Source organism: Ciceribacter sp. L1K23 (assembly GCF_018122705.1).
Taxonomy (GTDB): domain Bacteria; phylum Pseudomonadota; class Alphaproteobacteria; order Rhizobiales; family Rhizobiaceae; genus Allorhizobium.
The window spans coordinates 2002149-2056463 of sequence record NZ_JAGRRC010000001.1 but is presented as its reverse complement, the minus strand read 5'-3'; the positions used below and the strand labels follow the sequence as shown (position 1 = coordinate 2056463).

63 protein-coding genes and 4 tRNA genes (2 of these 67 running past the window's edge) are annotated in these 54315 nt (G+C 60.6%); 52 read left to right on the top strand and 15 right to left on the bottom strand.

Annotated elements, in window-relative coordinates; translation table 11 throughout:
• Together J5J10_RS09725 and prfB are read left to right on the top strand one after the other, a co-directional pair.
• Window positions 1-1209, top strand: partial view of a penicillin-binding protein 1A gene (locus J5J10_RS09725; RefSeq protein ID WP_208549313.1) — the 3' portion only. The gene continues 1248 nt to the left of window position 1, outside the view; only the last 1209 of its 2457 coding nucleotides appear in the window; the start codon falls outside the window, past its left edge; it ends in the stop codon at window positions 1207-1209.
• A gap of 99 nt (window positions 1210-1308) precedes the next feature.
• Window positions 1309-2437, top strand: a protein-coding gene (gene prfB / locus J5J10_RS09720) for a peptide chain release factor 2 (RefSeq protein WP_208549314.1) whose coding sequence is annotated in 2 segments (ribosomal slippage) — window positions 1309-1377 and window positions 1379-2437 — 1128 coding nt in all. Because the reading frame shifts where the segments join, the coding sequence is not laid out codon by codon here.
• 78 nt (window positions 2438-2515) lie between these two features.
• Here prfB and J5J10_RS09715 read toward each other — a convergent pair.
• Entirely contained in the window at window positions 2516-3715 is a 1200-nt protein-coding gene (locus J5J10_RS09715) for a multidrug effflux MFS transporter (protein WP_208549315.1), read from the bottom strand.
• 197 nt (window positions 3716-3912) lie between these two features.
• On the opposite strand from J5J10_RS09715, the gene J5J10_RS09710 reads away from it, so the two are divergent.
• Window positions 3913-4527 carry a TetR/AcrR family transcriptional regulator gene (locus tag J5J10_RS09710; RefSeq protein WP_246745813.1) on the top strand — a complete coding sequence of 205 codons (615 nt, stop codon included), beginning with the start codon at window positions 3913-3915 and terminating at the stop codon, window positions 4525-4527.
• Window positions 4528-4530: 3 nt separating this feature from the next.
• On the opposite strand, the gene J5J10_RS09705 is transcribed toward J5J10_RS09710, so the two are convergent.
• Entirely contained in the window at window positions 4531-5043 is a 513-nt protein-coding gene (locus J5J10_RS09705; protein ID WP_246745814.1) for a hypothetical protein, read from the bottom strand.
• Window positions 5044-5055: 12 nt separating this feature from the next.
• Entirely contained in the window at window positions 5056-5829 is a 774-nt protein-coding gene (locus J5J10_RS09700) for an NAD kinase (protein ID WP_208549317.1), read from the bottom strand.
• Window positions 5830-6001: 172 nt separating this feature from the next.
• On the opposite strand from J5J10_RS09700, the gene J5J10_RS09695 reads away from it, so the two are divergent.
• Window positions 6002-6077: transfer RNA gene (locus J5J10_RS09695), tRNA-Thr, on the top strand.
• Window positions 6078-6182: 105 nt separating this feature from the next.
• On the opposite strand, the gene J5J10_RS09690 is transcribed toward J5J10_RS09695, so the two are convergent.
• The 4 genes from J5J10_RS09690 to J5J10_RS09675 form a co-directional block, all read right to left on the bottom strand.
• Window positions 6183-7589 (bottom strand): PepSY domain-containing protein, encoded by a 1407-nt coding sequence (locus J5J10_RS09690; protein WP_211929721.1) that lies wholly within the window; start codon window positions 7587-7589, stop codon window positions 6183-6185.
• Between the two features lie 16 nt (window positions 7590-7605).
• Window positions 7606-8295: a helix-turn-helix domain-containing protein gene (locus tag J5J10_RS09685; protein ID WP_249116708.1), complete on the bottom strand. Its 690-nt coding sequence runs from the start codon at window positions 8293-8295 to the stop codon at window positions 7606-7608.
• A gap of 100 nt (window positions 8296-8395) precedes the next feature.
• On the bottom strand, window positions 8396-8779 hold the full coding sequence (locus J5J10_RS09680; RefSeq protein ID WP_211929720.1) for a hypothetical protein: 384 nt from the start codon (window positions 8777-8779) through the stop codon (window positions 8396-8398).
• Between the two features lie 81 nt (window positions 8780-8860).
• Window positions 8861-9055, bottom strand: coding sequence for a hypothetical protein (locus tag J5J10_RS09675; protein WP_211929719.1), 195 nt, complete (start codon window positions 9053-9055; stop codon window positions 8861-8863).
• A gap of 221 nt (window positions 9056-9276) precedes the next feature.
• Between J5J10_RS09675 and J5J10_RS09670 the strand changes: the two genes are divergently transcribed.
• A complete protein-coding gene (locus tag J5J10_RS09670) occupies window positions 9277-10245 on the top strand; it encodes an MliC family protein (protein WP_211929718.1) in 969 nt (322 codons plus the stop codon).
• A gap of 13 nt (window positions 10246-10258) precedes the next feature.
• On the opposite strand, the gene J5J10_RS09665 is transcribed toward J5J10_RS09670, so the two are convergent.
• From J5J10_RS09665 to rlmB, 3 genes are read right to left on the bottom strand one after another with little or no spacing between them, the layout of a single operon-like run.
• Window positions 10259-11476 carry a glycosyl transferase gene (locus J5J10_RS09665; RefSeq protein ID WP_211929717.1) on the bottom strand — a complete coding sequence of 406 codons (1218 nt, stop codon included), beginning with the start codon at window positions 11474-11476 and terminating at the stop codon, window positions 10259-10261.
• Between the two features lie 46 nt (window positions 11477-11522).
• Entirely contained in the window at window positions 11523-12293 is a 771-nt protein-coding gene (locus J5J10_RS09660; protein WP_211929716.1) for an HAD-IIB family hydrolase, read from the bottom strand.
• A complete protein-coding gene (rlmB, locus tag J5J10_RS09655) occupies window positions 12290-13174 on the bottom strand; it encodes a 23S rRNA (guanosine(2251)-2'-O)-methyltransferase RlmB (RefSeq protein ID WP_208549324.1) in 885 nt (294 codons plus the stop codon). Before rlmB ends, J5J10_RS09660 begins: the two co-directional genes overlap by 4 nt.
• Window positions 13175-13379: 205 nt before the next feature.
• Between rlmB and J5J10_RS09650 the strand changes: the two genes are divergently transcribed.
• The 14 genes from J5J10_RS09650 (at window position 13380) to rpoC (ending at window position 29449) form a co-directional block, all read left to right on the top strand.
• Window positions 13380-13464, top strand: a tRNA-Tyr gene (locus J5J10_RS09650).
• Between the two features lie 21 nt (window positions 13465-13485).
• Window positions 13486-13559: transfer RNA gene (locus J5J10_RS09645), tRNA-Gly, on the top strand.
• A 211-nt stretch (window positions 13560-13770) separates the two neighbouring features.
• Window positions 13771-14946, top strand: a complete 1176-nt coding sequence (gene tuf, locus J5J10_RS09640; protein ID WP_208549325.1) for an elongation factor Tu — start codon at window positions 13771-13773, stop codon at window positions 14944-14946.
• Window positions 14947-15288: 342 nt separating this feature from the next.
• The gene (locus tag J5J10_RS09635) at window positions 15289-15939 is read left to right on the top strand and encodes a hypothetical protein (protein ID WP_211929715.1); all 651 of its coding nucleotides are present in this window, start codon (window positions 15289-15291) and stop codon (window positions 15937-15939) included.
• A 130-nt stretch (window positions 15940-16069) separates the two neighbouring features.
• The gene (locus tag J5J10_RS09630; protein ID WP_211929714.1) at window positions 16070-16963 is read left to right on the top strand and encodes an NAD(P)-dependent oxidoreductase; all 894 of its coding nucleotides are present in this window, start codon (window positions 16070-16072) and stop codon (window positions 16961-16963) included.
• 133 nt (window positions 16964-17096) lie between these two features.
• A tRNA-Trp gene (locus J5J10_RS09625) sits at window positions 17097-17172 on the top strand.
• Between the two features lie 169 nt (window positions 17173-17341).
• Entirely contained in the window at window positions 17342-17542 is a 201-nt protein-coding gene (gene secE / locus J5J10_RS09620) for a preprotein translocase subunit SecE (RefSeq protein WP_208549328.1), read from the top strand.
• 15 nt (window positions 17543-17557) lie between these two features.
• Window positions 17558-18088 (top strand): transcription termination/antitermination protein NusG, encoded by a 531-nt coding sequence (gene nusG / locus J5J10_RS09615; RefSeq protein WP_208549329.1) that lies wholly within the window; start codon window positions 17558-17560, stop codon window positions 18086-18088.
• Between the two features lie 144 nt (window positions 18089-18232).
• On the top strand, window positions 18233-18664 hold the full coding sequence (gene rplK / locus J5J10_RS09610) for a 50S ribosomal protein L11 (protein WP_208549330.1): 432 nt from the start codon (window positions 18233-18235) through the stop codon (window positions 18662-18664).
• A gap of 2 nt (window positions 18665-18666) precedes the next feature.
• Complete coding sequence (gene rplA / locus J5J10_RS09605; protein WP_208549333.1) at window positions 18667-19362, top strand: 50S ribosomal protein L1; 696 nt, start codon at window positions 18667-18669, stop codon at window positions 19360-19362.
• A 332-nt stretch (window positions 19363-19694) separates the two neighbouring features.
• On the top strand, window positions 19695-20213 hold the full coding sequence (gene rplJ / locus J5J10_RS09600; RefSeq protein WP_208549337.1) for a 50S ribosomal protein L10: 519 nt from the start codon (window positions 19695-19697) through the stop codon (window positions 20211-20213).
• A gap of 60 nt (window positions 20214-20273) precedes the next feature.
• The gene (gene rplL / locus J5J10_RS09595; protein WP_208549340.1) at window positions 20274-20657 is read left to right on the top strand and encodes a 50S ribosomal protein L7/L12; all 384 of its coding nucleotides are present in this window, start codon (window positions 20274-20276) and stop codon (window positions 20655-20657) included.
• 254 nt (window positions 20658-20911) lie between these two features.
• Window positions 20912-25051 carry a DNA-directed RNA polymerase subunit beta gene (rpoB, locus tag J5J10_RS09590; protein ID WP_208549344.1) on the top strand — a complete coding sequence of 1380 codons (4140 nt, stop codon included), beginning with the start codon at window positions 20912-20914 and terminating at the stop codon, window positions 25049-25051.
• Window positions 25052-25240: 189 nt separating this feature from the next.
• Window positions 25241-29449, top strand: coding sequence for a DNA-directed RNA polymerase subunit beta' (gene rpoC / locus J5J10_RS09585; RefSeq protein ID WP_208549355.1), 4209 nt, complete (start codon window positions 25241-25243; stop codon window positions 29447-29449).
• Between the two features lie 382 nt (window positions 29450-29831).
• On the opposite strand, the gene J5J10_RS09580 is transcribed toward rpoC, so the two are convergent.
• The gene (locus tag J5J10_RS09580; protein WP_208549357.1) at window positions 29832-30125 is read right to left on the bottom strand and encodes a transcriptional regulator; all 294 of its coding nucleotides are present in this window, start codon (window positions 30123-30125) and stop codon (window positions 29832-29834) included.
• A 481-nt stretch (window positions 30126-30606) separates the two neighbouring features.
• Between J5J10_RS09580 and rpsL the strand changes: the two genes are divergently transcribed.
• From rpsL to rplQ, 31 genes are all read left to right on the top strand, one after another.
• The gene (gene rpsL / locus J5J10_RS09575) at window positions 30607-30978 is read left to right on the top strand and encodes a 30S ribosomal protein S12 (protein WP_003507760.1); all 372 of its coding nucleotides are present in this window, start codon (window positions 30607-30609) and stop codon (window positions 30976-30978) included.
• An 86-nt stretch (window positions 30979-31064) separates the two neighbouring features.
• Complete coding sequence (gene rpsG / locus J5J10_RS09570; RefSeq protein WP_208549362.1) at window positions 31065-31535, top strand: 30S ribosomal protein S7; 471 nt, start codon at window positions 31065-31067, stop codon at window positions 31533-31535.
• A 32-nt stretch (window positions 31536-31567) separates the two neighbouring features.
• The gene (gene fusA / locus J5J10_RS09565; protein WP_208549363.1) at window positions 31568-33667 is read left to right on the top strand and encodes an elongation factor G; all 2100 of its coding nucleotides are present in this window, start codon (window positions 31568-31570) and stop codon (window positions 33665-33667) included.
• A gap of 72 nt (window positions 33668-33739) precedes the next feature.
• The gene (gene tuf / locus J5J10_RS09560) at window positions 33740-34915 is read left to right on the top strand and encodes an elongation factor Tu (protein ID WP_208549325.1); all 1176 of its coding nucleotides are present in this window, start codon (window positions 33740-33742) and stop codon (window positions 34913-34915) included.
• A gap of 370 nt (window positions 34916-35285) precedes the next feature.
• Window positions 35286-35594 carry a 30S ribosomal protein S10 gene (gene rpsJ, locus J5J10_RS09555; protein ID WP_006728688.1) on the top strand — a complete coding sequence of 103 codons (309 nt, stop codon included), beginning with the start codon at window positions 35286-35288 and terminating at the stop codon, window positions 35592-35594.
• Between the two features lie 169 nt (window positions 35595-35763).
• Complete coding sequence (gene rplC, locus J5J10_RS09550; protein WP_208549365.1) at window positions 35764-36405, top strand: 50S ribosomal protein L3; 642 nt, start codon at window positions 35764-35766, stop codon at window positions 36403-36405.
• A 13-nt stretch (window positions 36406-36418) separates the two neighbouring features.
• Window positions 36419-37039 (top strand): 50S ribosomal protein L4, encoded by a 621-nt coding sequence (gene rplD, locus J5J10_RS09545; protein ID WP_208549367.1) that lies wholly within the window; start codon window positions 36419-36421, stop codon window positions 37037-37039.
• A complete protein-coding gene (locus J5J10_RS09540; protein ID WP_208549370.1) occupies window positions 37036-37329 on the top strand; it encodes a 50S ribosomal protein L23 in 294 nt (97 codons plus the stop codon). Before rplD ends, J5J10_RS09540 begins: the two co-directional genes overlap by 4 nt.
• Before the next feature lie 17 nt (window positions 37330-37346).
• The gene (gene rplB / locus J5J10_RS09535) at window positions 37347-38183 is read left to right on the top strand and encodes a 50S ribosomal protein L2 (protein WP_208549373.1); all 837 of its coding nucleotides are present in this window, start codon (window positions 37347-37349) and stop codon (window positions 38181-38183) included.
• 16 nt (window positions 38184-38199) lie between these two features.
• Window positions 38200-38478, top strand: coding sequence for a 30S ribosomal protein S19 (gene rpsS, locus J5J10_RS09530; RefSeq protein ID WP_208549374.1), 279 nt, complete (start codon window positions 38200-38202; stop codon window positions 38476-38478).
• Between the two features lie 2 nt (window positions 38479-38480).
• The gene (gene rplV / locus J5J10_RS09525) at window positions 38481-38870 is read left to right on the top strand and encodes a 50S ribosomal protein L22 (protein ID WP_208549376.1); all 390 of its coding nucleotides are present in this window, start codon (window positions 38481-38483) and stop codon (window positions 38868-38870) included.
• Entirely contained in the window at window positions 38870-39610 is a 741-nt protein-coding gene (rpsC, locus tag J5J10_RS09520) for a 30S ribosomal protein S3 (protein ID WP_208549377.1), read from the top strand. Before rplV ends, rpsC begins: the two co-directional genes overlap by 1 nt.
• Before the next feature lie 38 nt (window positions 39611-39648).
• Complete coding sequence (gene rplP, locus J5J10_RS09515) at window positions 39649-40062, top strand: 50S ribosomal protein L16 (RefSeq protein WP_054158105.1); 414 nt, start codon at window positions 39649-39651, stop codon at window positions 40060-40062.
• Between the two features lie 11 nt (window positions 40063-40073).
• Window positions 40074-40274: a 50S ribosomal protein L29 gene (rpmC, locus tag J5J10_RS09510; protein WP_208549378.1), complete on the top strand. Its 201-nt coding sequence runs from the start codon at window positions 40074-40076 to the stop codon at window positions 40272-40274.
• 12 nt (window positions 40275-40286) lie between these two features.
• Window positions 40287-40523 (top strand): 30S ribosomal protein S17, encoded by a 237-nt coding sequence (rpsQ, locus tag J5J10_RS09505; protein ID WP_071008864.1) that lies wholly within the window; start codon window positions 40287-40289, stop codon window positions 40521-40523.
• 234 nt (window positions 40524-40757) lie between these two features.
• Window positions 40758-41126 carry a 50S ribosomal protein L14 gene (gene rplN, locus J5J10_RS09500; protein ID WP_182304374.1) on the top strand — a complete coding sequence of 123 codons (369 nt, stop codon included), beginning with the start codon at window positions 40758-40760 and terminating at the stop codon, window positions 41124-41126.
• A 13-nt stretch (window positions 41127-41139) separates the two neighbouring features.
• Window positions 41140-41448, top strand: coding sequence for a 50S ribosomal protein L24 (gene rplX, locus J5J10_RS09495; RefSeq protein WP_208549381.1), 309 nt, complete (start codon window positions 41140-41142; stop codon window positions 41446-41448).
• A complete protein-coding gene (gene rplE / locus J5J10_RS09490; RefSeq protein ID WP_208549386.1) occupies window positions 41441-41998 on the top strand; it encodes a 50S ribosomal protein L5 in 558 nt (185 codons plus the stop codon). The genes rplX and rplE overlap by 8 nt, the downstream gene beginning before the upstream one ends.
• A 31-nt stretch (window positions 41999-42029) precedes the next feature.
• Window positions 42030-42335, top strand: coding sequence for a 30S ribosomal protein S14 (rpsN, locus tag J5J10_RS09485; RefSeq protein WP_208549392.1), 306 nt, complete (start codon window positions 42030-42032; stop codon window positions 42333-42335).
• Between the two features lie 12 nt (window positions 42336-42347).
• Window positions 42348-42746, top strand: a complete 399-nt coding sequence (gene rpsH, locus J5J10_RS09480) for a 30S ribosomal protein S8 (RefSeq protein ID WP_208549398.1) — start codon at window positions 42348-42350, stop codon at window positions 42744-42746.
• 44 nt (window positions 42747-42790) lie between these two features.
• Window positions 42791-43324, top strand: a complete 534-nt coding sequence (rplF, locus tag J5J10_RS09475) for a 50S ribosomal protein L6 (RefSeq protein ID WP_208549401.1) — start codon at window positions 42791-42793, stop codon at window positions 43322-43324.
• Window positions 43325-43336: 12 nt separating this feature from the next.
• Window positions 43337-43699 (top strand): 50S ribosomal protein L18, encoded by a 363-nt coding sequence (gene rplR / locus J5J10_RS09470; RefSeq protein ID WP_208549402.1) that lies wholly within the window; start codon window positions 43337-43339, stop codon window positions 43697-43699.
• Window positions 43700-43831: 132 nt separating this feature from the next.
• On the top strand, window positions 43832-44401 hold the full coding sequence (rpsE, locus tag J5J10_RS09465; protein ID WP_211929713.1) for a 30S ribosomal protein S5: 570 nt from the start codon (window positions 43832-43834) through the stop codon (window positions 44399-44401).
• A gap of 13 nt (window positions 44402-44414) precedes the next feature.
• The gene (gene rpmD / locus J5J10_RS09460) at window positions 44415-44624 is read left to right on the top strand and encodes a 50S ribosomal protein L30 (protein WP_208549409.1); all 210 of its coding nucleotides are present in this window, start codon (window positions 44415-44417) and stop codon (window positions 44622-44624) included.
• A gap of 16 nt (window positions 44625-44640) precedes the next feature.
• Window positions 44641-45120: a 50S ribosomal protein L15 gene (gene rplO, locus J5J10_RS09455; protein ID WP_208549420.1), complete on the top strand. Its 480-nt coding sequence runs from the start codon at window positions 44641-44643 to the stop codon at window positions 45118-45120.
• A gap of 228 nt (window positions 45121-45348) precedes the next feature.
• Window positions 45349-46689 carry a preprotein translocase subunit SecY gene (secY, locus tag J5J10_RS09450; RefSeq protein ID WP_211929712.1) on the top strand — a complete coding sequence of 447 codons (1341 nt, stop codon included), beginning with the start codon at window positions 45349-45351 and terminating at the stop codon, window positions 46687-46689.
• On the top strand, window positions 46686-47336 hold the full coding sequence (locus J5J10_RS09445) for an adenylate kinase (protein ID WP_211929711.1): 651 nt from the start codon (window positions 46686-46688) through the stop codon (window positions 47334-47336). Before secY ends, J5J10_RS09445 begins: the two co-directional genes overlap by 4 nt.
• Before the next feature lie 227 nt (window positions 47337-47563).
• Window positions 47564-47932 (top strand): 30S ribosomal protein S13, encoded by a 369-nt coding sequence (gene rpsM, locus J5J10_RS09440; protein WP_208549437.1) that lies wholly within the window; start codon window positions 47564-47566, stop codon window positions 47930-47932.
• A gap of 132 nt (window positions 47933-48064) precedes the next feature.
• A complete protein-coding gene (rpsK, locus tag J5J10_RS09435) occupies window positions 48065-48454 on the top strand; it encodes a 30S ribosomal protein S11 (RefSeq protein ID WP_015915761.1) in 390 nt (129 codons plus the stop codon).
• A gap of 100 nt (window positions 48455-48554) precedes the next feature.
• Complete coding sequence (locus tag J5J10_RS09430; protein WP_208549438.1) at window positions 48555-49565, top strand: DNA-directed RNA polymerase subunit alpha; 1011 nt, start codon at window positions 48555-48557, stop codon at window positions 49563-49565.
• 115 nt (window positions 49566-49680) lie between these two features.
• Window positions 49681-50103, top strand: a complete 423-nt coding sequence (gene rplQ, locus J5J10_RS09425; RefSeq protein WP_208549439.1) for a 50S ribosomal protein L17 — start codon at window positions 49681-49683, stop codon at window positions 50101-50103.
• Between the two features lie 58 nt (window positions 50104-50161).
• Here the strand turns inward: rplQ and J5J10_RS09420 are convergent, their stop codons facing one another.
• Complete coding sequence (locus J5J10_RS09420) at window positions 50162-50575, bottom strand: DUF2809 domain-containing protein (RefSeq protein WP_211929710.1); 414 nt, start codon at window positions 50573-50575, stop codon at window positions 50162-50164.
• Window positions 50576-50635: 60 nt separating this feature from the next.
• Here J5J10_RS09420 and J5J10_RS09415 point away from each other — a divergent pair, with 60 nt between their 5' ends.
• The gene (locus tag J5J10_RS09415) at window positions 50636-51508 is read left to right on the top strand and encodes a DUF817 domain-containing protein (protein ID WP_211929709.1); all 873 of its coding nucleotides are present in this window, start codon (window positions 50636-50638) and stop codon (window positions 51506-51508) included.
• Window positions 51509-51692: 184 nt separating this feature from the next.
• Window positions 51693-52271: a DoxX family protein gene (locus tag J5J10_RS09410; RefSeq protein WP_211929708.1), complete on the top strand. Its 579-nt coding sequence runs from the start codon at window positions 51693-51695 to the stop codon at window positions 52269-52271.
• A gap of 65 nt (window positions 52272-52336) precedes the next feature.
• Here J5J10_RS09410 and J5J10_RS09405 read toward each other — a convergent pair whose 3' ends face one another.
• The 3 genes in view from J5J10_RS09405 to J5J10_RS09395 are tightly spaced (at most 43 nt apart) and all read right to left on the bottom strand, a layout consistent with a single transcriptional unit that may run on beyond the window.
• Window positions 52337-53596: an RNA polymerase sigma factor gene (locus J5J10_RS09405; protein ID WP_211929707.1), complete on the bottom strand. Its 1260-nt coding sequence runs from the start codon at window positions 53594-53596 to the stop codon at window positions 52337-52339.
• Window positions 53597-53639: 43 nt separating this feature from the next.
• Window positions 53640-54044 (bottom strand): VOC family protein, encoded by a 405-nt coding sequence (locus J5J10_RS09400; RefSeq protein WP_211929706.1) that lies wholly within the window; start codon window positions 54042-54044, stop codon window positions 53640-53642.
• A 43-nt stretch (window positions 54045-54087) separates the two neighbouring features.
• A protein-coding gene (locus tag J5J10_RS09395) for a YciI family protein (RefSeq protein ID WP_211929705.1) crosses the window boundary here: on the bottom strand, window positions 54088-54315 show its 3' portion. It continues 204 nt past the right edge of the window; 228 of the gene's 432 nt are visible here — the last part of the coding sequence; its start codon lies off the right edge, out of view — the gene reads right to left on this strand; the stop codon is at window positions 54088-54090.

Sequence of the window (54315 nt, the reverse complement as noted above, 5' to 3'; positions counted from 1 at the left end):
GACGTCGTTTACGTCGAAGCGCTCGGCGAGGATAAGCCAGGCAAGTATCGTCTGCGTCAGCCGCCCAAGGTTCAGGGTGGGCTGGTCGCCATGGATCCGCACACCGGCCGCGTGCTTGCGATGGTCGGAGGCTTCTCCTACGGCCAGTCGGAGTTCAACCGCGCCACTCAGGCCATGCGTCAGCCGGGTTCGTCGTTCAAACCTTTCGTCTACGCTGCCGCGCTGGACACCGGATACACGCCGGCCTCCGTGATCCTTGATGCGCCTGTGGAATTCGTCTCCGGCGGCCAGGTCTGGCGGCCGCAGAATTATGGTGGCGGTTCTGCCGGTCCGCAGACCCTGCGTCTCGGCATCGAAAAGTCGCGAAACCTCATGACCGTCCGGCTTGCCAACGACATGGGCATGAACCTCGTTGCCGAGTATGCCGAGCGTTTCGGCGTCTACGACAAGATGAAGCCGGTGCTGTCGATGTCCCTTGGATCGGGCGAAACCACGGTCCTGCGCATGGTGTCGGCCTACGCCGTGTTCGCCAATGGCGGCAAACAGATTCAGCCGACACTTATCGACCGTATCCAGGATCGTTACGGAAAGACAATTTTCCGTCACGAGGAGCGCCTCTGCGAGGGCTGCAATGCGAATGACTGGACGGGCCAGGAAGAGCCTGTTGTTGTCGACAATCGCGCCCAGGTTCTCGATCCGATGACCGCCTACCAGATCACCTCGATGATGGAAGGCGTGATCAAGCGCGGGACAGCCGCCGGCAAGGTCAAGCTCGATCGCCCTGTCGCCGGCAAGACCGGTACCACGAACGACGAGAAGGATGCCTGGTTCGTCGGCTATACGCCCGATCTGGTGGCAGGTCTTTATATCGGCTTCGACAGCCCGGCGCCGCTCGGCCGCGGTGCGACCGGTGGCTCGCTGTCCGCGCCAATCTTCAACGAGTTCATGCAGGCGGCAGTTGAAGGAACCCCTCCGGGTAAGTTCCGCATTCCCGATGGCATGCAGCTTATCGCCGTGAATCGCACCACCGGGATGCAGGCCTTCGAAGGCGAGCCGGACACGATCATCGAGGCATTCAAGCCAGGCACCGGGCCAGCCGATGTGTTCTCCGTCATCGGCATGGACGAGTATATGGCGCCGGAGGAAATCCTGCGCACCTCGCCTCAGGCAAACCAGGCCGTAACCTCGGGATCCGGCGGTCTTTTCTGACCCAAATCCGCGCCTGAAACGCCGCCCGCCACCCTTTACATCGGGGGCGGGCGCAACTATTCACGGGCCAGTCTAAAAAACGAACGATGAAACGGACCAATGCGTAACGAAATCGAGAACGTAGTCGACGAAATCAAGCAGGCCATAAGCCTGCTGAGGAGGCATCTTTGACTGGGACCAGGCGATAAGACGACTGGACTGGTTGAACAACAAGGCCGAGGATCCGACCCTCTGGAACGATGCCCAGGAAGCCCAGAAGCTGATGCGGGAGCGCCAGCAGCTGGACGAGAACATCAACGGCGTCAAGCGCCTCGAACAGCAGATGAACGACAACATCGAGCTGATCGAGATGGGCGAGGAAGAGGGCGACGAAAGCGTCGTGAAGGACGCCGAGGATCAGCTGAAGGCGCTGAAGACGGAAGCGGCCCGCCGCCAGGTGGAAGCCATGCTGTCGGGCGAGGCTGACGGCAACGACACCTATGTCGAAGTCCATTCAGGCGCCGGCGGTACCGAGAGCCAGGACTGGGCCAACATGCTTTTGCGCATGTATACCCGCTGGGCCGAACGTTCGGGCTTCAAGGTCGAAGTCCTGGAAGTGCATGACGGTGAAGAAGCGGGGATCAAGTCCGCGACCATCCTGGTCAAGGGCCACAACGCCTATGGCTGGATGAAGACCGAATCGGGCGTGCATCGTCTGGTGCGCATTTCGCCCTACGACTCGAACGCGCGCCGCCATACGTCCTTTTCGTCGATCTGGGTCTATCCGGTCGTCGACGACTCGATCAACATCGAGGTCAACGAAAGCGATTGCCGCATCGACACCTATCGTTCGTCCGGTGCCGGCGGCCAGCACGTCAATACGACCGACTCGGCCGTGCGCATCACCCACATCCCGACCGGTATCGTGGTCGCCTGCCAGCAGGAGCGCTCGCAGCACAAGAACCGCGCCAAGGCCTGGGACATGCTGCGTGCGCGTCTTTATGAAGCCGAGCTGAAGAAGCGCGAAGAAGCCGCCAATGCCGAAGCCGCCTCCAAGACGGATATCGGCTGGGGTCACCAGATCCGCTCCTATGTTCTGCAGCCCTATCAGCTGGTGAAGGATCTGCGAACGGGCGTCGAAAGCACCGATCCGGACAGCGTGCTGAATGGCGAACTGAACGAGTTCATGGAAGCGGCACTCGCCCACCGCATCAGCGGCAAGGCCGACGCGGTGACGGATATCGACTGACGTCAAGCGGCCAGCGATCCATAAATATGAGGCGGCGAAGTCTACTTCGCCGCCTCTTTGCGTTGACCGGTCTTTGGTCTATTCGGCCGCGGCCATTTCCGTCGGCGGGCGCAGCACCACGAGCGACACCAGCAGCACGACGAGACTGCAAGCGGCAATAACTTCGATCATCGGCTGCGCCGTTCCGTCGACGAAAATCCCGCCGACGCCGATGACGATCGCTGCGGTGACGAATTGCATCGTGCCCATCAGCGCCGAGGCCGTGCCGGCAATGCGGCCATGCGCCTCCATCGCTAGCACGGCGGCATTGGGTATCACGAGACCCAGGAAGCCGTAGCCGACAAACAGCAGCGCACCCATCACCTCCAGCCGGTCTATGCCGGAAAGCGATATGGCGAGCAGCAGCGACATACTGGTTGCAAAGCCGCCGATCGCGCTGCGGATGACCCGTCGCAATCCGAATCGCCGAGCCAGCCGTCCGTTCATCTGGGACATACCGATGAAGGAGACGGCGTTGATGGAAAAAACGACGCTGTAGAAGGACGGCGAAAGACCGTAGTGATCGATCAGCACGAACGATGAGTTGGCGACGTAGATCATGTAGCTCGACATCCCGAACGACGCGATCAGCACCAGGCCGAGATAATACGGATCCGAGAGAAGCGAGGCATAGGCGCGGAGGGCCGCTCCGAGGCTGCTTTCGCTTCGTTTTTCCTCCGGCCTCGTTTCCGAAAGACAAAAGACGGCAAGCATCAGGCCAATGACGGCGGCGCCCACCATGACCCAGAAGATAAGACGCCAGTCACCGAAGACGGTGACGAGGCTGCCGGCGAGCGGCGCAAGAATCGGCGACACAGAAAAGACCAGCATAAGCCTCGACATCAGGTGCGCGGCCTCCACGCCGGTGTGCAGGTCGCGGATGATGGCGCGGGAAATGACTACGCCAGCGCACGCGCCCATTCCCTGCAGAAACCGGAAGACCACCAGCGTCTCGATATCGGGGGCGAACGCGCAGCCGATCGCACCGGCGGCATAGAGAGTCAGCCCGATATAAAGGGGGCGTTTACGGCCGAACATGTCCGAAAGGGGTCCATAAAAGACCTGGCAGAGCGCCATGGCAGCGAAGAAGGAGATAAGACTTGCCTGGACGCCGTGATCGTCAGCGTTGAGTTGGGCTCCGATCGTCGGCAGTGCTGGCAGATACATGTCGATCGCGAAGAGACCGACGGCGGAAAGCAGGCCGAGGATTGCGGCCAGCGGGAGAAAACGTGACGGCATGAAAGCACCTTTCTTGTCGCCGGGTGGGAGGAGCCCGTGACGCGGAGGTTGACTGAAAGGAAATGCGATAAGAGACGATGATACGCCTGATTGCGTGTGCGTCCATATAATTGGACAGTATTGTCAAATTCGTCAAGTACCCCTATGTAGACTGAATGAAACATTCTCCTGTCGAAAAAAGTCAGCAGATGGCGCGAATGCCCGGCGCAGCCGGCAAGCGCGAGCGCATAATGGATGCCGCCGCCGAGGTTTTCGCCGATGAGGGCTATGCGGCGGCCAGCATCGATGCGATCGCGACACGCGCAGGCGTGTCGCGGCAGACGGTCTACAATCAGATCGGCGACAAGGAGAAAGTATTCAAAGCGGTGGTCGCCGAGATCACGCAGAAGTCCAGTGCCGGCTTCTTTGCCGTACTGGATACCTTTCCGGATCGTCCGACGGATCTTGAGCGAGAGCTGACCGACTTTACCGTGCGAATGCTGAACAGGGCCGTTTGCGATCCGAACGGGCGCTGGCTGATACGGCTCGTGGAACGGGAGGGGGCGCGTTACCCGGAGCTGTTTTCGACCTGGCGCGAATACGGCCCCGGCCGCAAGTATCCGGCGGTGGCCGCGAGGCTCGCCCAACTGGCGCTCGCCGGTTATCTCGATCTTCCCGATCCCGGTCTGGCGGCCCGCCAGTACATGGCGCTCGTCGTCGCCGATATCCGCAGCGATCTTCAGTTTGGGATCGTCACGCCCCAACGCGACATAGAGGCGATGGCCGCGAATGCGGTGAAAACCTTTCTCAAGGCCTTCGGCAAGCGCGACTGACCATCAGTTCGTGGCTCGCTCAACCCGTATCTCGCCGAATTCGTCGATCAGCACCGTCCAGCTCTCCGGCTCGGTGGCAGCCGGATCGGTCTTGAGATAGACCGTGGCGAAAAAGCCCGGTTGAAGCGTCATCCCTGTCGAGTCCTCCGGCCTGATGTCCGTGACGTAGGGCTTGATGGCGCTGAATTCCTCCAGTTCCACGCTCTGCAGAAGATGAGGGCCGGCATCGGTGGAGGCGATCTGCTGGAGATAGATCTTTGCCGTCCGGTCTGACTGACGCACGGACACCAGTTTGTAATAACCCCGTAGCCGATCTGTTTCCTGCCCTTCTGTCGTTGACGGCAAAGAGAGGGCGGGATTATCCGCGAGCGTTTCCGCATCCTCTTCCCAGAAACCGCCACTGATCAGGAAAGTGACGGTCACCGGCAGGCGATCTATGTCATTTGCTAAGGCAGGGGTGGCGAACGCCAGCAGGAGGCCGAGCAACGTAACGGCGATCGTCGTCAACTGCGGCATCGGTTTCCTTCCTCAGTTGGCGAACTGTTCCGCCAGGATACGGTCCGACCACGAGCGATCCGGGTCGGACAGAACCCGCGCGGTGGTGTCGGTGGACTGCTCGATTCGCACATGCATAACCGACTTGACTTCCGTATGGTCGGCAACCGCATTGACCGGCCGCTTCTCCGCCTCCAGCACCTCGATATCGACGGTCACCTTATCCGGAAGCAGAGCGCCGCGCCAGCGGCGGGGACGGAAGGCGCTTACGGGCGTAAGCGCCAGAAGCGGCGCCTCCAGCGGCAGGATCGGGCCGTGAGCCGACAGATTATAAGCCGTTGAACCGACGGGCGTCGCAACCATCAGCCCGTCGCAGATCAGTTCGTCGAGCCGCACCTGTCCGTCGACCAGCACGCGCAGCTTCGCCGCCTGATAGGATTGGCGGAGCAGCGAGACCTCGTTGATGGCGAGCGCAACCGATACCGCGCCATCATCGCTGGTCGCCGTCATCTTCAGCGGATGAAAATCGTATTCGACAGCCGCCGATATCCGTTCTGTCAGGTTCTCAAGGCTGAAGTCGTTCATGAGAAAGCCGACCGAGCCGCGATTCATGCCGTAGATCAGCTTGCCGCTGTTCATCGTGTCGTGCAGCGTCTGCAGCATGAACCCGTCGCCGCCGAGCGCCACGATCACGTCGGCATCCTTCGGTTCGGCGTCGCCATAGCGGCGAATCAGTTCGTCGCGGGAGGCCTGTGCCTCGGCTGTGGGCGAGGCGATGAAGGAGAGCGACTGGAAAGAGCGAGACATGAACGGCCCTCGAGAATGCGCTCCAGTTGGTACATGATAAGCGCGTTGACCGGCAAGGCGTTCCGGCCGCAAATCGGTTTGCATGGTTACGACGGCTCGTGTCACAACCATCGCCGTCCGCCCAGTTTTCTCTTTACAGCCCCTCAGAATATGCTATCCGACCGCTCGGAGTGCCCTTGTAGCTCAGTTGGTAGAGCACCTGATTTGTAATCAGGGGGTCGCGGGTTCGAACCCTGCCGGGGGCACCATTTTTCCTTCTATCGTTGAACGTTGATCGTCGTCGCCATCTGGCGCCGCGGTGCGCTCGTCGTACATCAGCGGAGCCCGGCGCGCTTCCGGGCTCCGCTGTCATCCTAGCTCAGCGCCTTCCGCAGCGCCGGCACGTTGGCGATCACGATGAGGTCGAGCAGCAGGACCGCGACCAGCACCGCGCCGGAGAGCGGGAAGAGCAGTGAAACTGCAAGCATCACCAATGCTCCGGTTTTCCAGAACGGCCCGGGTTCGGTCACCGTCGGTGCGAACAGCCGCGCCGCATTCTTCGGACGACGCTTCCACCACATGACGATGCCACTCACCGACATGAAGATCACCGACAGGCAGAAGACCGTCACCAGGGCAACATTCCACGTGCCCATGTCGCCTTCGTGGAAGGCGATGCCTGCCGCCATGGCCTTGCCCGCGGCGCCGTAATCGGCAAAGCCGACATCGGCCAGCACGTTTCCGGTGTATTGATCGACGTGAACGGTACGATCGTCGAGCGGATTGCTGCTGTCATTGCTCATCGTGTCGCGGGCAATCGTCCAGACGCCGCCCTCATCACTGGGGAAGGAGAGCTGGAAACGCTGTTCGAAGCCAAGCGATCGCGCAAGTGCGACAATGCTGTCGACATCCACTGCCATGCCTGCGGGCACGCCGTCCTGACCGGCCGTCGAGCCCGAAGCCGGCATCGGCGTCTGCTCCAGCGTCCACGGCACTTCCTTGACGCCGCCGTGATTCATGTGAGCGTGCGTCTTGTCGGAGAGGGGAACATTGTCCCACTTTTCGGCCGGGAATGTGCTCCAGGCCTGCGTCATCTTCTCGCCCCAGACGCTAGCCCAAGTGAGGCCGGAGAGCAGGAATACGAGGAGAATCGCAGAGATGTAGAACCCGATGCTGAGGTGAAGCGATTTCCACAGCCGGCGGCCGCCGAGCGACAGCTGCGGGATGAGGACGCTGCGGAACCCGGCGCCATCGCGCGGCCACCAGAGATATAGACCGGTGACAATCAGCACGATGCCGAAGCCGGCGGCGATCTCGATCAGCCAGTCGCCTACGGTCCCGATCAGCAAGGTTCCGTGGATCAGGTTGGCAAGATCGTAGAGCGCGTCGCGTCGGTCCCATTTGCCAAGCACGTCGCCCGTATAAGGATCGACAGCCACCATGGTGGATACGCCGTCCGCATCAACGCGGAAGAGAGCAGACTGCTCCGCTGTGCGGGGCGCGATGTACTGGCTCACGCTGCCGCCTTGAACGGCACCGAGCGCCGACTGCATCTGCACAGACACGGCGACGGTCTGCGCTGCGGGAGTGACAGGATAGAGGTTCTCGCCGTCGCGACCGAACAGGACCGACGACCACAACATCAGAAGACCGGTGACGGCCAGCATCACCAGGAATGGCGCCACGTACAGCCCCGCATAAAAATGCCAGCGCCACGCGGTCGTGTAGAAACGTCTGGAAAAGGACGCCGTCGTCGCCGGCGTTTCGATTGAAACACTCATGATAATCCCCCGGTGTTCAATGGTTGTCGTGAATAGACTGGCCGTTCGCGATAGCCGCGAGACGGTCCGGGTCCTTGATGGTGATGAGTTCCGGCGTCCTGAAATCGATGACGCGGGAACGCTTCAGGCCGTTCAGCTGCCGGCTGACCGTTTCGAGCGTCAGGCCCAGCCAGTCGGCAAGGTCGGCGCGGGTCAGGTGGAGCGTGAAGGTGAGGGTACGCTTGCCGGTTCCTTTCGGGCGGCGGGCGAATTGTTGTGAAAGGTCCACCAGCGCGGACGCGACCTTTTCCGGTGCAGTCTTGCGCCCCAGCAGGGTGGCGTGGCTCAGCGAGCGAACAAGCAACAGCTGCAGCTGACGATGGGCGTCATCGGCCGCACCGCTCTTATCCGCGCCCAGTTCCTCGATATGCGTGAAGGCGAGGGTCTCCGCGCCGCACTGGAAATGGTCCGTAACGCCTGCTCCCAGCAGGCGGCCGGGGCCGAGTATGTCGAGGATCTGCTTTCGACCGTCGGCCAGCAGTTGATAGAGCGCGACGCATCCGTCGAGAATGCGATAGGTCGCCTTTCGGTTAAGACCCTGCAGAAGGATCGTCGTCCGTGGCAATACCAGCCGCGAGCGGATGGAGCCTTGGCGCTCCGCAAACGGCATGACGTAGTCGATGGGAAGAATGGGTGAGGGATCGCCCAGGTGGGTCCTGTTGTACATGGCACGGCATCCGGCATGGTGCCGGGGCAAGCCTGATCAGGCTGTCGACCATCCGGCACGGACTGACGAGACTGCTACGGAAGCAGCAGCGGCTCAGACGTCAGGCGCGGATGGGAGGCGCGCGGGGAGCGGCGTTGGGGGGGAAAAGCTGGCGATAGAAAGCTTCCGCGCGGAATGGCGCGAAGACTTCGGCCAGATGAGCAACTGGTCTTCCGACTTCATCCTGCGGAGCCGGAAGGAGGATCGAGGCGCTCAGCAGGCAGGCGTCACAGCCTGTGCCGACGTCATGGCCGTGCGGTGTGCCCTCGTCATCCAGGCAAAGAACAGGGATAGTTCCGTCAGGAAGCACGTATTGCGCAAGTTCTGCCGTCGATATCGACTGAGAAGCGATAACCGGCGTCTTGTGTGCAAGTCCGACAAAAAGCAAGGCGATGGCGCATAGAATGCGCACCGAAATCCCCGCTCTCTTCCTGTCCAGTGTCATTTTTGTCCCTCGCCCGACTCTCCTAGCGGAATTCTCGGGCGTGGACAATCCGGCTGACATGCCGCGTCAAGGTGTCGCCAGTCAGGCAAATCCGACGGCGTCGGGCGTGATGCGGCGTTGCTGGCCATAGTCACGCTGGAACTCGCGGCGTCCGCGATCCGCGCCGTTTTCAGGGCGAAGCTCGATCATCGGCATGGGAATGGCACCGTCGGCATAAGTCCCGGTATCGTCACCATCCAAGCGGGATGCCGTAAAGGTAGCGATGAGAGCGAGCATGGCAATTTCCTCCGGTTATGAGACCCGGAAACGGGTTGAGCGTGACTTCGGTTCCAAGCTTATTCCAATCTGCGTTGAGAGAGTGTTAACCATGATTGCGGAGCGCGTATGGCACCGCTGATTTTTTTGCTCACGCATCCCTTCACGCCGGCCCGCTGGCCGGATGACTGCGAAGAAAAATCTGGCTATCGTCTCACCCGTTTCCGACCACAGAGAGAACCATGACGCAGCGTCTGAAGATTTTCGCCATCCTGGTGGCTTTCCTGTTCTGCGGCGCGGCCCGCGCCGAAACGGTGACATTCGCCTGCGAAGACGGATCGGAACTCATCGTGGCCTTCTCCGAGGAGAAGGCGAGCCTGACACTCGCGAGCGGCGAACAGGTTGAGCTGCCGCAGCAGGTCTCGGGCTCCGGCTTCTGGTACTCGAACGGCCGATATGAGCTGCGCGGCAAGGGCGACGAGGCGCAGTTCGCGATCGGTCGCATGGCTCCGATCACCTGTTCCGTTAAGGCATCATCCGGAGGACCGCTGGACCAGCCAAAAATGCAGGTGATACAGCTGCCGGCCGGTGAGACGGGTTACGACATGGCGGGTGAACTGCGCTGCTACGGCTATCAGGGGTTCTCGCTGAAGGAGCTGGATTTGGGAGAGAAGGGCGCGGCCGGCCTCTATATAGCGCCCGCCAATGCCGCCTGCGCACTCGACGGCAAGGACATGCGGATCCAGGACGACATGGCCGGCTATGTCCTTGGCGCCAGGGGACCGTTCGCTTTTTTCTCTGCCGCTGACGGCTGGAATGGTGGCCTTCTATTCGTGGTCTATGACACCCTATCCGCTTCGCGTCTGATGGACGACAGCTTTTCGGCTGTCGGATTGCAATCGGCTTCGGTCGCTGACGGAGTGCTGACCCTCCGTTACGATAGGACCTATTCGGCCGACTGCTCGCTGCTTGCAGAACCGGACGCATGCGGTGCAGCGATCCGGTCGGCGCTGAAGCTCCCGGCCGATGCCGTGCTTCCCGATTGCCGCCCCGGTTATCAGCCGGCGATCGACATGGATCCAGCCCAGAAGACCGCGATCGAGGCGTGGCCCAGCGTCATCGATTATCCCGTTGAAACGGTCGTGTCGGCGGGTGCCGAACCGAATGTTACGCCTCTCGCTGGCCCGATGGCTTGCCGCCCGTCAGCCTGAACTTAGGCCGGCCTCAATCCTCTTCGGCGTCGGCGCGCGCGGCCGTCTGGATGTCGTTCAGCAGGTCGGGGAGGGCGCTCTGCACACGGTTCCAGCTTGGCATGAACGGCGTGGCGTTCGGGTTCTCGAGGTAGACGTTACCGGCATCGATCAGGTTGGCGGCGAAGAGCTCGACGGCCTGCTCCTCGCGGTGCCGGTCCGTCGTCAACCCGTTCATGCGGGCGTCGTGGTAATAGGTCTCGACCAGATCCAGCGCCGTCCGGAAATAGGTGGCCTTCAGCGTCCGGAACGTGTCCTGACTGAAGACGACGCCATCAGTTGCGAGCTTCCTGAACAACGCCTTGGTAATGTCGATCGACATTCGCGACAGTCCCTTGGCCTGGTCTTCCGGCGAAACCGGTTGATGCTTGTGGTCATAGGCGTCGGCGATGTCGACTTGGCAGATCGCGTTGCTGGAATAGTTGCGCCAGAGTTCCGACAGCACGCCGATCTCCAGCCCCCAGTCGGACGGGATCCGGATGTCGGACAGGACGCGTGTCTGCATCGCGAACTCGCCGGCCAGCGGATAGCGGAAGGCCTTCAGGTAGTCGATGTAAGGATGATGCCCGATGACTCGTTCGAGGCTCAGAAGCAGCGGAGTCACCAGCAGGCGCGTCACGCGGCCGTTCAGCGTACGGTCCGCGATGCGCGGATAATATCCCTTGGAAAAGACGTAGGGGAACCTGGGGTTGGCCACCGGATAGACCAGTCTCGCCAGCATGTCTCGTGAATAGGTGACGATGTCGCAGTCGTGCAGCGCAACGACACCTTGAGCCCTCTGCGCCAGCACATAGCCCATGCAGAACCATACATTTCGTCCCTTGCCCGGCTGGTCCGGCGCGAGGTCCTCACCTGCCAGCTTGGCATCCACGTCCCGCATCCGGGGGCCGTCGTGCCAGAGGATGGTGTGTTTTTGCGGCAGCCGCGCAAAATAGCTTTTGGCATGGCGGAACTGGTCCCGGTCCGCCTGGTCGAGGCCGATGACGATTTCGGAGATGTAGGGAACTTGGGAAAGCTCGTCGAGAATGTTGCCGAGAGCCGGCGCTTCAAGCTCGGAGTAGAGCGATGGGAGGATGAGCGTTATCGGGTGAACCTGGGAGAACACCGCGAGTTCTTTTTCCATGCGCTCCACCGAGCGCTCACGAAGATTGTGCAGCGTCGCAACGACGCCGTTCTGGTGAAAGTCAGCCACCTATCATGCCCCTTCTAGCTGGTGCGCGATCGTCGCCGCGCGGACGTCACCCCGTAACGAGCTTCAAAATCATTTCGTTCCAACCGCTCGGCCCCGGAAGTGTCGAGCGGACAATAAAGCCTTTCCTTTCCCTCTCTGTGACGGGAAGGGGCGCGTGTGCCGGATTGGCGATGATCACCCCGGTGTCGGCAGCCTGCAGCATGGCGAGGTCGTTGGCTGCGTCACCCAGAGCAATCGTCGTGATCGCCGTCCCAGCCTCGTTGCCGTAGCGAGTGGCGATGTCCACCATTCGCTCGGCCTTCGAGGTTTTGGGCATGATGGTCAGAAACCGCCCGCCCTGCGTGGCCGTAAAGCCGGCATTATCCAGCCGCTCGAGAAAACCCGCTTTCTCGTCGGGTGTTCCGGAAAACAGTCCAGGTTCCGAGAACCGCCTTTGCCGTGCCCGCTCGGCGGCCTCGGTCGGCAGTCCCGTTCGCCGCGATACCTCGGCGGTGCTCCAGTCGCCGAACCCGGCAAACCGCCTGGAAAGGGCGGATGGCAGGGTCTCCAGAAAATTCCGGATGCGTGTATAGGTCTCGCGATCATCGCCGGACCCGTCACCGGTATGTGCCACACCGGCGCCGTTCTCCACAATCATCGGGAAACTGAGCCCCATCGCCGCAGCGATCGGACGCATCTCGGCCTCGGTCTTGCTGCTCGCGAGAACCAACGGAATATCAAGACGCGACAGGAGGTCGAGCGCTGGCATTGCCGGAGAGAAATCATAAGTCTCGTGGTCCAGCAGCGTCCCGTCGAGGTCCGAGAAGACGACGATCATGTCGCCGTCTTCTGGAGATACTGTCGGGTAGCGTAAAGCGCGATCGCAGCAGCGTTCGACACGTTGAGCGACTTGATCGCACCCGGCATGTCGAGTCGGGCAAGCGCATTCACCGTTTCTCTGGTTTTCTGTCGCAACCCCTTGCCTTCGGATCCGAGCACCAATGCGACCCGGTCGCCGGTCAGCGTCTCCTCCATGGGCGCCGGCCCTTCCGAGTCGAGGCCGACCGAGAAGAAGCCCAGTCCATGCAGCTCGCCAAGTGCATCCGAGAGGTTGGTCACCTGGATATAGGGAATGAGTTCGAGCGCGCCGGACGCGGATTTCGCCAGCACGCCTGATTCGGTTGGGCTGTGTCTTTGCGTGGTTATGACGGCACCGGCTCCAAAGGCCACCGCTGAACGCATGATCGCCCCGACATTGTGGGGGTCGGTGACCTGGTCGAGCACAAGAATGAGCGGGCTTTCCTTCAGGGCCTCAAGGCGCCGAACCGGAAGCGGCCGCGTCTCGAGCATGACGCCCTGGTGGATCGCTTCGGGTCCGAGCACCTTGTCGATGTCCTGCGGCGATACAATCTCGACGGGGTAGGGAAGGTCACCGCTCTCGCCGATCTCCAGCCTGGCCATCGCGTTCTGCGTCACCGATAGTTTGATAACTTTGCGGGCGGGGTTGTCGAGCGCGGCGCGCACGGTGTGCAGCCCGTAGAGATAGACCTGTTCCGGCGCTAGCTTCGGCGGCGTCCAGTTGGAGCCGGCCGCGGATTTGCGCTTTTGCGGCGGCGTCGGAATTTCGCCACGCTCTCGCTTGGAGTCCCGTACCTGCCGGCGCAGTGTTGCGTAATGTGTGTCTCGGGCGGATTTGTCGTTTTTCGGGTCTTTGGCCATGCCGCCTTATACCGCCCGCCAATCCGTGGGGATAGAGCCGATGCGATGGTCCGCTAAAATCCTCCCGACGAAAAAATTGAAGCTTTCCGACTTGATCGTGTTGACATGGGCGGAGAGGGCCGTCATATACCCGCCGCAGATCGAAGGGGCCCGGCCCTGACGGTCACGACTGACAAGCTTGGTCGCTTGATCCGGACGAAAGAATGGAGAGATGCCCGAGTGGTTAAAGGGGACGGACTGTAAATCCGTTGGCTTCGCCTACGTTGGTTCAAATCCAACTCTCTCCACCATTCGTTCTCGGATCGAACACCGCGGGTATAGCTCAATGGTAGAGCAGCAGCCTTCCAAGCTGAATACGCGGGTTCGATTCCCGCTACCCGCTCCACTATCTCCTTTGATTTCACTTTAAAAACCCGTCGTGGATACCTATGTGACGGTATCCGGGACGATCTGGCTGGTGGCTGCATTTCGTGCATGGACCGCCCACCGGACCGGCTCCGCAAATAGGTCTTGCGCAATCGGTACGAAAGCCTTAAACGGCGGGACCAAACCGGTTCGCCGGGTCAACCTCTTTTCGATCAGTAGGAAGCATTCAAATGGCAAAGAGTAAGTTTGAGCGCAACAAGCCTCACGTTAACATTGGCACGATCGGCCACGTTGACCATGGCAAGACGTCGCTGACGGCGGCGATCACGAAGTACTTCGGCGAGTTCAAGGCGTACGACCAGATCGACGCTGCACCGGAAGAAAAGGCGCGCGGCATCACGATTTCGACGGCACACGTCGAGTACGAGACGCCGAACCGTCACTATGCGCACGTCGACTGCCCCGGCCACGCCGACTACGTCAAGAACATGATCACCGGTGCTGCCCAGATGGACGGCGCGATCCTGGTTTGCTCGGCCGCCGACGGCCCGATGCCGCAGACCCGCGAGCACATCCTGCTCGCCCGTCAGGTTGGCGTTCCCGCGATTGTGGTGTTCCTCAACAAGGTCGACCAGGTTGACGACGCCGAGCTTCTCGAGCTCGTCGAACTGGAAGTTCGCGAACTTCTGTCGTCCTACGACTTCCCGGGCGACGACATCCCGGTCATCAAGGGTTCGGCGCTTGCTGCTCTTGAAGACAGCGACAAGAAGATCGGTGAAGACGCGATCCGCGAGCTGATGGCCGCCGTCGACGCCTACATCCCGACGCCTGAGCGTCCGATCGACCAGCCGTTCCTGATGCCGATCGAAGACGTGTTCTCGATCTCGGGCCGTGGTACGGTTGTGACCGGTCGCGTCGAGCGCGGTATCGTCAAGGTCGGTGAGGAAATCGAAATCGTCGGCATCCGTCCGACGACGAAGACGACCTGCACGGGCGTTGAAATGTTCCGCAAGCTGCTCGACCAGGGCCAGGCTGGCGACAACATCGGCGCGCTGCTTCGCGGTGTCGACCGTAACGGCGTCGAGCGTGGTCAGATCCTGTGCAAGCCGGGTTCGGTCAAGCCGCACAAGAAGTTCATGGCAGAAGCCTACATCCTGACGAAGGAAGAGGGCGGCCGTCATACGCCGTTCTTCACGAACTACCGTCCGCAGTTCTACTTCCGCACGACGGACGTGACGGGCATCGTGACGCTTCCGGAAGGCACGGAAATGGTTATGCCTGGCGACAACGTGACCGTTGCCGTTGAGCTGATCGTTCCGATCGCGATGGAAGAAAAGCTGCGCTTCGCGATCCGCGAAGGCGGCCGCACCGTCGGCGCCGGCATCGTCGCTTCGATTATTGAATAAATAATCGAGCGAAGAGGCCGAAAGCTGCCGACGCCTTCAAGCAGTGCAAATGGCGCGCAAGCGCGATTTGCACCCGGCGCCGGCATCGTCGCTTCGATCATCGAGTAAGTATTTCCCTTAAGGGATCGCGAAAGCCCCGCCGGCGACGGCGGGGCTTTTTTGTTTGCGGTCTCAGATGTTTTCGACGCTTTTGCCACACCTCGCATGACAACATGCTGCGGTGCGAAATTTAGCAATGGTCAAATGACGCGGAAGGGTTATACTCGAACGCATTGATCCGCCGCATCGGGTTCTCCCGAATGCATGTTCGGCAGTTTGAAAACGGTTTCCGATATGGCTGTTATGATGAGAGCGACAAGGGTCGCGCTCTGCGGCATATCTTTGTTTGTCGCCCAAACTTTTTCCGCAATGGCCGACGAGGGGCTGCTCATCTGGGGCGCCTCGAAAGGCGGCGAAAATGCCGCGAACTTCAGGGCCGGTTTCGTCGTTCCTGTTCGCTACGATCCGACGGTTGTGGCGATGACGACCCTGTCGGGTAACGAGGACGGCGCCTTCGATCCCGCATCCGTACCCTTGATCCTCACCGCGTCTCTTCGACTTACCAGCGCTCGTGCGCTGGAATACGGACGGCTTTCCCGTCTGGAGATGCGCGTCGATGCGCGCGCGGAGGCTGGAGAACTGAAACTCGAACAGAAGCGAACGTGGCTAACGGGAACGACGTACGAAGTTCGAGGCACCCGCGTTGTGCGCTTTACGGCGTCCGCCGTTGAAGCTGCTGGCGTGCAGGCAAGTCAGATGGTCGAACTCGACCTCGAGCGATTTCGCACGACATTGTCGACGACGGCCCGCTATGACATCGCCTCGAGCGGCCCCGAAACGTCTCTTCGTCTCAGTCGTGGTTTCGGCGACGCACTGACTGTGGGTCTTTCTGTCTCCGAACCGCTGCGGCACGTCCGTCCCTCGCTCGATGCCCGCTATACCCGCTCCTGGTGATGGGAACCACGCGGCGCCGTTTGCCGCATGTGGTAAAGACACCATTCAATCTGCTATCCACGGAAACTCGATGATTACGATGCGCCCGGCCTTCTCCGCGAACGGCCGTGCCGAAGGGAGGATATAGGTGATGACCAAACGCGTTCTTTTTACCGGGGGCTCCGGCAAGGCCGGGCGTCATGCGGTCGCATGGCTTCTTAACGCCGGCTACCAGGTGCACAATATCGACCTCGTGCCGCTCGATCTGCCGGGCGTCACCAATCTCACGGTCGACATCACCGATTCGGGTCAGGTCTTTAACGCGCTCTCTATGCACACGGACTTTGCCGACCTGGAACACGGCAAGGGTGTTCAGCCGTTCGACGCGGTCGTGCATTTCGCGGCCGTTCCGCGCATTCTCATCCGGCCCGACAACGTCACCTTCCAGGCCAATGTGATGGGCACCTACAACGTCATCGAGGCGGCCGTGAAACTCGGAATCCGCAAGATCGTCATTGCCTCCAGCGAGACGACCTACGGCATCTGCTTCGCGGAAGGCCATCGCGATCCGCACTCTCTTCCCTTCGATGAAGACTACGATGTCAACCCGATGGACAGCTACGGCCTCTCCAAGGTCGTCAACGAAAAGACGGCGCGCGCCTTTGCCGAGCGAACCGGCGCCGACATCTATGCGCTGCGAATCGGCAATGTCATCGAGCCGCACGAATATGACCGGTTCCCTGATTTCGTCGCTCGCCCCGAGACCCGTCTGCGCAATGCCTGGTGCTACATCGACGCCCGCGATCTCGGCCAGATCGTCCATCTGTGCCTTGAGAAGAGCGGCCTCGGCTACCAGGTCTTCAACGCCACGAACGACACCGTCACCGCCGATGTCACGACCCGCGCACTGGCCGAGCGCTTCTTCCCCGGTGTTCCCTTTCACCGGGATGTGGAGGGCGACGAGGCGCTGATTTCCAATCGCAAGATCCGTGAGGTCCTTGGTTTCAGGGAAGAGCATAACTGGCGGAAATATGTGAATGTTTGAGGCGAGGGCGGTTTGGCCGCCTTTGACCCCGGAGGGCTGCAAGAAAATTCCCTGCAGGAAGTCGAATAGGCTTGTCATCCTCTTTTAAACTGAATAATAACGCGCACGTTCTCGTCCCTTGGGCGAGACGGTTAGGGGTATAGCTCAGTTGGTAGAGCGGCGGTCTCCAAAACCGCAGGTCGGGGGTTCGAGCCCCTCTGCCCCTGCCATTTCTCCTTCTGGCGCGCAGGTCGCGACGGCAGGAGGAAAAGTTGGCTTTCGTACAATTCCCTCTTGTGGAAGCGGACGAGGGTCGTTATGTAGACCCAAAACAGACACGCGGTGCGTGGGGCTGAGTACGTCGGCTTTACGCGCCGTATATGCGTGAGCAAATACAAGATGGCATCCAAGGCAAATCCATTCGCGTTTCTGCAGCAGGTTCGCTCCGAGACGTCGAAAGTAACGTGGCCCTCGCGCCGCGAGACGATGATCTCGACGGCTATGGTTCTCGCCATGGTGATTTTTGCCGCGCTGTTCTTCTTTGCTGCCGACCAGCTGATTGGCTGGCTCATCAGCTTCGTGCTGAGTGTTGGCAACTAATCTGCGGAGATAGACATGGCGGCACGTTGGTACATCGTCCACGCGTATTCGAATTTCGAGAAGAAGGTCGCGGAGGATATCGAGAACAAGGCTCGGCAGAAGGGTCTGACCCATCTGTTCGAAAAGATTCTCGTTCCGACCGAAAAGGTGGTTGAAGTGCGGCGCGGCCGCAAGGTCGACAGCGAACGCAAGTTCTTCCCCGGCTATGTGCTGGTGCGGGCGAACCTGACGGATGAGGCCTATCACCTGATCAAGAATACCCCGAAGGTCACCGGCTTCCTCGGTTCCGACAATAAGCCGGTTCCGATTCCGGATTTCGAGGCTGAGCGCATTCTGGGCCAGGTCCAGGAAGGTGTGGAGCGTCCGAAGTCGTCGGTATCTTTCGAAATCGGCGAGCAGGTTCGCGTCTCCGACGGTCCTTTCGCCTCGTTCAACGGTGTTGTCCAGGATGTGGACGAAGAGCGCTCGCGTCTCAAGGTCGAGGTTTCGATCTTCGGTCGCGCGACCCCGGTCGAGTTGGAATACGGTCAGGTCGAAAAGGTCTGATCGGTGAGGGGAGGGAAACCTCCCGAACCGCGTGGGAGGAAGGTGGCCTGAAGCCGGGTCGCTGGACCGTACCACGCAACCGCAGCCGCCAGCTGACGCTGGCATAATGGGCCGGGCAACCGGTCTGAAGTGAAAGGCAGAGAAATGGCTAAGAAAATTGCAGGCCAGCTCAAGCTGCAGGTCAAGGCAGGATCGGCAAACCCGTCCCCGCCGATCGGTCCTGCGCTCGGTCAGCGTGGCATCAACATCATGGAATTCTGCAAGGCGTTCAACGCCGCAACGCAGGAAATGGAAAAGGGTATGCCGATCCCGGTCGTCATTACCTACTACCAGGACAAGTCCTTCACCTTCATCATGAAGCAGCCTCCGGTCAGCTACTGGCTGAAGAAGGAAGCGAAGATCACCTCGGGTTCGAAGACCCCCGGCAAGGGCGCCAAGGCCGGCACCCTGACCAAGGCTCAGGTCAAGTCGATCGCCGAAGCCAAGATGAAGGATTTGAACGCCGCCGACATCGAAGGCGCAATGGCCATGATCGAGGGCTCCGCCCGCGCCATGGGCCTGGAAGTGGTAGGTTGATCATGGCTAAGCTCGCAAAGCGTCTTCAGAAGATCCGCGAAGGTGTCGACCCGACCAAGCTGGTTGGTCTTTCCGACGCGATCAAGGCCGTCAAGGAACGCGCCACCGCCAAGTTCGATGAAACCATCGAAATCGCGATGAATCTCGGCGTCGACCCGCGCCACGCTGACCAGATGGTCCGCGGCGTCGTCAACCTGCCGAACGGCACCGGTCGTGACGTTCGCGTCGCGGTCTTCGCTCGTGGCGCCAAGGCTGACGAAGCCAAGGCCGCTGGTGCCGACATCGTCGGTGCCGAAGAGCTGGTCGAGATCGTCCAGGGCGGCAAGATCGATTTCGATCGTTGCATTGCCACCCCGGACATGATGCCGCTCGTCGGTCGCCTAGGTAAGGTTCTTGGCCCCCGTGGCATGATGCCGAACCCGAAGGTCGGTACGGTTACGATGGACGTCACGGGTGCCGTCAAGGCTTCCAAGGGCGGCGCCGTCGAGTTCCGCGTCGAGAAGGCCGGTATCGTACACGCCGGTATCGGCAAGGCTTCCTTCGACGCCAAGGCGCTCGAAGAAAACATCAAAGCCTTTGCTGACGCTGTCATCAAGGCAAAGCCGACCGGTGCGAAGGGCAACTACGTCAAGCGCGTCGCCATTTCGTCGACCATGGGCGTCGGCGTGAAGGTCGACCCGTCGTCGGTCACGGCCTGATTTATTGCCGGGCGTCGGCCCGGTTGAAAGAATTCCCGGTCCTTCGGGGCCGGGAATGTCCGGTTTAAAACCCGGGCACTCCTGTCCGAGATTGCAGGTGGCCTACGGCCTTAATTCTTCCTGCATGAGACGGGTAAGAACGAATTTTGAAACGTCTGACGACGTGTTGATGTTCGGTTCGAGCCTTGTGTGCCTTGTGCCTGGTGCTTCGGTTCCAGAGCGAGGGGACAGGATCCTCAAGCGCCGCTTGGGATCTGACGTTGAGTTGATCCCTTGGGGCAAAAGGCAACCCGACAGGGCCAGGAGTTGGTCCTGTCAACTGGAGACAGACAGTGGAAAGAGCGGAAAAACGCGAATTCGTCACGGAGCTGAACGAAGTCTTTAAGGCTTCCGGTTCGGTTGTCGTGGCCCACTATGCTGGTGTCACAGTTGCGCAAATGAACGACTTCCGTTCGAAGATGCGCGCTGCTGGCGGCACCGTCAAAGTCGCGAAGAACCGTCTGGCCAAGATCGCTCTTCAGGGCACGGAGTCGGAAGGGATGTCGAATCTCTTCAAGGGCCAGACGCTGATTGCATACAGCGACGACCCGATCACGGCTCCCAAGGTCGTCATGGATTTCGCCAAGACCAACGACAAGATCGTTGTTCTCGGTGGTGCCATGGGCGCGACCACGCTGAACGCGGAAGCAGTCAAGTCGCTTGCGACCCTGCCTTCGCTGGACGAACTGCGTGCAAAGCTGCTGGGTATGATTCAGACCCCGGCAACCCGCATTGCAGGTGTCGTACAGGCGCCGGCTGGACAGCTGGCACGCGTTTTTGCGGCCTACGCAAAGAAGGACGAAGCCGCTTGAGGCGGTTTTTCGCTGTAACAACAAACCAGTTCGAACCGAACACGATAAGGAACTATCAAAATGGCTGATCTCGCTAAGATCGTAGAAGACCTCTCCTCGCTGACCGTCCTGGAAGCTGCTGAGCTGTCCAAGATGCTCGAAGAAAAGTGGGGCGTTTCCGCTGCTGCTCCGGTAGCTGTTGCTGCCGTTGCCGGTGGCGCTGGTGGCGCTGCTGCTGCTGCTGAAGAAGAAAAGACCGAATTCGACGTCATCCTCGTCGACGCCGGTGCAAACAAGATCAACGTCATCAAGGAAGTCCGCGGCATCACCGGCCTCGGCCTCAAGGAAGCCAAGGACCTCGTCGAAGGCGCTCCGAAGGCTGTCAAGGAAGGCGTATCCAAGGGCGAAGCTGCTGACCTCAAGAAGAAGCTTGAGGAAGCCGGCGCCAAGGTCGACGTCAAGTAATATCGGAATACGGCCGGGAGCGGATTTTGGTCCGCTCCCGACCTTCATTCCTCTGAAAGTCATTACCCAAAAGCCGGTGAAACGGCTTTTGGGTAATGGGTTCTTCAAGAGGATGGTCCTTCTTGCAGGCTCCCGACAATCCGGTCGGCCGCCCGCAACGACAGGACGAGATTGAACGATCCATGATCGACGGAGCCGCCTGGCCAGCGCGTTCCGTCCGTTGCAGGCCCGGTTGCAAATTACAAGGAGCGACGATGGCTCAGACCCTTTCGTTTAATGGTCGCAGGCGCGTACGCAAGTTTTTCGGAAAAATCCCAGAAGTAGCAGAGATGCCGAACCTCATCGAGGTTCAGAAGGCATCCTATGATCAGTTCCTCATGGTTGACGAGCCGAAGGGTGGCCGTCCCGACGAGGGGTTGAACGCGGTATTCAAGTCCGTCTTCCCGATCACCGACTTCTCCGGTGCGTCGATGCTGGAATTCGTCTCCTACGAATTCGAGCCGCCGAAGTTTGACGTCGACGAATGCCGCCAGCGCGACCTGACCTACGCGGCGCCGCTGAAGGTGACGCTGCGCCTCATCGTGTTCGATATTGACGAGGATACAGGCGCCCGCTCGATCAAGGACATCAAGGAACAGTCGGTCTACATGGGCGACATGCCGCTGATGACCAACAACGGTACCTTCATCGTCAACGGCACCGAACGCGTGATCGTTTCGCAGATGCACCGTTCGCCGGGCGTTTTCTTCGACCACGACAAGGGCAAGTCCCATTCTTCGGGCAAGCTGCTGTTTGCCGCCCGCGTGATCCCGTATCGCGGTTCCTGGCTCGACATCGAGTTCGACGCCAAGGATATCGTCCACGCCCGCATCGACCGCCGCCGCAAGATCCCGGTGACGTCGCTGCTGATGGCCCTCGGCATGGACGGCGAGGAAATCCTGTCGACCTTCTATTCGAAGTCGATCTATCAGCGTGACGGCGACGGCTGGCGCATTCCCTTCAATCCGGAAACGTTGAAGGGCAGCAAGGCCATTTCGGACATGATCGACGCCGATTCCGGCGAAGTGGTAGTCGAATCCGGCAAGAAGCTCACTCCGCGCCTTCTGCGTCAGCTTTCCGAGAAGGGCCTCAAGGCTCTGAAGGCATCTGACGAAGATCTCTACGGCAACTACCTCGCCGAAGACGTCGTCAACATGTCGACGGGTGAGATCTACATGGAAGCCGGCGACGAGATCGACGAGAAGTCGCTTCCCGCGCTCTTGGAAGCCGGTATCGACGAGCTTCCGGTTCTCGGCATCGACCACATCAACGTCGGCGCCTACATCCGCAATACGCTCGCCGCCGACAAGAACGAGAACCGTCAGGACGCTCTGTTTGATATCTACCGCGTCATGCGTCCGGGTGAGCCGCCGACCATGGAATCGGCCGAGGCCATGTTCCAGTCGCTGTTCTTCGACGCCGAGCGCTACGACCTGTCGGCCGTCGGTCGCGTCAAGATGAACATGCGCCTTGACCTCGACGCAGAGGACACGGTCCGCACGCTGCGCAAGGACGATATCCTGGCAGTGGTCAAGATGCTTGTCGAGCTTCGTGACGGCAAGGGCGAGATCGACGACATCGACAACCTCGGCAACCGTCGCGTTCGCTCCGTCGGCGAACTGATGGAAAACCAGTACCGTCTCGGCCTGCTCCGCATGGAGCGCGCGATCAAGGAGCGCATGTCGTCGATCGAAATCGACACCGTCATGCCGCAGGACCTGATCAACGCCAAGCCGGCTGCTGCCGCCGTTCGCGAATTCTTCGGCTCCTCGCAGCTGTCGCAGTTCATGGACCAGGTGAACCCGCTCTCGGAAATCACCCACAAGCGCCGTCTTTCGGCTCTTGGCCCGGGCGGTCTGACCCGCGAGCGCGCAGGCTTCGAAGTCCGCGACGTTCACCCGACCCACTACGGCCGTATCTGCCCGATCGAGACGCCGGAAGGCCCGAACATCGGTCTGATCAACTCGCTCGCCACCTTCGCCCGCGTCAACAAGTACGGCTTCATCGAAAGCCCGTACCGCAAGATCGTGGACGGCAAGGTCACGACCGACGTGATCTATCTCTCGGCGATGGAAGAGGCGAAGTACTACGTCGCCCAGGCCAATGCCGAGCTGAGCAGCAGCGGCGAATTCGTGGAAGAGTTCGTGGTCTGCCGTCACGCCGGTGACGTTATGCTTGCCCCGCGCGAAACCATCAACCTGATGGACGTTTCGCCGAAGCAGGTCGTCTCGGTCGCCGCGGCTTTGATCCCGTTCCTCGAAAACGACGACGCCAACCGCGCTCTGATGGGCTCGAACATGCAGCGTCAGGCCGTTCCTCTGGTTCGCGCCGAAGCTCCGTTCGTCGGCACCGGCATGGAGCCGGTCGTTGCCCGTGACTCCGGCGCTGCCATCGCGGCCCGTCGTGGCGGCGTGGTCGACCAGGTCGATGCGACCCGTATCGTTATCCGCGCCACGGAAGATCTCGATCCCTCCAAGTCGGGTGTCGACATCTACCGGCTGATGAAGTTCCAGCGTTCGAACCAGAACACCTGCATCAACCAGCGCCCGCTGGTGACGGTCGGTGACGTTCTGAACAAGGGCGACATCATCGCTGACGGTCCGTCGACGGACCTCGGTGATCTGGCTCTCGGCCGCAACGCGCTCGTCGCGTTCATGCCGTGGAACGGTTACAACTACGAAGACTCGATCCTGCTTTCCGAGCGCATCGTGTCCGACGACGTCTTCACCTCGATCCACATCGAGGAATTCGAAGTCATGGCTCGCGACACCAAGCTCGGCCCGGAAGAAATCACGCGCGACATTCCGAACGTTTCGGAAGAAGCGCTGAAGAATCTGGACGAAGCCGGTATCGTCTACATCGGTGCGGAAGTTCAGCCGGGCGACATCCTGGTCGGCAAGATCACCCCGAAGGGCGAAAGCCCGATGACGCCGGAAGAAAAGCTTCTGCGCGCCATCTTCGGTGAAAAGGCCTCCGACGTCCGCGACACCTCGATGCGCATGCCTCCGGGCACCTTCGGCACCGTCGTCGAAGTTCGCGTCTTCAATCGCCACGGCGTTGAGAAGGACGAACGTGCGATGGCGATCGAGCGCGAGGAAATCGAACGTCTCGCCAAGGACCGCGACGACGAGCAGGCCATCCTCGACCGTAACGTCTACGGCCGTCTGATGGACATGCTGCGCGGCCAGGTATCGATCGCAGGCCCGAAGGGTTTCAAGAAGGGCGTCACGCTCTCCAACGAGGTCGTTTCGGAGTACCCGCGTTCGCAGTGGTGGATGTTCGCTGTCGAGGACGAGAAGGTTCAGTCGGAGCTGGAAGCCCTGCGCGGCCAGTACGACGAGTCGAAGTCGCGTCTCGAACAGCGCTTCATGGACAAGGTCGAAAAGGTCCAGCGCGGCGACGAAATGCCTCCGGGCGTCATGAAGATGGTCAAGGTCTTCGTCGCTGTGAAGCGCAAGATCCAGCCGGGCGACAAGATGGCCGGCCGTCACGGCAACAAGGGTGTGGTTTCTCGCATCCTGCCGATCGAGGACATGCCGTTCCTCGAAGACGGTACCCATGTTGACGTGGTGCTGAACCCGCTCGGCGTGCCGTCGCGCATGAACGTCGGCCAGATCCTCGAGACCCATCTCGCCTGGGCTTGCGCCGGAATGGGCAAGCGCATCGGCCAGATGCTCGAGGAGTACAAGGCTTCGAACGATATCAAGCCGCTCCGTGCGGAGATCGAGGACATCTACTCCTCGGGCACCAATCCGGAGCAGGTCGAGAAGTTCGATGACGAGTCGATCGTGCGTCTTGCCGACGAAGCCAAGCGTGGCGTGTCGATCGCCACCCCGGTCTTCGATGGTGCGCACGAGCCGGATGTCGCCTCGATGCTGACGCGTGCGGGTCTCGATCCGTCGGGCCAGTCCGTCCTCTATGACGGCCGTACCGGCGAACCGTTCGACCGCAAGGTGACCGTGGGCTACATGTACATGATCAAGCTCAACCACCTCGTCGACGACAAGATCCACGCGCGTTCGATCGGTCCGTACTCTCTCGTCACCCAGCAGCCGCTCGGTGGTAAGGCGCAGTTCGGCGGTCAGCGCTTCGGGGAAATGGAAGTCTGGGCTCTCGAGGCTTACGGCGCAGCCTACACGCTGCAGGAAATGCTCACGGTCAAGTCGGACGACGTGGCCGGCCGCACCAAGGTCTACGAAGCGATCGTCCGTGGCGACGACACCTTCGAGGCGGGCATTCCGGAAAGCTTCAACGTTCTCGTCAAGGAAATGCGCTCGCTCGGTCTCAGCGTCGAACTGGAGAATTCCAAGCTCGACGCCGCAGGCGAGACGAGCCTGCCGGACGCGGCGGAGTGACGTTTTGACAACGCGTGCGCGGGGACCCTGCGCACGCTCCCTTTTCCGGTCTTTCGGTTAAATGCATCGGGGAAGGGGAGTTTTGCCGCATTTCGCGGTTAACTGTCATTCTAAGGCCTGCTGCGGCATCCCGGGATTTTGCCGCAACCAGAGCCAAGCGAGGGCGTTTCGCCCCATAAGGAGATAGGCATGAACCAAGAGGTCATGAACCTTTTCAACCCGCAGGTGCCGGCTCAGCACTTCGATTCCATCCGGATCTCGATCGCGAGCCCGGAAAAGATCCTGTCGTGGTCGTACGGCGAGATCAAGAAGCCGGAAACGATCAACTACCGCACCTTCAAGCCCGAGCGCGACGGCCTGTTCTGCGCCCGCATCTTTGGTCCCATCAAGGACTACGAATGCCTGTGCGGCAAGTACAAGCGCATGAAGTACAAGGGCATCATCTGCGAAAAGTGCGGCGTCGAAGTCACGCTGTCGCGCGTTCGCCGTGAGCGCATGGGCCATATCGAGCTCGCAGCGCCCGTTGCCCACATCTGGTTCCTGAAGTCGCTTCCCTCGCGCATCTCGACTCTGCTCGACATGACGCTGAAGGATGTCGAGCGCGTTCTCTACTTCGAGAACTACATCGTGACCGAGCCGGGCCTGACCTCGCTGAAGGAGCATCAGCTCCTGTCCGAGGAAGAGTACATGATGGCCGTCGACGAGTTCGGCGAGGACCAGTTTACCGCGATGATCGGTGCTGAAGCCATCTACGAGATGCTGGCCTCGATGAACCTCGACAAGATCGCTGGCGATCTGCGTTCCGAGCTTGCCGACACCACGTCGGATCTCAAGCAGAAGAAGCTGATGAAGCGCCTGAAGATCGTCGAGAACTTCATGGAGTCCGGCAACCGTCCGGAGTGGATGATCATGAAGGTCGTTCCGGTGATCCCGCCGGACCTGCGTCCGCTGGTTCCGCTCGACGGCGGCCGTTTCGCGACGTCGGACCTCAACGATCTCTATCGCCGCGTCATCAACCGTAACAACCGTCTGAAGCGCCTGATCGAACTGCGCGCTCCGGGCATCATCATCCGCAACGAAAAGCGCATGCTGCAGGAATCTGTGGACGCGCTGTTCGACAACGGCCGCCGTGGCCGCGTCATCACCGGCGCCAACAAGCGCCCGCTGAAGTCGCTGTCCGACATGCTTAAGGGCAAGCAGGGCCGCTTCCGCCAGAACCTTCTCGGCAAGCGCGTCGACTATTCCGGCCGTTCGGTCATCGTGACCGGTCCGGAGCTGAAGCTGCACCAGTGCGGCCTGCCGAAGAAGATGGCGCTCGAGCTCTTCAAGCCGTTCATCTACGCCCGCCTCGACGCCAAGGGTTATTCCTCGACCGTCAAACAGGCCAAGAAGCTGGTTGAGAAGGAAAAGCCGGAAGTCTGGGATATCCTCGACGAGGTCATCCGCGAGCATCCGGTTCTGCTGAACCGCGCCCCGACGCTGCACCGACTGGGCATCCAGGCCTTCGAACCGATCCTGGTCGAAGGCAAGGCGATCCAGCTGCACCCGCTCGTCTGCACGGCCTTCAACGCCGACTTTGACGGTGACCAGATGGCCGTTCACGTGCCGCTGTCGCTTGAAGCCCAGCTCGAAGCCCGCGTGTTGATGATGTCGACGAACAACATCCTGCACCCGGCAAACGGCGCCCCGATCATCGTTCCGTCGCAGGACATGGTTCTCGGCCTGTACTACTTGTCGATCATGAACCAGAACGAGCCGGGCGAAGGCATGGTCTTCTCCGACCTCGGCGAACTGCACCACGCGCTGGAAAACAAGGTCGTCACCCTGCACGCCAAGATCAAGGGCCGCTTCAAGACCGTCGACGCCGACGGCAAGCCGGTTTCGAAGATCTATGAAACGACGCCGGGCCGCATGATCATCGGCGAACTTCTGCCGAAGAACGTCAACGTGCCGTTCGACATCTGCAACCAGGAAATGACCAAGAAGAACATCTCCAAGATGATCGACACGGTCTATCGTCACTGCGGTCAGAAGGACACGGTCATCTTCTGCGACCGGATCATGCAGCTGGGCTTCACCCACGCCTGCCGCGCCGGCATCTCGTTCGGCAAGGACGACATGATCATTCCGGAAACCAAGGTGAAGATCGTCGGTGACACCGAAGCCCTGGTGAAGGAATACGAGCAGCAGTACAACGACGGCCTGATCACCCAGGGCGAGAAGTACAACAAGGTCGTTGACGCCTGGGGCAAGGCCACCGAAAAGGTCGCCGAAGACATGATGGCCCGCATTAAGGCCGTCGAGTTCGACAAGGAGTCCGGTCGTCAGAAGCCGATGAACGCCATCTACATGATGTCGCACTCGGGTGCCCGCGGTTCTCCGAACCAGATGCGCCAGCTGGGCGGCATGCGCGGCCTCATGGCCAAGCCGTCGGGCGAAATCATCGAGACGCCGATCATCTCGAACTTCAAGGAAGGTCTGACCGTTAACGAGTACTTCAACTCGACCCACGGTGCCCGTAAGGGTCTGGCCGACACCGCCTTGAAGACCGCGAACTCGGGTTACCTGACCCGTCGTCTCGTCGACGTGGCGCAGGATTGCATCGTCAACATGGTTGATTGCGGCACCGACAAGGGCCTGACCATGACGGCGATCGTCGATGCCGGCCAGGTCGTTGCCTCCATCGGCGCCCGCGTTCTGGGTCGTACCGCGCTTGACGATATCGATCATCCGGTCACGGGTGAGCGGATCGTCGATGCCGGCAAGATGATCCTGGAAGCAGACGTCATCGAGATCGAAAAGGCTGGTATCCAGTCGATCCGCATCCGCTCGGCGCTGACCTGCGAAGTCCAGACCGGCGTCTGCTCGGTCTGCTACGGTCGAGATCTGGCCCGTGGTACGCCTGTCAACATGGGCGAAGCCGTCGGCGTTATCGCGGCGCAGTCGATCGGCGAACCGGGCACTCAGCTCACCATGCGTACCTTCCACCTTGGCGGTACGGCAAACGTGGTCGACCAGTCGTTCCTGGAAGCGTCGTACGAAGGCACGATCCAGATCAAGAACCGCAACCTGCTGCGCAACTCCGATGGCAACCTCATCGCCATGGGCCGCAGCATGGCCGTCACCATTCTTGACGAGCGTGGTGTGGAGCGGTCGTCGCAGCGCGTTGCCTACGGTTCGAAGGTATTCGTGGACGATGGCGACAAGGTCAAGCGCGGCCAGCGTCTCGCCGAGTGGGACCCGTACACCCGTCCGATGATGACGGAAGTGGCCGGTGTCGTTCACTTCGAGGACGTTGTCGACGGTCTTTCGGTTCTCGAAGCGACCGACGAATCCACCGGTATCACCAAGCGCCAGGTTATCGACTGGCGTTCGACCCCGCGTGGTTCGGATCTGAAGCCGGCGATCGTCATCAAGGACGAAAGCGGTGCCGTGATGAAGCTGAGCCGCGGCGGCGAAGCCCGCTTCCTGCTCTCGGTCGACGCGATCCTGTCGGTCGAACCGGGCACGAAGGTGTCGCAGGGTGACGTTCTCGCCCGTTCGCCGCTCGAAAGCGCCAAGACCAAGGACATCACCGGTGGTCTGCCGCGCGTTGCCGAATTGTTCGAAGCCCGTCGTCCGAAGGACCATGCCATCATCGCTGAGATCGATGGTACGATCCGCCTCGGCCGCGACTACAAGAACAAGCGTCGCGTCATCATCGAGCCTGCGGAAGATGGTGTTGAGCCGGTCGAGTACCTGATCCCGAAGGGCAAGCCCTTCCATCTTCAGGACGGCGACTACATCGAAAAGGGTGACTACATCCTCGACGGCAACCCGGCTCCGCACGACATCCTGGCGATCAAGGGCGTCGAGGCACTCGCCTCGTACCTGGTCAACGAAATCCAGGAGGTCTATCGACTGCAGGGCGTTGTGATCAACGACAAGCACATCGAGGTGATCGTTCGCCAGATGCTGCAGAAGGTCGAGATCACAGACAGCGGCGACAGCCAGTACATCGTCGGCGACAATGTCGATCGCATAGAACTGGACGAAGTCAACGAGCGTCTGGCTGAGGAAGGCAAGAAGCCGGCATATGGCGATCCGGTCCTTCTCGGCATCACCAAGGCCTCGCTGCAGACCCCGTCGTTCATTTCGGCCGCATCCTTCCAGGAAACCACCAAGGTTCTCACGGAAGCTGCGATTGCCGGCAAGATGGACACGCTGCAGGGTCTTAAGGAAAACGTCATCGTCGGCCGCCTCATCCCGGCTGGTACCGGCGGCACCATGACGCAGATCCGCCGCATTGCCACCTCGCGCGACGACCTCATCCTCGAGGAGCGCAAGAAGGGCAGCGGTGCTGATGTCGCTACCCCCATGCTGCAAAGCATGTCGGAACAGGCTCCGGCCGGCGAGTGATCTGAGGCCTGGCGATTAATCGCAGGCTGAAACGGACAAACTGTAGGCGCCCGGGTCTCCCGGGCGCCTTTTTTGCTTGTCACCGACGGTTCTGGGCAGCCAAGGAACCGCCTGTGGCGCTGGCTCGTTTTGAGCTCGAGGGCGGAGGTTGATTGTGAAGCGGGGCTTGCGACGTCGCGCGGTTCCGGGGTCACGGCGGGGACGGCAGAGGGGAGGGGCCTTCGACGATGGGAACGGCGTCTCATACGGCGCTGGCTTGAAGCGCCCGGATGTCCGCTCCGGCAGCCTCTCGAATGTCAAAGACTTGTAGAAAATACGAAGAAACCGCCCGACGACTGCCGAGCGGTTCTGATTTCAGCACTGCTGATGAGGCGAGGGCGCCTTAGCCGAAGCGGATGATCGACACTTCGCCTTCCAAAGCGCCCTGATATGCCGATGCGTGCGGTTCCTCGTCCGGGATGTCCTGCAGCATGCCGATCTGATCGAGGTCGGCTTCCACGAAGCCCTCTTCGGAGAGCGCGTTTAGCACGGCGCGGACCGCCGAATCGTCATCCGGCGCAGCAACCATGACATGCACGTCGATCGCCTCTCCCCCGGCTTCCTCGTATGCCTTGGCAATGACGATGAAGACCATCGGCGAATCGAGGTTGTTGTCGTTGTCGGGGAGATTGATCATGGCCGGTACCTTTCGGGTTCGGGCGGGAGCAGGGGCCAAAGTGGGCCGCGATTCGGGCGATGGCTGTTGTCTAGCGGATTATCATGCTAGACGAAAAGCTCTATGACGTCAGCCATGGCTTTTCCGTGGCGGCAAGCGCATCTGGCGTCCGCCGCTTCGGCCATTATTTTCCGGTTAAGACTTGACTGGAATGCGCGAAGACAGTAGTACGCCGGCCATCGGAGCCAATGTGAGGAATGCTGTTCGAGGCGCCACGCCTTGGAGTTAACCTCAAACAAGGCTCCAATACGCACGTTGACGACACGAATGCCGCACGCATGACGCATTTTATGATGCGTCCTCTGTTCTTTTGTGGTCCATCCGCTGGCAAAAGCGGGTCGGGCCACATTTTGCGCATGATGAAAACTGTGCGGCCACCGCCGGCAACGGCAAATTCAGGGGTCCGAGAGGGCCGAGAGCAAAAATCGTAAGGGATGGTTGTATGCCTACCGTAAACCAGCTGATCCGCAAGCCGCGTCAGGCACAGGTCAAGCGCAACAAGGTTCCTGCCCTGCAGGAAAACCCGCAGAAGCGTGGTGTTTGCACCCGCGTCTACACCACGACCCCGAAGAAGCCGAACTCGGCTCTGCGTAAGGTCGCCAAGATCCGTCTCACCAACGGCTTCGAAGTCATCGGCTACATTCCGGGCGAAGGTCACAACCTTCAGGAACACTCCGTGGTCATGATCCGCGGCGGCCGTGTGAAGGACTTGCCGGGTGTTCGTTATCACATCATCCGCGGCGTTCTCGACACCCAGGGTGTCAAGAACCGTAAGCAGCGCCGTTCGAAGTACGGTGCGAAGCGTCCGAAGTAATCCGGATCGCTCCGATTATAACAATCCTGGTGCTGCGCGAGGTTCTCCGCGTTCTAAAGTGCCGTAACCGTTGAGAGACAAGAAGTATGTCCCGTCGCCACAGAGCAGAAAAGCGCGAGATCAATCCGGACCCGAAGTTCGGTGATCTCGTCGTCACCAAGTTCATGAATGCCATCATGCTGCACGGCAAGAAGTCCGTCGCCGAGACCATCGTCTACGGCGCCTTCGATGCTGTTCAGGCCAAGCTGAAGCAGGAGCCGATCACGGTGTTTCACCAGGCTCTCGATAACATCGCTCCGCACGTCGAGGTCCGCTCTCGCCGCGTCGGTGGTGCGACGTATCAGGTTCCGGTCGACGTTCGTCCGGAGCGTCGTCAGGCTCTGGCCATTCGCTGGCTGATCACGGCTGCTCGCAAGCGCAACGAGACCACCATGGTTGATCGCCTCTGCGGCGAACTGATGGATGCCGCCAACAATCGCGGCTCGGCTGTCAAGAAGCGTGAAGACACGCACAAGATGGCTGACGCGAACCGCGCGTTCTCGCATTACCGCTGGTAATCAACCGATCGAATATTGAAAGGCAGTCCGTTATGGCTCGCGAATATAAAATCGAAGACTACCGCAACTTCGGTATCATGGCGCACATCGACGCCGGCAAGACCACGACCACCGAGCGTATCCTTTACTACACCGGTAAGTCGCACAAGATCGGCGAAGTGCACGACGGCGCTGCCACCATGGACTGGATGGAGCAGGAGCAGGAGCGTGGCATCACGATCACGTCCGCTGCCACCACGACCTTCTGGAAGGGCCGTGACGGCAAGATGCGCCGCTTCAACATCATCGACACGCCCGGCCACGTTGACTTCACCATCGAAGTCGAGCGTTCGCTGCGCGTTCTCGACGGTGCCATCGCGCTTCTCGACGCCAACGCTGGCGTCGAGCCGCAGACCGAAACCGTATGGCGTCAGGCTGAAAAGTACCACGTCCCGCGGATGATCTTCTGCAACAAGATGGACAAGACCGGCGCTGACTTCTACCGCTCTGTGGAAATGATCAAGACCCGTCTCGGCGCCACCGCTGTTGTCATGCAGCTGCCGATCGGCGCTGAAAGCGACTTCAAGGGCGTCGTCGACCTGATCGAGATGAACGCGCTCGTCTGGCGCGATGAGTCCCTCGGCGCTGCCTGGGACGTCGTCGAAATCCCGGCCGACCTCAAGGAAAAGGCCGAGGAATATCGCGAAAAGCTGATCGAGACCGTTGTCGAGATCGACGAAGAAGCGATGGAAGCCTACCTGAACGGCGAAATGCCGGACAACGACAAGATCCGTGCTCTCGTTCGTCGCGGCACCATCGACGTGAAGTTCCACCCGATGTTCTGCGGCACCGCGTTCAAGAACAAGGGCGTTCAGCCGCTGCTCGACGCCGTGGTCGATTATCTGCCGTCGCCGCTCGACATTCCGGCGATCAAAGGCATCGACTTCAAGACCGAAGCTGAGATCGAGCGCCATGCAGATGACGCCGAGCCGCTCTCGATGCTGGCATTCAAGATCATGAACGACCCCTTCGTCGGTTCGCTCACCTTCGCCCGCATCTATTCCGGCAAGCTGGAAAAGGGTTCGTCTGTTCTAAATACGGTCAAGGACAAGCGCGAGCGCGTCGGCCGCATGTTGCAGATGCACTCCAACAGCCGTGAAGACATCGAAGAAGCCTTTGCAGGCGACATCGTTGCTCTCGCCGGTCTCAAGGAAACCACTACGGGTGACACGCTCTGCGATCCCTTGAAGCCGGTTATCCTTGAGCGCATGGAATTCCCCGAGCCGGTCATCCAGATCGCGATCGAGCCGAAGTCCAAGGGCGACCAGGAAAAGATGGGCCTCGCGCTCAACCGCCTGGCAGCCGAAGACCCGTCGTTCCGCGTCAAGACCGACCAGGAATCCGGCCAGACGATCATCGCCGGCATGGGCGAACTTCACCTGGACATCATCGTCGACCGCATGCGTCGCGAGTTCAAGGTCGAAGCCAACGTCGGTGCTCCGCAGGTTGCCTATCGCGAAACCATCACGCGTCAGCACGAAGAAGATTACACGCACAAGAAGCAGTCCGGTGGTACCGGCCAGTTCGCGCGCGTCAAGATCGTCTTCGAACCGAACCCGGAAGGCGAAGACTTCAAGTTCGAGTCCAAGATCGTCGGCGGTGCTGTTCCGAAGGAATACATCCCGGGCGTTCAGAAGGGTATCGAAAGCGTTCTGACCTCGGGTCCGCTCGCTGGCTTCCCGATGCTCGGCGTCAAGGCCACCCTCATTGATGGTGCCTTCCACGACGTCGACTCCTCGGTTCTGGCGTTCGAAATCGCATCGCGTGCCTGCTTCCGTGAAGCAGCCAAGAAGGCCGGCGCACAGCTGCTCGAGCCGATGATGCGCGTCGAAGTCGTCACCCCGGAAGATTATGTCGGCGACGTCATCGGCGACCTGAACTCCCGTCGTGGCCAGATCCAGGGCCAGGAACAGCGCGGCATCGCGATCGTGATCAACGCTCACGTTCCGCTGGCGAACATGTTCAAGTACGTCGACAGCCTGCGCTCCATGTCGCAGGGCCGTGCGCAGTACTCGATGGTGTTCGACCACTACGCCCCGGTACCGAGCAACGTCGCTCAGGAAATCCAGGCCAAGTATTCCGGTCAGAAGTGACCGGAATACCCCAAAACCTGAACAGTTAACGAATTTCTCCCCTCGGGGAGACGAAAGAATGGAGAGCCGGAAATGGCAAAGAGTAAGTTTGAGCGCAACAAGCCTCACGTTAACATTGGCACGATCGGCCACGTTGACCATGGCAAGACGTCGCTGACGGCGGCGATCACGAAGTACTTCGGCGAGTTCAAGGCGTACGACCAGATCGACGCTGCCCCGGAAGAAAAGGCGCGCGGCATCACGATTTCGACGGCACACGTCGAGTACGAGACGCCGAACCGTCACTATGCGCACGTCGACTGCCCCGGCCACGCCGACTACGTCAAGAACATGATCACCGGTGCTGCCCAGATGGACGGCGCGATCCTGGTTTGCTCGGCTGCCGACGGCCCGATGCCGCAGACCCGCGAGCACATCCTGCTCGCCCGTCAGGTTGGCGTTCCGGCGATCGTTGTGTTCCTGAACAAGGTCGACCAGGTTGACGACGCCGAGCTTCTCGAGCTCGTCGAACTGGAAGTTCGCGAACTTCTGTCGTCCTACGACTTCCCGGGCGACGACATCCCGGTCATCAAGGGTTCGGCGCTTGCTGCTCTTGAAGATTCGGACAAGAAGATCGGTGAAGACGCGATCCGCGAGCTGATGGCCGCTGTTGACGCCTACATCCCGACGCCTGAGCGTCCGATCGACCAGCCGTTCCTGATGCCGATCGAAGACGTGTTCTCGATCTCGGGCCGTGGTACGGTTGTGACCGGTCGCGTTGAGCGTGGTATCGTCAAGGTCGGCGAGGAAATCGAAATCGTCGGCATCCGTCCGACGACGAAGACGACCTGCACGGGCGTTGAAATGTTCCGCAAGCTGCTCGACCAGGGCCAGGCTGGCGACAACATCGGCGCGCTGCTTCGCGGCGTCGACCGTAACGGCGTCGAGCGTGGTCAGATCCTGTGCAAGCCGGGTTCGGTCAAGCCGCACAAGAAGTTCATGGCAGAAGCCTACATCCTGACGAAGGAAGAGGGCGGCCGTCATACGCCGTTCTTCACGAACTACCGTCCGCAGTTCTACTTCCGCACGACGGACGTGACGGGCATCGTGACGCTTCCGGAAGGCACGGAAATGGTCATGCCTGGCGACAACGTGACCGTTGCCGTTGAGCTGATCGTTCCGATCGCGATGGAAGAAAAGCTGCGCTTCGCGATCCGCGAAGGCGGCCGCACCGTCGGCGCCGGCATCGTCGCTTCGATCATCGAGTAATGCAGATACGATCGGCCCCGCACCCATCGGGTTGCGGGGCCGATTGTCGGTTTCAGGGTTGGAAAACCCCATGCGCGTCGCGCATGCCAGGAAGTCGCGTCGTTTGGCCCGTAGGCCATTGACGAAAAGGCGGTGAGGGTATATGTCGCCGCCACGAATGGAGTCGGGCGGTGATTTGCTCCTCCCGACGTTAGCGCTGCAATTTGGTCGTCTCGATTGGGATGGCGGGGCAGGGCTCCTTATTCTGAGTGAAGTGACAGGGGCATCCTTGATGTCCGTGTGATTTTTGAAAATCAGGGGCCGGCCAGTAATTGGTAATTCACTGTCTCTGCGTATGCGGGACGCAAGAAAAGAAACAAGGACAAGTCGAATGAACGGCCAGAATATCCGCATCCGCCTGAAGGCGTTTGATCACCGGGTTCTCGATGCCTCCACGCGGGAGATCGTCTCCACTGCCAAGCGCACCGGTGCAAGCGTACGCGGCCCGGTTCCGCTTCCGACCCGCATTGAAAAGTTCACGGTCAACCGTTCGCCTCACGTCGACAAGAAGAGCCGTGAGCAGTTCGAGATGCGCACGCACAAGCGCCTTCTCGACATCGTTGATCCGACCCCCCAGACCGTAGACGCGCTGATGAAGCTCGATTTGGCGGCGGGTGTTGACGTCGAGATCAAGCTCTAAGGAATTCCGGCGAGAGCCGAAATAACAAGGAAGGTACGTGGCAAGACCTGCCAACGACTTCTCGAAACGGGAAACCCGAAGGTTCGGAAGGGCCTGAGTGGAATCCTTAAACAAAGAGGAAAGGCCGTGACCTCATGGTCCCGGCCGCGACTCTCAAGAGGAATGAACCATGCGTTCAGGTGTGATTGCACAGAAAGTGGGAATGACCCGCGTCTATAACGACGCCGGTGAGCATGTCCCGGTAACAGTTCTGCGTCTCGACAACGTTCAGGTCGTGGCTCAGCGCACCGCCGACAAGAATGGCTATACCGCGCTTCAGCTCGGTGCCGGCTCGTCGAAGGTCAAGAATACCACGAAGGGCCTGCGCGGCCACTTCGCTGCCGCCTCGGTCGAGCCGAAGGCCAAGCTCGTAGAATTCCGCGTTTCCGAAGATAACCTGCTGGACGTCGGCGCACAGCTGACGGCCGGCCACTTTTCGGCTGGCCAGCTGGTCGACGTGACCGGCACCACCATCGGTAAGGGTTTTGCCGGTGCGATGAAGCGCCACAACTTCGGCGGTCTCCGTGCCACGCACGGTGTATCGGTTTCGCACCGCTCGCACGGTTCGACCGGTAACAACCAGGATCCGGGCAAGGTCTGGAAGGGCAAGCGCATGGCTGGTCACATGGGCCAGACGCGCGTCACCACGCAGAATCTCGAAGTCGTTTCGACCGATGAAGATCGCGGTTTGATCCTTGTGAAGGGCGCCGTTCCCGGTTCCAAGGGTTCCTGGATCATCGTCCGCGACGCCGTCAAGTCGGCATCGAAGTAAGGGAGCCAAACCAATGGAATTGAACGTCAAGACCCTCGAGGGCAAAGACGCCGGCAAGGTTTCCCTGTCGGATGCGATTTTCGGCCTTGAGCCGCGCGAGGACATCATTGCCCGCGTCGTTCGCTGGCAGCTCGCCAAGAAGCAGCAGGGCACCCACAAGTCCAAGGGCCGTTCCGAGGTTTCTCGTACCGGTTCGAAGATGTACAAGCAGAAGGGCACCGGTCGCGCTCGCCACCACTCGGCTCGCGCTCCGCAGTTCCGCGGCGGTGGTCGTGCACATGGTCCGGTTGTTCGCAGCCACGCCCACGACCTGCCGAAGAAGGTTCGCGCTCTTGCTCTGCGTCACGCTCTTTCGGCCAAGCTGAAGGCTGAAGACCTGATCATCGTCGACAACCTGGTCGCGGCCGAAGCCAAGACTAAGGCGCTCGCCGGCACGCTGGCGTCGCTCGGCTTCAGCAACGCCCTGCTGATCGGCGGCGCTGAACTCGACAACAACTTCAAGCTCGCTGCGGCCAACATCCCGAACATCGATGTTCTGCCGGTTCAGGGCATCAACGTTTACGACATCCTGCGCCGCGGCAAGCTCGTGCTGTCCAAGGCTGCGGTTGAAGCTCTGGAGGAGCGGTTCAAATGACTGATCTTCGCCACTACGACGTGATCGTCTCTCCGTCGATCACCGAAAAGTCGACCCTGGTATCCGAACAGAACCAGGTCGTCTTCAACGTCGCCAAGGGCGCCAGCAAGCCGGAAATCAAGGCTGCTGTCGAGGCTCTCTTCGGCGTCAAGGTCAAGGCCGTCAACACGCTGCTCCGCAAGGGCAAGGTTAAGCGTTTCCGCGGCTTCGCCGGCAAGCAGAAGGACGTGAAGAAGGCGATCGTTACGCTCGCCGACGGACAGTCCATCGACGTGTCGACCGGCATCTGAGCTAGGGAACAAGTAAAATGGCATTGAAAAGCTTCAACCCGACCACGCCGAGCCAGCGCCAGCTGGTTATCGTCGACCGTTCGCAGCTCTACAAGGGCAAGCCGGTCAAGGCTCTGACGGAAGGTCTTTCCAAGAGCGGCGGCCGTAACAACCTCGGCCGGATCACCGCCCGCTTCATCGGCGGTGGTCACAAGCGTACCTACCGTCTCGTTGACTTCAAGCGTCGCAAGTTCGACGTCGAAGGCACCGTAGAGCGTCTGGAATACGACCCGAACCGCACGGCGTTCATCGCGCTCGTCAACTACGCCGATGGCGAACAGGCCTACATCCTCGCTCCGCAGCGTCTTGCTGCAGGCGACAAGGTCATCGCTTCGGACAAGGCTGTCGACGTCAAGCCCGGCAACACCATGCCACTGCAGTACATCCCGGTTGGCTCGATCGTTCACAACGTCGAGATGAAGCCGGGCAAGGGTGGCCAGATCGCCCGTTCGGCAGGCACCTACGTTCAGCTGGTCGGCCGCGATGCCGGCATGGCGATCCTTCGTCTGAACTCGGGTGAACAGCGCCTGGTGCACGGCTCCTGCCTTGCAACGATCGGCGCCGTCTCCAACCCGGACCACGGCAACATCAACGACGGCAAGGCTGGTCGTACCCGTTGGCGCGGCAAGACCCCGCATAACCGCGGTGTCGTCATGAACCCGGTCGACCACCCGCACGGCGGTGGTGAAGGCCGCACGTCCGGTGGTCGTCACCCGGTTTCCCCGTGGGGCAAGCCGACCAAGGGCAAGCGGACTCGTTCGAACAAGTCGACCGACAAGTTCATCATGCGCTCGCGCCACCTGAAGAAGAAGTAAGAGAGGTTAGTCAGAAATGGCTCGTTCAGTATGGAAAGGCCCGTTTGTCGACGGCTATCTTCTCGCAAAGGCAGAGAAGGTTCGCACAGGCGGCCGCAGTGAAGTGATCAAGATCTGGAGCCGTCGCTCCACGATCCTGCCGCAGTTCGTCGGTCTCACCTTCGGCGTCTACAACGGCTCCAAGCACGTTCCGGTCAGCGTCAACGAAGACATGGTCGGTCACAAGTTCGGTGAATTCGCTCCGACCCGGACCTATTACGGTCACGGCGCGGACAAGAAGGCGAAGAGGAAGTAATCATGGCGAAGGCAAAGACCGAACGCCGGCTGAAGGACAACGAAGCACAGGCAGTCGCCCGCACGCTTCGCGTCAGCCCGCAGAAGCTGAACCTGGTTGCCGCCATGATCCGCGGCAAGAAGGTTGATCGTGCGCTCGCCGATCTCGAATTCTCGCGCAAGCGCATCGCCGGCACCGTCAAGAAGACGCTGGAATCGGCGATCGCAAACGCCGAGAACAACCACGACCTCGACGTCGATCAGCTGATCGTCGCTGAGGCCTATGTCGGCAAGTCGATCGTCATGAAGCGCTTCCACGCCCGTGGCCGTGGCCGTGCATCCCGCATCGAAAAGCCGTTCGCGCACCTGACCATCGTGGTTCGCGAAGTTGAAGCCAAAGGGGAGGCCGCATAATGGGTCAGAAAATCAATCCGATCGGCTTCCGCCTCGGCATCAACCGTACCTGGGATAGCCGTTGGTTCGCCGACAACGCCGAATACGGCCAGCTCCTTCACGAAGACCTGAAGATCCGCAAGTATCTGATGTCGGAGCTGAAGCAGGCCGGTATCGCCAAGGTCGTCATCGAGCGCCCGCACAAGAAGTGCCGCGTCACGATCCACTCGGCTCGCCCGGGTCTGATCATCGGCAAGAAGGGTGCGGACATCGAGAAGCTTCGCAAGAAGATTTCGTCGATGACCAATTCCGAAACGCACCTCAACATCGTTGAAGTGCGCAAGCCGGAAATCGACGCAACGCTGGTCGCACAGTCGATCGCCCAGCAGCTCGAGCGTCGTATCGCATTCCGTCGCGCCATGAAGCGCGCCGTTCAGTCGGCCATGCGTCTGGGTGCCGAAGGCATCAAGATCACCTGCGCCGGCCGTCTCGGCGGCGCTGAAATCGCCCGTACGGAATGGTATCGCGAAGGTCGCGTGCCGCTGCACACGCTGCGCGCCGACATCGACTACGGCACGGCCGAGGCAGAAACCGCTTACGGTATCTGCGGCATCAAGGTCTGGATCTTCAAGGGCGAAATCCTTGAGCACGACCCGATGGCATCCGAGCGTCGCGCCATGGAAGGCGATGCACAGGGTCCGGCAAGCCGTGGTGAACGCGGCGATCGTGGCGACCGTCGCCGCGAACGCGAAAACGCTTGATCAACGCTGGCGAAAGATAAGCTCGGAGAAGTAAGAAAATGTTGCAGCCAAAGCGTACAAAATACCGCAAGCAGTTCAAGGGTCGCATCAAGGGCGTCGCCAAGGGCGGTTTTGACCTGGCTTTCGGTGAATACGGCCTCAAGGCTCTGGAACCGAACCGTGTGAACGCACGCGAAATCGAAGCAGCCCGTCGTGCGATCACCCGCTACATGAAGCGTGCTGGTCGTGTGTGGATCCGTGTATTCCCGGACGTCCCGGTCACGGCCAAGCCCACCGAAGTTCGTATGGGTAAGGGTAAGGGTTCGGTTGAATACTGGGCATGCAAGGTCAAGCCCGGTCGTATCATGTTCGAGATCGACGGCGTATCGGAAGAGATCGCACGCGAGGCTCTGCGCCTCGGTTCTGCCAAGCTCTCGGTCACGACGCGCTTCGTACAGCGCATTGCAGAGTGAGGTTCAGCACCATGAAAGCCGCAGACGTTCGCGCCATGAGCGCCGATCAGTTGAAGGACAAGCTGGCAGACCTGAAGAAGGAGCAGTTCAACCTGCGCTTCCAGAAGGCCACCGGCCAGCTTGAGAAGTCCTCTCGCATCGACGAGGTTCGCAAGGACATCGCCCGCGTGAAAACCATTGCCCGCCAGAAGGCGGCAGAAGCCAAGGCCTAAAGGAAGAATAATATGCCGAAACGCATTCTGCAGGGCGTAGTCGTTTCCGACAAGAACGAGAAGACCGTTGTTGTCCGCGTCGAGCGCCGCTTCGCGCACCCTCTGCTTCAGAAGACCGTTCGCCGGTCGAAGAAGTACAAGGCGCATGACGAGAACAACCAGTACAAGGTAGGTGATGTCGTTTCCATCGAGGAATGCGCACCGATCTCCAAGGACAAGCGCTGGACGGTTGTTGCCGCCCAGGCTTAATTGCTTCACTTTCTGCGTCTGGGCCTTGCGTCCGGCGCAGAATCCTGTATGAAGCACCCCACTGGCGTCAGAACGCTCCTCCGGAGCGTTCTTTTGCTTTGAGCGCTCGGAAGGTCCCTTTCTGGGAAACCACCTTGGCAAAGTCCCTCCCGCGCGACAATTCGAATATTTCATAAGCCGGAATAGGGGGCATCGCGCCCAACCGTCCCGGTTACAACAAGAAGGCGACCTGACATGATTCAGATGCAGACTAACCTCGACGTTGCCGACAATTCCGGCGCGCGTCGTGTCATGTGCATCAAGGTGCTGGGCGGCTCCAAGCGCAAGTACGCTTCGGTCGGCGACATCATTGTCGTTTCGATCAAGGAAGCCATTCCGCGCGGCCGCGTGAAGAAGGGTGACGTGATGAAGGCGGTTGTTGTTCGTACCGCCAAGGACATCCGCCGCGCTGACGGCAGTGTCATCCGTTTCGACACCAACGCTGCCGTCCTCATCGACAACAAGAAAGAGCCGATCGGCACCCGTATCTTCGGACCGGTTCCGCGTGAACTTCGCGCCAAGAACCACATGAAGATCATCTCGCTGGCTCCGGAAGTACTGTAAGGGAGCGATAGCGATGCAGAAGATCCGCAAGGGCGACAAGGTCGTCATTCTGGCCGGCAAGGACAAGGGTCGTTCCGGCGAAGTGCTTCAGGTCATGCCGAAGGAGGACCGCGCGGTCGTCCGTGGCATCAATATGGTCAAGCGTCACCAGCGCCAGACCCAGACCCAGGAAGCGGGTATCATCAACAAGGAAGCCCCCATCCATCTGTCCAACCTGGCGATTGCCGACAAGGACGGCAAGCCGACCCGCGTCGGTTTCCAGGTCGTTGACGGCAAGAAGGTGCGTGTGGCCAAGCGTTCGGGAGAAGTGATCGATGGCTGAGGCAAAGTACGAGCCGCGTCTCAAGGTGGAATACGTTTCCCGCATCCGCAAGGCCATGCAGGAGAAGTTCTCCTACTCCAACGAGATGCAGATCCCGAAGCTTGAAAAGATCGTGATCAACATGGGTGTGGGCGAGGCGACTGCCGACTCCAAGAAGCCCACCGTTGCAGCTGCGGACCTCGCGGCGATCGCTGGCCAGAAGCCGGTCATCACCCGTGCCCGCAACTCGATCGCAGGCTTCAAGGTTCGCGAAGGCATGCCGATCGGCGCGAAGGTCACCCTCCGTGGCGCCCGCATGTATGAATTCCTGGATCGCCTGGTCAACATCGCGCTGCCGCGCGTTCGCGACTTCCGCGGCCTGAATCCGAAGAGCTTTGACGGCCGTGGCAACTTCGCCATGGGCATTAAGGAACACATCGTCTTCCCCGAGATCAACTACGACAAGGTTGATCAGATGTGGGGCATGGACATCATCGTTTGCACGACGGCTCCGACCGACGACGAAGCACGGGCTCTTTTGACAGAGTTCAACTTCCCGTTCCGTCAGTAACCGTAACGACGAGCGTAGAGAGGATCTCAATATGGCGAAGACAAGCGCAGTTGAAAAGAACAAGCGCCGCCGCAAGACCGCCGCCAACCAGGCCGCCAAGCGCGCTGCCCTGAAGGCGATCATCATGAACCAGACCCTTCCGATCGAAGACCGGTTCAAGGCAACCCTGAAGCTCGCGGAACTTCCGCGCGATGGCTCCAAGACCCGTATTCGCAACCGTTGCGAAGTCACCGGTCGTCCGCGCGCGTTCTACCGCAAGCTCAAGATGTCGCGTATCGCGCTTCGCGAGCTGGGCAATCTCGGCAAGGTGCCGGGCATTGTGAAGTCGAGCTGGTAAGGAGACGGGCAAATGACGATGACTGATCCGTTGGGCGATATGCTCACCCGTATCCGGAATGGTATCCACCGCCGCAAGTCGACGGTGTCCACTCCGGCCTCCAAGCTGCGTGCTCGCGTTCTCGACGTTCTCCAGGCCGAGGGTTACATCCGCGGCTACTCCGAAGTGGAGTTCGAGACCGGCAAGACCGAGTTCCAGATCGAGCTGAAGTACTATGAAGGCGCGCCGGTGATCCGTGAGATCGGCCGCGTGTCCAAGCCGGGCCGCCGAGTTTATGTCTCGGTCAAGTCCATTCCGCAGGTCGCGAACGGCCTCGGCATCACCATCCTTTCGACTCCGAAGGGCGTGATGGCCGATCACCAGGCTCGCGAACAGAACGTTGGTGGCGAGGTTCTCTGCTCTGTCTTCTAAGACAGCGCAGGGGAACTCCATAGCGAACAGACAGGATAAAAACTATGTCTCGTATCGGTAAGAAGCCCGTTCCGGTTCCGGCAGGTGTGACTGCTGCTGTCGATGGCCAGAAGGTCACGGCAAAGGGTCCGAAGGGCGAACTGTTCTTCGTCGCGAATGACGATATCTCCGTGAAGCTCGAAGACAACGCCGTTGTCGTCCAGCCGATCAACGACTCCAAGGGTGCTCGTTCCAAGTGGGGCATGTCCCGCACGATGGTCGAGAACATCTTCAAGGGCGTTAAGGACGGTTACGAGCGCAAGCTCGAAATCAACGGCGTTGGTTATCGCGCCGCCATGCAGGGCAAGAATCTGCAGCTGGCGCTCGGCTTCAGCCACGACGTCGTCTATGAGCCGCCGCAGGGCATCACCATCGCTGTACCGAAGCCGACCGAAATCATCGTCACCGGCATCAACAAGCAGCAGGTTGGCCAGGTCGCAGCCGAGATCCGCGAATATCGCGGCCCCGAGCCTTACAAGGGCAAGGGCGTCAAGTATGCCGAAGAGCGGATTGTCCGCAAAGAAGGCAAGAAGAAGTAAGGAACGCGCGAAATGGCAAGCAGAAAAGAAGCACTTGTTCGTCGTGCCAATCGCGTACGGCGCCAGATCAAGGCGGTGGCCAACGGCCGTCCGCGTCTGTCGGTACATCGCTCGTCGAAGAACATCTACGCTCAGATCATCGACGATGTCGCTGGCCGCACCCTGGCCGCTGCATCGACCCTCGATGGCGATCTGAAGAAGGGCCTGAAGACCGGCGCCGATATCGCAGCAGCCGCTGCTGTCGGCAAGCTCGTAGCCGAGCGCGCGTCGAAGGCTGGCGTCAAGGATGTCGTCTTCGACCGCGGCGCCTTCATCTATCACGGCCGCATCAAGGCTCTCGCCGAGGCAGCCCGCGAAGGTGGTCTGAACTTCTAATGAATTGCCGCCCGGTTCGCCGGGCGGCTTTCCGGCCTTCCGGCCGGCTCCACGATCGCCCGAACCGAAAAGGGAAGGGCGTGTTTTTTGTAATCTGCCGATTGCACCCGGAAAAGAAAAAGGAAGAGGACAATGGCACAGGAAAAGCGTGGTTCGCGGGACGACCGTCAGAACCGTGAAGAGCGCGATAGCGAGTTTGTCGACAAGCTGGTCGCCATCAACCGCGTCGCCAAGGTGGTGAAGGGCGGCCGTCGTTTCGGCTTTGCCGCTCTCGTCGTCGTTGGTGACCAGAAGGGCCGCGTCGGCTTCGGCCACGGCAAGGCACGCGAAGTGCCGGAAGCGATCCGCAAGGCCACCGAAGCCGCCAAGCGCGACCTGATCTTCGTACCGCTGCGCGACGGCCGTACGCTGCATCACGACGTTCACGGCCGCCATGGCGCCGGCAAGGTTCTGCTGCGCGCCGCCAAGGCCGGTACCGGTATCATCGCCGGTGGTCCGATGCGCGCCGTTTTCGAAACGCTCGGCATGCATGACGTTGTCGCCAAGTCGACCGGTTCGTCGAACCCCTACAACATGGTTCGTGCAACCTTCGACGCCCTGAAGCACCAGGTTCACCCGAAGGACATCGCAGCTCAGCGCGGCCTGAAATACGCCACGCTCCAGGCTCGTCGTGCCGTCTCCGGCAACTCGGCTGAAGAATAAGAGGGTCTGATCCATGGCTAAGGCTACGAAGAAGACTGAAGCAAAGACGGTCACGATCGAACAGATCGGTTCGCCTATCCGCCGCCCGGAAATCCAGCGCAAGACGCTGATCGGTCTGGGTCTCAACAAGATGCACCGTGTCCGTACCCTGGAAGACACTCCTTCGGTTCGCGGCATGATCCGTGCTGTCCAGCATCTCGTTCGCGTCGTCGACGAGAAGTGAGACGGAGGAAAACGTCATGAAACTGAATGAAATCAAGGACAACGAAGGCGCGTCCAAGGATCGTATCCGCGTAGGTCGCGGTATCGGCTCCGGCAAGGGCAAGACCGGTGGTCGCGGCGTCAAGGGTCAGAAGGCCCGTTCCGGCGTAGCCATCAACGGCTTCGAAGGCGGTCAGATGCCGATCTACCGTCGCCTGCCGAAGCGCGGCTTCAACAACATCTTCGCATCTGATTACGTCACCGTTTCGGTTGGCCGTATCCAGGCTGCGATCGATGCCAAGAAGCTCGACGCCAAGGCAACGATCGACGCTGCTGCCCTCAAGGCTGCCGGCGTGATCCGTCGCCCGAAGGACGGCGTTCGCGTTCTCTCCGACGGTGAACTGAAGGCGAAGCTTTCGCTCGAAGTCGCCGGCGCTTCCAAGGCCGCGATCGAAAAGATCGAAAAGGCTGGCGGTTCGATCAAGCTGCTCGTTGCAGCCGCTGAAACGGCCGAGTGAAGTTTTAAGACTTTATCGCCCGGGGTGCTTCACACCGGGCGATTTTTCTCCCATATGTGAGCCTCACATTCCAAAGGACGGAATGACGCCGTTTCGTCTTCCGGGGGATTCTGGAAAACAAGGGTGAGGCAAGTGACACGCTCTCCGCGCCCGGTTTTCCGAAAAGATTGAATACGTTTTCCGGCCTGCCGCGTTCCGTGGCGCCGGTTTCGGTACGCGGAGAATTTCATGGCTTCTGCAGCGGAACAACTGGCCTCGAACCTCAGCATCTCGACCTTCTCCAAGGCGGAGGATCTGAAGAAGCGTTTGTGGTTCACCCTGGCTGCCCTTCTGGTCTACCGTCTCGGCACCCACATTCCGCTTCCCGGTCTTAACCCGGAAGCCTATGCGGCCGCCTTCCAGGGCCAGTCGAGCGGTATCCTCGGTCTCTTCAACATGTTCGCTGGCGGCGCCGTCGAGCGCATGGCGATCTTCGCGCTGGGCATCATGCCCTACATTTCCGCGTCGATCATCGTGCAGCTGATGACGTCGGTCGTGCCGACGCTCGAGAACCTGAAGAAGGAAGGCGAGCAGGGCCGCAAGATCATCAACCAGTACACTCGTTACGGTACCGTGCTACTCGGCACGCTGCAGGCCTACGGGATTGCGGTCGGCCTCGAGAGCGGGCAGGGGATCGTCATGGATCCGGGCTGGTTCTTCCGCATTTCCACCGTCATCACCCTGCTTGGCGGCACGATGTTCCTGATGTGGCTCGGTGAGCAGATCACCTCGCGCGGCATCGGCAACGGCATTTCGCTGATCATCTTCGCCGGCATCGCCGCCGGCCTGCCGACGGCGCTCGCCCATACCCTCGATCTCGGCCGCACCGGCGCTCTGTCGACCGCGCTGATTCTGACGGTCATCTTGGTCGCAATCGGCGTTATCGCCCTGATCGTCTTCGTCGAGCGCGCCCAGCGTCGCCTTCTGATCCAGTATCCGAAGCGTCAGGTTGGCAACCGGATGTTCCAGGGCGATACCTCGCACCTGCCGCTGAAGCTCAATACCTCGGGCGTGATCCCGGCCATCTTCGCGTCGTCGCTGCTTCTCCTGCCGGCGACTGCGGCGGGCTTTGCCGGCACCTCGCAGCTTCCGGCCTGGGCGACCTCGGTCATTTCCATGCTTGGACATGGCCAGCCTGTTTACATGCTGCTCTACGGCATGCTGATCGCCTTTTTCGCCTTCTTCTATACGGCGATTGTCTTCAATCCGAAGGACACCGCTGACAATCTGAAGAAGCATGGCGGCTTCATTCCGGGCATCCGTCCGGGCGAACGCACCGCCGAATACATCGATTATGTGCTGACCCGCATCACGGTTGTCGGCGCTCTCTACCTTGTTTTCGTCTGCATTCTTCCGGAAATCCTCGTTGCGCGCACGGGCATCCCATTAGCCCTTGGTGGTACTTCTCTTTTGATCGTCGTCAGCGTAACCCTTGATACGGTAGCGCAGATCCAGGGACACCTCATCGCTCAGCAGTATGAGGGTCTGATCAAGAAGTCGAAGTTGCGTGGAGGAAAGAGGGGACGATGAGACTTATACTTTTGGGGCCGCCGGGTGCAGGGAAGGGCACCCAGGCCCAGCGTATCGTCGAGAAGCACGGGATCCCGCAACTCTCGACCGGTGACATGCTGCGGGCTGCCGTCAGCGCTGGAACCGAAGTCGGCAAGCGTGCGAAAGCCGTGATGGACGCCGGCAATCTGGTGTCCGACGATATCGTCAATGCCATCGTGTCCGAGCGAATCGATGCGCCCGATTGCGCCAATGGCTTCATCCTGGATGGCTACCCCCGCACCCTGGTGCAGGCTGACGCCGTCGAGGCCATGCTTGCTGACAAGAAGATGCAGCTCGACGTGGTGATCGAATTGCAGGTGAATGATTCGGTTCTGGTGGACCGCGTCGCCGGTCGTTATACGTGCGCCAACTGCGGCGCCGGCTACCATGACCGGCTGCAGAAGCCGAAGGTCGAGGGCGTCTGCGACAAGTGCGGTTCGACGGAGTTCAAGCGCCGTCCGGACGACAACGCCGAGACCATGACGACCCGTCTTCAGGACTACTACAAGAAGACCTCGCCGCTGATCGGCTACTACTATGCCAAGGGCAAGCTGAAGAGCGTAGACGGCATGGCTGAGATCGATGAAGTCACGGCTTCGATCGAGAAAGTGCTTGCCGGCCTGTGACGCCGGCGGGGAAAGAATCTTTTCGGGCCCGGTTGCTTTTGTCGACTGATTCCGTTAAACACCGCGCCAACTCGCGACATTTGAGCGATCGGCGCGTTCTCTCCGGAGGAGAGACCGGGTTCGGTCGTTTTGACTTGTCGGGACCCGTATCTGAAAATGGTGGCCGTTCGGCCGCAATAACGAGACACCACTTGCCGGATGGCAACTGGAACGCAAGGAGAATAGGCGTGGCACGTATCGCTGGCGTCAACATCCCGACTGCAAAGCGCGTTGTTATCGCGTTGCGCTACATTCACGGGATCGGCCCGAAGTTCGCACAGGAAATCGTCGAGAAGGTCGGTATTCCGGCCGAGAAGCGCGTCCATCAGCTGACGGACGCCGAGATCCTGCAGATCCGCGAAACCATTGACCGCGACTACCAGGTCGAAGGCGACCTGCGTCGCGAGACCGCGATGAACATCAAGCGTCTGATGGACCTTGGTTGCTACCGCGGTCTGCGTCACCGTCGTGGCCTTCCGGTCCGCGGTCAGCGCACGCACACCAACGCTCGTACCCGCAAGGGTCCGGCGAAGGCGATCGCAGGCAAGAAGAAGTAATTTCCGGATTTTTCCGGATGGAGGGCTGGCGCGTCAGTGCCGGCCTTCTTTGAGTTTGGCGGGGGCCAACGGGCCCTTTCCAGGTGTAGCCGCTGGAATTACGGCGGCGCTGAGATCCATGAAAGGGAAAACATGGCCAAGGAAGCCACCCGCGTCCGCCGTCGCGAACGCAAGAACATCTCGTCGGGCGTAGCGCACGTGAACTCGACGTTCAACAACACGATGATCACCATAACCGACGCGCAGGGCAACGCAATTGCCTGGTCGTCGGCCGGTGCCAAGGGTTTCAAGGGTTCGCGCAAGTCGACTCCGTTCGCCGCCCAGATCGCTGCTGAAGACTGCGCCAAGAAGGCCCAGGAACACGGCATGAAGTCTCTCGAAGTGGAAGTTTGCGGTCCGGGTTCGGGTCGTGAATCCGCTCTGCGCGCCCTCCAGGCTGCCGGCTTCATGATCACCTCGATCCGCGATGTGACCCCGATCCCTCACAACGGCTGCCGCCCGCGCAAGAAGCGCCGCGTCTGATCATCAATCGTCCAGCCGGGGAGCGCGGGCCGCGCTCCTTCGGTGCTTCTAAGGCTCGGCCGGCACGATTGGATGGTGTCGGCGACAGGAAGGTAAAAACATGATTCAGAAGAACTGGCAGGAACTGATCAAGCCGAACAAGGTGGAGTTCACTTCGTCCGGTCGCACGAAGGCAACGCTCGTCGCCGAGCCGCTGGAGCGGGGTTTCGGCCTCACGCTCGGCAACTCGCTGCGCCGCGTTCTCTTGTCGTCGCTTCGTGGTGCCGCTGTAACCGCGGTCCAGATCGACGGCGTGTTGCATGAGTTCTCGTCGATCCCGGGCGTCCGGGAGGACGTGACCGACATCGTGCTCAACATCAAGGAAATCGCCATCAAGATGGACGGCGATGACGCGAAGCGCATGGTCGTGCGCAAGCAGGGCCCGGGCGTGGTCACCGCTGGCGATATCCAGACGGTCGGCGACATCGAGATCCTGAACCCCGACCACGTGATCTGCACGCTGGACGACGGTGCTGAAATCCGCATGGAATTCACCGTCAACAACGGCAAGGGCTACGTGCCTGCAGAGCGCAACCGCGCTGAAGATGCTCCGATCGGCCTCATCCCCGTCGATAGCCTCTACTCGCCGGTCAAGAAGGTCTCCTACAAGGTCGAAAACACCCGCGAGGGCCAGGTTCTCGACTACGACAAGCTGACCATGACCATCGAAACCGATGGCTCGGTCACCGGTGAAGATGCTGTCGCCTTCGCGGCCCGCATCCTCCAGGACCAGCTTGGCGTCTTCGTCAACTTCGACGAGCCGCAGAAGGAAGTCGAGGAAGAGTCGGTCACCGAACTCGCCTTCAACCCGGCGCTGCTCAAGAAGGTCGACGAGCTGGAACTTTCGGTCCGCTCGGCAAACTGCCTGAAGAACGACAACATCGTTTACATCGGCGATCTGATCCAGAAGACCGAGGCAGAGATGCTGCGCACGCCGAACTTCGGCCGCAAGTCGCTGAACGAGATCAAGGAAGTTCTCGCTTCCATGGGCCTGCACCTCGGCATGGAAGTGCCGGCATGGCCGCCCGAGAACATCGAAGATCTGGCCAAGCGTTACGAAGACCAGTACTAAGAAACAAAAAAGGCAGGTTTACCTCTGCCTTTTCCAGTCAAACTGCGGGCGAATGCCCGTATGTGTCAGGAAACGGCAGCCTCTGAGAGAGAGCCTGCACTAAAGGAGAATAGCAATGCGCCACCAGAATTCCGGCCGCAAGCTGAACCGTACCGCCAGCCACCGTAAGGCGATGTTCGCTAACATGGCGGCTTCGCTCATCACCCATGAGCAGATCGTCACGACGCTCCCGAAGGCGAAGGAAATTCGCCCGATCGTCGAGAAGCTGGTGACCCTCGGCAAGCGCGGCGACCTGCACGCTCGTCGTCAGGCCATCTCGCAGATCAAGGACCAAGACGCCGTCCGCAAGCTGTTCGATGCCATCGCCACACGCTACGCTTCGCGTAACGGCGGCTACCTGCGCATCATGAAGGCCGGCTTCCGCCAGGGCGACAATGCTCCGCTCGCCGTCATCGAATTCGTCGAGCGCGACGTCGATGCCAAGGGAGCAGCCGACAAGGCCCGCGTCGCCGCCGAAGCCGAAGCTGAAGCAGCGTAAGGTTCTTCCCCTAAGGGGATAAGAAAAGCCGGGTGAGCGTTCACCCGGCTTTTCTGCGTTATGTCGTCTGATGGCGGGTGCGCAGAGCGTGGTCGGCTACTGCCGCGACCGTAATCCCGGCGATATAGGCGACGATGTTCCAGACGGAGAAGATGCGGCCGAGCAGCAGCGCGCCGGCGAGCGTCAGGCGGAACGCGTCTAGCCAGGGTGTGTGGTAAAGCCTGATGAGCTCCACCGTCACGGCAATGACGACCGAAAGCGGGACCTGTAGTCGCGGGCGGTCCGGCACGATCACCGTCACCAGCAGATAGACCATCACCCCCCAGAGCAGCGATCCGCCATACTTGACGAACCAGTAGGGCAGGCCGGCTTCGTAGCCCGCGAGCCGAAGTATCGTGCCGGTCGCAATCACCAGCGCCGCAGCGCCTATTCGCCGGAGCCGGCTCTTGTGGATTGCCTTCATTTTGTCCATCCGCTCCTTCTAACTGGAGTATACGCAGAGGCAAGTGCTGGCGACGGGACGGACCACAGGATGACCACTCTACCCATTCAACGCCTTTCCGGGCTCGAAGGTCTCGACCGCGCGTTGGTCGATCCGCCTCCGGCGCCGGAACTCTCCGGTTTCCGCCGCTTCGCCGTCGAGTTCCTTCTGTTCGGCATCAAGGAAGCCCGTGCCTGCCTCTTCGCCGGCCTGTTCTTCGTGTCGATCTTCGCGACCCCGCGCGAAGGCCTGTTCGGCATCTCGCGCTACGATCTTCTATTGATTATCGCCATCGCCATCCAGATTTTCATGGTCTGGTCGAAGCTTGAAACGGTCGACGAACTGAAAGCGATCTGCCTGTTCCATGTGGTGGGTTTTGCGCTGGAAGTGTTCAAGGTGTCGGGGGCCATCCAGTCCTGGTCCTACCAGGATTTCGCCTACACGAAGGTGCTCGGCGTGCCGCTCTTCGCCGGCTTTATGTATGCTGCCGTCGGAAGCTACATCATCCAGGCCTGGCGCCTGCTGCATGTCCGGATCCGCCATCATCCGCCATACTGGATGGCGGCCATGGTCGCGCTGGCGATCTACGTGAATTTCTTCACTCATCATTTCATCGGCGACTACCGCTGGTACATCGCCGCACTCGCGATCGGACTTTATGCCCGCGCCACCGTGATCTACCGTCCCTTCGACCGCGACCGGAAGATGCCGATGATCCTCTCCTTCATCCTCATCGGCTTCTTCATCTGGCTGGCGGAAAACATCTCCACCTTCTTCGCTGTCTGGCACTACCCGAACCAGATCGGCGCATGGTCCACGGTCCATCTCGGCAAATGGAGCTCCTGGACGCTTGTGGTGATGATGACCTTCACCATCGTCGCGTCGCTCAAACACATCCGCGAGAAGATTTATATCCCGAAGTGATATCCAGACAGGCGCTCGGCGCGGCGGGAGACGGAAAATCGCTCGCGTCAGGCACAGCCATCTGTCTTCGTGATCCAAAAAAACCGTTGTGGTCAGAAACAAATTGACCTGCGTCAAGTGCTGACGCGGAGCTTGCGCTAGCCTCGGTCCATCAAAGGTTGGACTTGAAAAAAAGAGGTTTCCAATGATTACCGCATCCATTTTCAGCAACGAAAAAGACAGGCTGGTCATTCCACCGCTCTCGACCTTCTACAATACCGTCGCCCAGCCGATGGCCTGGAGTGTGTTCCGGCTGGCCGTCGGCGGCATGCTCGTCGTCGAAGGCTGGCCGAAGATCCTGGCGCCGTTCGCCCAGGTCGGCTTCGTCGAAAGGCTCGGTTTCTATCCCGGTTGGCTCTGGTCTCCGACGCTCGCCCTCCTGCAGGTCGTTGGCGGATTGTTGATCGCGCTCGGGCTGTTCACGCGGCCGGCTGCGCTGGCCAACGGTGTCATGCTCGCGGTCACGCTCTATTTCCATAGCGCCAACCCATATGGGGATGCTTTCCTCACCCAGGCAGGCATCGACGCGCTGAAAGCCGGCAGTGAGTTCTTCACCCCAGAAGCGCTGGCCAGGCTTGCCGATGGCGGCCACGGTTTTCTGCATCAGGTCCAGTCCAAGGCGGAGCTTGCCTCCCTCTTCTGGACCGGCGGCGCCTTCCTGTATGCGGCTTTTGGCGGTGGTTATCTCTCACTCGACCGGGTGCTTTTCAAGAAGCAATTCTGAGGGGGACTACACAGGATCAAGGCACCCGGCCGTCATGGTCGGGTGTTCTGATTTTGCGGGAAGTGTCAGGGCAGGCAGGCTGCCGCGCGATTGAGAAGAAATGTCCGCTCCATGCGATTTTCGCTGAGTTCCGCCGCCCGTTCAAATGCGCGTCGCGCGTCGGCCATCTGTCCAATCCGGTAGAGGAAATCGGCCTTCGCCGCATGCATTGCCGGATAGGCGGAAAGCTTCGGTTCTTTCTCGATATCGTTGAGCAAACTCAGCCCCACCTCCGGCCCAAACGTCATCGCATGCGCCACCGCGCGATTGAGCGCCACGATGGGCGAGGGCATTGCCTCCAGAAGCCTGTCGTAGAGCCCCGCGATCATATCCCAGTTCGTGTCCTCGAACCGTCTGGCGCGAGCATGGCAGGCCGCCAGCGCTGCCTGCAGAGCGTAGAAACCATCCTCGCCATCGAGCGCCCGGAGCCGCTCCAGCGCGGCAAGCCCGCGCCGGATCAGCAGATGATCCCAGCGCCCGCGGTTCTGCTGTTCGAGCGTCAGCGGCACGCCATCCGGTCCGACCCGTGCCGCAAGCCGCGAGGCCTGGATTTCCATGAGTGCCAGGAGGCCGAGCACTTCCGGTTCGTCCGGCAGCAGGGCTGCGAGCACGCGCCCGAGCCGCATCGCCTCGGCGCAGAGCTGCGGCCGTATCGCATCCTCGCCGGCGCTCGCCGCATAGCCCTCGTTGAAGATCAGGTAGATGACCTCCAGCACCGAGGCCAGCCGTGCGTCCCGCTCGGCACCCCGCGGCACCTCGTAATCGACGTCGGCATCCGCGATCGTCTTCTTCGCCCGCACGATCCGCTGCGCGATCGTCGTCTCGCTCGTGAGGAAGGCGCGCGCGATCTCGCCCGCCGTCAGCCCGCCGATCAGCCTGAGCGTCAGCGCCGCTCTCGCATCGGCCGAGAGCAGCGGGTGGCAGGCCGTGAAGATCAGGCTCAGCCGTTCGTCGCCGATATCGTCGTCCATCGCCGCCTCGATCTCCTCGATCGCGGTATCGTGCCGGTCGGGATCGTGCCCGATCTCGGCATGTTTCCGCTCGATCATCTTGCGACGGCGGAAACCGTCGATCGCCCGCCGCTTGGCGGTCGCCATCAGCCATGCGCCGGGATTGGCGGGAACGCCGGACGTCGGCCAGTCCGCAAGGGCCGCCACCAGCGCATCCTGCGCCAGCTCCTCCGCCGTGCCGATGTCGCGCACCATTCGGGCGAGCCCGGCGATCAGCCGGGCCCGTTCCATGCGGAAGACGGTTTCCACCGTCCTGTTTAGGTCTGGTGTCTGCATGCGGCGATTATGAGAGGCATGCCCGTCCCGTCAATGCCGCCGGCTATTGCAGCGACATGTCGCCGGCGACGGCCGCCGGGTCCATCCAGACGAGTTCCCAGACGTAACCGTCCGGGTCCTCGATGGAGCGGCTGTACATGAAGCCGTGATCCTGCGGCGGGTTGGGGTCGGCGGTGCCGCCGGCATCCGCGCCGGCGTTGAGCGTTGCGTCCACCGCCTCGCGGCTGTCGACGCTGATCGCCAGAAGCGCCTGGCTTTCCGCCCGTGCGTCGCCGATCGGCCTGCTCGTGAACTCCCCGTAGCGGGCATGCGTCAGCAACATCACCGCGATCGTCTCGGAGAACATGTAGGACTTCGCCGAATCGTCGCTGAACTGCGGGTTCCGCATCGCCCCGATCGCCTCGTAGAAGGCGGCGGAGGCATCGAGATCCCGGACAGGCAGGTTCACGAAAAATCATTCTCCCCATGCAGCGTCCCTTCCGTCCGGCGCGTCAGCCCTGGCCGCGCTTTGAAATCATCTCGCCGGCCCGCTCATGGCTCGCTTGTCCTTCTGAAGAGGCGATATCGGCGAAATCCTCCATCTCGTAGAACGGACGGATCTCGATCTCGCTCGGACCCGGCATCGGGTTGGGGCAGCGCTTCACCCATTCCACCGCCTCGGCCATGTCCTTCACCTCCCAGATCCAGAAGCCGGCCACCAGTTCGTTCGTCTCGGCAAA

Excerpts from the sequence above, each read along its gene's own strand:
- J5J10_RS09715 (WP_208549315.1), bottom strand. The coding sequence starts at position 3,715 with ATGCCGTCACGTTTTCTCCCGCTGGCCGCAATCCTCGGCCTGCTTTCC.
- J5J10_RS09710 (WP_246745813.1), top strand. The coding sequence starts at position 3,913 with ATGCCCGGCGCAGCCGGCAAGCGCGAGCGCATAATGGATGCCGCCGCC.
- J5J10_RS09705 (WP_246745814.1), bottom strand. The coding sequence starts at position 5,043 with ATGCCGCAGTTGACGACGATCGCCGTTACGTTGCTCGGCCTCCTGCTG.
- J5J10_RS09700 (WP_208549317.1), bottom strand. The coding sequence starts at position 5,829 with ATGTCTCGCTCTTTCCAGTCGCTCTCCTTCATCGCCTCGCCCACAGCC.
- J5J10_RS09690 (WP_211929721.1), bottom strand. The coding sequence starts at position 7,589 with ATGAGTGTTTCAATCGAAACGCCGGCGACGACGGCGTCCTTTTCCAGA.
- J5J10_RS09685 (WP_249116708.1), bottom strand. The coding sequence starts at position 8,295 with ATGTACAACAGGACCCACCTGGGCGATCCCTCACCCATTCTTCCCATC.
- J5J10_RS09680 (WP_211929720.1), bottom strand. The coding sequence starts at position 8,779 with ATGACACTGGACAGGAAGAGAGCGGGGATTTCGGTGCGCATTCTATGC.
- J5J10_RS09675 (WP_211929719.1), bottom strand. The coding sequence starts at position 9,055 with ATGCTCGCTCTCATCGCTACCTTTACGGCATCCCGCTTGGATGGTGAC.
- J5J10_RS09670 (WP_211929718.1), top strand. The coding sequence starts at position 9,277 with ATGACGCAGCGTCTGAAGATTTTCGCCATCCTGGTGGCTTTCCTGTTC.
- J5J10_RS09660 (WP_211929716.1), bottom strand. The coding sequence starts at position 12,293 with ATGATCGTCGTCTTCTCGGACCTCGACGGGACGCTGCTGGACCACGAG.
- rlmB (WP_208549324.1), bottom strand. The coding sequence starts at position 13,174 with ATGGCCAAAGACCCGAAAAACGACAAATCCGCCCGAGACACACATTAC.
- tuf (WP_208549325.1), top strand. The coding sequence starts at position 13,771 with ATGGCAAAGAGTAAGTTTGAGCGCAACAAGCCTCACGTTAACATTGGC.
- J5J10_RS09635 (WP_211929715.1), top strand. The coding sequence starts at position 15,289 with ATGATGAGAGCGACAAGGGTCGCGCTCTGCGGCATATCTTTGTTTGTC.
- J5J10_RS09630 (WP_211929714.1), top strand. The coding sequence starts at position 16,070 with ATGACCAAACGCGTTCTTTTTACCGGGGGCTCCGGCAAGGCCGGGCGT.
- secE (WP_208549328.1), top strand. The coding sequence starts at position 17,342 with ATGGCATCCAAGGCAAATCCATTCGCGTTTCTGCAGCAGGTTCGCTCC.
- nusG (WP_208549329.1), top strand. The coding sequence starts at position 17,558 with ATGGCGGCACGTTGGTACATCGTCCACGCGTATTCGAATTTCGAGAAG.
- rplK (WP_208549330.1), top strand. The coding sequence starts at position 18,233 with ATGGCTAAGAAAATTGCAGGCCAGCTCAAGCTGCAGGTCAAGGCAGGA.
- rplA (WP_208549333.1), top strand. The coding sequence starts at position 18,667 with ATGGCTAAGCTCGCAAAGCGTCTTCAGAAGATCCGCGAAGGTGTCGAC.
- rplL (WP_208549340.1), top strand. The coding sequence starts at position 20,274 with ATGGCTGATCTCGCTAAGATCGTAGAAGACCTCTCCTCGCTGACCGTC.
- rpoB (WP_208549344.1), top strand. The coding sequence starts at position 20,912 with ATGGCTCAGACCCTTTCGTTTAATGGTCGCAGGCGCGTACGCAAGTTT.
- rpoC (WP_208549355.1), top strand. The coding sequence starts at position 25,241 with ATGAACCAAGAGGTCATGAACCTTTTCAACCCGCAGGTGCCGGCTCAG.
- J5J10_RS09580 (WP_208549357.1), bottom strand. The coding sequence starts at position 30,125 with ATGATCAATCTCCCCGACAACGACAACAACCTCGATTCGCCGATGGTC.
- rpsL (WP_003507760.1), top strand. The coding sequence starts at position 30,607 with ATGCCTACCGTAAACCAGCTGATCCGCAAGCCGCGTCAGGCACAGGTC.
- rpsG (WP_208549362.1), top strand. The coding sequence starts at position 31,065 with ATGTCCCGTCGCCACAGAGCAGAAAAGCGCGAGATCAATCCGGACCCG.
- fusA (WP_208549363.1), top strand. The coding sequence starts at position 31,568 with ATGGCTCGCGAATATAAAATCGAAGACTACCGCAACTTCGGTATCATG.
- tuf (WP_208549325.1), top strand. The coding sequence starts at position 33,740 with ATGGCAAAGAGTAAGTTTGAGCGCAACAAGCCTCACGTTAACATTGGC.
- rpsJ (WP_006728688.1), top strand. The coding sequence starts at position 35,286 with ATGAACGGCCAGAATATCCGCATCCGCCTGAAGGCGTTTGATCACCGG.
- rplC (WP_208549365.1), top strand. The coding sequence starts at position 35,764 with ATGCGTTCAGGTGTGATTGCACAGAAAGTGGGAATGACCCGCGTCTAT.
- rplD (WP_208549367.1), top strand. The coding sequence starts at position 36,419 with ATGGAATTGAACGTCAAGACCCTCGAGGGCAAAGACGCCGGCAAGGTT.
- J5J10_RS09540 (WP_208549370.1), top strand. The coding sequence starts at position 37,036 with ATGACTGATCTTCGCCACTACGACGTGATCGTCTCTCCGTCGATCACC.
- rplB (WP_208549373.1), top strand. The coding sequence starts at position 37,347 with ATGGCATTGAAAAGCTTCAACCCGACCACGCCGAGCCAGCGCCAGCTG.
- rpsS (WP_208549374.1), top strand. The coding sequence starts at position 38,200 with ATGGCTCGTTCAGTATGGAAAGGCCCGTTTGTCGACGGCTATCTTCTC.
- rplV (WP_208549376.1), top strand. The coding sequence starts at position 38,481 with ATGGCGAAGGCAAAGACCGAACGCCGGCTGAAGGACAACGAAGCACAG.
- rpsC (WP_208549377.1), top strand. The coding sequence starts at position 38,870 with ATGGGTCAGAAAATCAATCCGATCGGCTTCCGCCTCGGCATCAACCGT.
- rplP (WP_054158105.1), top strand. The coding sequence starts at position 39,649 with ATGTTGCAGCCAAAGCGTACAAAATACCGCAAGCAGTTCAAGGGTCGC.
- rpmC (WP_208549378.1), top strand. The coding sequence starts at position 40,074 with ATGAAAGCCGCAGACGTTCGCGCCATGAGCGCCGATCAGTTGAAGGAC.
- rpsQ (WP_071008864.1), top strand. The coding sequence starts at position 40,287 with ATGCCGAAACGCATTCTGCAGGGCGTAGTCGTTTCCGACAAGAACGAG.
- rplN (WP_182304374.1), top strand. The coding sequence starts at position 40,758 with ATGATTCAGATGCAGACTAACCTCGACGTTGCCGACAATTCCGGCGCG.
- rplX (WP_208549381.1), top strand. The coding sequence starts at position 41,140 with ATGCAGAAGATCCGCAAGGGCGACAAGGTCGTCATTCTGGCCGGCAAG.
- rplE (WP_208549386.1), top strand. The coding sequence starts at position 41,441 with ATGGCTGAGGCAAAGTACGAGCCGCGTCTCAAGGTGGAATACGTTTCC.
- rpsN (WP_208549392.1), top strand. The coding sequence starts at position 42,030 with ATGGCGAAGACAAGCGCAGTTGAAAAGAACAAGCGCCGCCGCAAGACC.
- rpsH (WP_208549398.1), top strand. The coding sequence starts at position 42,348 with ATGACGATGACTGATCCGTTGGGCGATATGCTCACCCGTATCCGGAAT.
- rplF (WP_208549401.1), top strand. The coding sequence starts at position 42,791 with ATGTCTCGTATCGGTAAGAAGCCCGTTCCGGTTCCGGCAGGTGTGACT.
- rplR (WP_208549402.1), top strand. The coding sequence starts at position 43,337 with ATGGCAAGCAGAAAAGAAGCACTTGTTCGTCGTGCCAATCGCGTACGG.
- rpsE (WP_211929713.1), top strand. The coding sequence starts at position 43,832 with ATGGCACAGGAAAAGCGTGGTTCGCGGGACGACCGTCAGAACCGTGAA.
- rpmD (WP_208549409.1), top strand. The coding sequence starts at position 44,415 with ATGGCTAAGGCTACGAAGAAGACTGAAGCAAAGACGGTCACGATCGAA.
- rplO (WP_208549420.1), top strand. The coding sequence starts at position 44,641 with ATGAAACTGAATGAAATCAAGGACAACGAAGGCGCGTCCAAGGATCGT.
- secY (WP_211929712.1), top strand. The coding sequence starts at position 45,349 with ATGGCTTCTGCAGCGGAACAACTGGCCTCGAACCTCAGCATCTCGACC.
- J5J10_RS09445 (WP_211929711.1), top strand. The coding sequence starts at position 46,686 with ATGAGACTTATACTTTTGGGGCCGCCGGGTGCAGGGAAGGGCACCCAG.
- rpsK (WP_015915761.1), top strand. The coding sequence starts at position 48,065 with ATGGCCAAGGAAGCCACCCGCGTCCGCCGTCGCGAACGCAAGAACATC.
- J5J10_RS09430 (WP_208549438.1), top strand. The coding sequence starts at position 48,555 with ATGATTCAGAAGAACTGGCAGGAACTGATCAAGCCGAACAAGGTGGAG.
- rplQ (WP_208549439.1), top strand. The coding sequence starts at position 49,681 with ATGCGCCACCAGAATTCCGGCCGCAAGCTGAACCGTACCGCCAGCCAC.
- J5J10_RS09420 (WP_211929710.1), bottom strand. The coding sequence starts at position 50,575 with ATGGACAAAATGAAGGCAATCCACAAGAGCCGGCTCCGGCGAATAGGC.
- J5J10_RS09415 (WP_211929709.1), top strand. The coding sequence starts at position 50,636 with ATGACCACTCTACCCATTCAACGCCTTTCCGGGCTCGAAGGTCTCGAC.
- J5J10_RS09410 (WP_211929708.1), top strand. The coding sequence starts at position 51,693 with ATGATTACCGCATCCATTTTCAGCAACGAAAAAGACAGGCTGGTCATT.
- J5J10_RS09405 (WP_211929707.1), bottom strand. The coding sequence starts at position 53,596 with ATGCAGACACCAGACCTAAACAGGACGGTGGAAACCGTCTTCCGCATG.